At 61.8% G+C, this 57671-nt stretch carries 48 protein-coding genes (1 of these 48 running past the window's edge); 32 read left to right on the forward strand and 16 right to left on the reverse strand.

Annotated elements, in window-relative coordinates:
* Nucleotides 1–288: DNA adenine methylase (locus tag AC1DSF_RS19545; protein ID WP_478183279.1), on the reverse strand; the 288-nt coding region annotated here is incomplete at its 3' end.
* A 2974-nt stretch (nucleotides 289–3262) separates the two neighbouring features.
* On the opposite strand from AC1DSF_RS19545, the gene AC1DSF_RS19550 reads away from it, so the two are divergent.
* From AC1DSF_RS19550 to AC1DSF_RS19570, 5 genes are all read left to right on the forward strand, one after another.
* Complete coding sequence (locus tag AC1DSF_RS19550; RefSeq protein ID WP_478125422.1) at nucleotides 3263–3961, forward strand: hypothetical protein; 699 nt, start codon at nucleotides 3263–3265, stop codon at nucleotides 3959–3961.
* A gap of 14 nt (nucleotides 3962–3975) precedes the next feature.
* Entirely contained in the window at nucleotides 3976–5952 is a 1977-nt protein-coding gene (locus AC1DSF_RS19555) for a hypothetical protein (RefSeq protein ID WP_478183280.1), read from the forward strand.
* A gap of 23 nt (nucleotides 5953–5975) precedes the next feature.
* The gene (locus AC1DSF_RS19560; protein ID WP_478183281.1) at nucleotides 5976–6935 is read left to right on the forward strand and encodes a TniB family NTP-binding protein; all 960 of its coding nucleotides are present in this window, start codon (nucleotides 5976–5978) and stop codon (nucleotides 6933–6935) included.
* Nucleotides 6936–7874: 939 nt separating this feature from the next.
* On the forward strand, nucleotides 7875–8630 hold the full coding sequence (locus AC1DSF_RS19565) for a TniQ family protein (protein WP_478125425.1): 756 nt from the start codon (nucleotides 7875–7877) through the stop codon (nucleotides 8628–8630).
* 151 nt (nucleotides 8631–8781) lie between these two features.
* Entirely contained in the window at nucleotides 8782–9222 is a 441-nt protein-coding gene (locus tag AC1DSF_RS19570; RefSeq protein WP_478125426.1) for a DDE-type integrase/transposase/recombinase, read from the forward strand.
* Between the two features lie 246 nt (nucleotides 9223–9468).
* On the opposite strand, the gene AC1DSF_RS19575 is transcribed toward AC1DSF_RS19570, so the two are convergent.
* From AC1DSF_RS19575 to AC1DSF_RS19615, 9 genes are all read right to left on the reverse strand, one after another.
* Nucleotides 9469–9837: an FHA domain-containing protein gene (locus AC1DSF_RS19575; RefSeq protein WP_478145309.1), complete on the reverse strand. Its 369-nt coding sequence runs from the start codon at nucleotides 9835–9837 to the stop codon at nucleotides 9469–9471.
* 70 nt (nucleotides 9838–9907) lie between these two features.
* A complete protein-coding gene (locus tag AC1DSF_RS19580; RefSeq protein ID WP_478145310.1) occupies nucleotides 9908–10312 on the reverse strand; it encodes a hypothetical protein in 405 nt (134 codons plus the stop codon).
* Between the two features lie 8 nt (nucleotides 10313–10320).
* The gene (locus AC1DSF_RS19585) at nucleotides 10321–10482 is read right to left on the reverse strand and encodes a hypothetical protein (protein ID WP_478125429.1); all 162 of its coding nucleotides are present in this window, start codon (nucleotides 10480–10482) and stop codon (nucleotides 10321–10323) included.
* Nucleotides 10483–10618: 136 nt separating this feature from the next.
* The gene (locus AC1DSF_RS19590; RefSeq protein WP_478183282.1) at nucleotides 10619–10993 is read right to left on the reverse strand and encodes a hypothetical protein; all 375 of its coding nucleotides are present in this window, start codon (nucleotides 10991–10993) and stop codon (nucleotides 10619–10621) included.
* A 77-nt stretch (nucleotides 10994–11070) separates the two neighbouring features.
* The gene (locus AC1DSF_RS19595; RefSeq protein WP_478125431.1) at nucleotides 11071–11703 is read right to left on the reverse strand and encodes a response regulator; all 633 of its coding nucleotides are present in this window, start codon (nucleotides 11701–11703) and stop codon (nucleotides 11071–11073) included.
* A 107-nt stretch (nucleotides 11704–11810) separates the two neighbouring features.
* Nucleotides 11811–13466 carry a phosphoglucomutase (alpha-D-glucose-1,6-bisphosphate-dependent) gene (gene pgm / locus AC1DSF_RS19600; protein WP_478183283.1) on the reverse strand — a complete coding sequence of 552 codons (1656 nt, stop codon included), beginning with the start codon at nucleotides 13464–13466 and terminating at the stop codon, nucleotides 11811–11813.
* Between the two features lie 11 nt (nucleotides 13467–13477).
* Nucleotides 13478–15547 (reverse strand): transketolase, encoded by a 2070-nt coding sequence (gene tkt, locus AC1DSF_RS19605; protein WP_478183284.1) that lies wholly within the window; start codon nucleotides 15545–15547, stop codon nucleotides 13478–13480.
* Nucleotides 15548–15566: 19 nt separating this feature from the next.
* Entirely contained in the window at nucleotides 15567–16601 is a 1035-nt protein-coding gene (gene gnd, locus AC1DSF_RS19610; RefSeq protein WP_478183285.1) for a phosphogluconate dehydrogenase (NAD(+)-dependent, decarboxylating), read from the reverse strand.
* Nucleotides 16602–16729: 128 nt separating this feature from the next.
* Nucleotides 16730–18328, reverse strand: a complete 1599-nt coding sequence (locus AC1DSF_RS19615) for a phospholipase D family protein (RefSeq protein WP_478183286.1) — start codon at nucleotides 18326–18328, stop codon at nucleotides 16730–16732.
* A 118-nt stretch (nucleotides 18329–18446) separates the two neighbouring features.
* On the opposite strand from AC1DSF_RS19615, the gene AC1DSF_RS19620 reads away from it, so the two are divergent.
* Entirely contained in the window at nucleotides 18447–20564 is a 2118-nt protein-coding gene (locus tag AC1DSF_RS19620) for a TonB-dependent receptor family protein (RefSeq protein ID WP_478183287.1), read from the forward strand.
* Between the two features lie 19 nt (nucleotides 20565–20583).
* Complete coding sequence (locus AC1DSF_RS19625) at nucleotides 20584–21216, forward strand: phosphoribosyltransferase (protein WP_478183288.1); 633 nt, start codon at nucleotides 20584–20586, stop codon at nucleotides 21214–21216.
* 74 nt (nucleotides 21217–21290) lie between these two features.
* Here AC1DSF_RS19625 and metK read toward each other — a convergent pair whose 3' ends face one another.
* Nucleotides 21291–22472, reverse strand: coding sequence for a methionine adenosyltransferase (metK, locus tag AC1DSF_RS19630; RefSeq protein WP_478125438.1), 1182 nt, complete (start codon nucleotides 22470–22472; stop codon nucleotides 21291–21293).
* Nucleotides 22473–22655: 183 nt separating this feature from the next.
* Between metK and AC1DSF_RS19635 the strand changes: the two genes are divergently transcribed.
* The gene (locus AC1DSF_RS19635) at nucleotides 22656–23546 is read left to right on the forward strand and encodes a lysophospholipid acyltransferase family protein (protein WP_478125439.1); all 891 of its coding nucleotides are present in this window, start codon (nucleotides 22656–22658) and stop codon (nucleotides 23544–23546) included.
* The gene (locus AC1DSF_RS19640; RefSeq protein ID WP_478125440.1) at nucleotides 23543–24427 is read left to right on the forward strand and encodes an LpxL/LpxP family acyltransferase; all 885 of its coding nucleotides are present in this window, start codon (nucleotides 23543–23545) and stop codon (nucleotides 24425–24427) included. The genes AC1DSF_RS19635 and AC1DSF_RS19640 overlap by 4 nt, the downstream gene beginning before the upstream one ends.
* On the opposite strand, the gene AC1DSF_RS19645 is transcribed toward AC1DSF_RS19640, so the two are convergent.
* A complete protein-coding gene (locus AC1DSF_RS19645) occupies nucleotides 24421–25356 on the reverse strand; it encodes an alpha/beta fold hydrolase (RefSeq protein WP_478183289.1) in 936 nt (311 codons plus the stop codon). The two genes, AC1DSF_RS19640 and AC1DSF_RS19645, sit on opposite strands and share 7 nt — an antisense overlap.
* A gap of 75 nt (nucleotides 25357–25431) precedes the next feature.
* Nucleotides 25432–26190 (reverse strand): ribosome biogenesis GTP-binding protein YihA/YsxC, encoded by a 759-nt coding sequence (yihA, locus tag AC1DSF_RS19650; RefSeq protein WP_478183290.1) that lies wholly within the window; start codon nucleotides 26188–26190, stop codon nucleotides 25432–25434.
* Nucleotides 26191–26260: 70 nt separating this feature from the next.
* On the opposite strand from yihA, the gene AC1DSF_RS19655 reads away from it, so the two are divergent.
* The 5 genes from AC1DSF_RS19655 (at nucleotide 26261) to AC1DSF_RS19675 (ending at nucleotide 32236) form a co-directional block, all read left to right on the forward strand.
* Nucleotides 26261–26935 (forward strand): c-type cytochrome, encoded by a 675-nt coding sequence (locus tag AC1DSF_RS19655; RefSeq protein ID WP_478125443.1) that lies wholly within the window; start codon nucleotides 26261–26263, stop codon nucleotides 26933–26935.
* Nucleotides 26936–27041: 106 nt separating this feature from the next.
* On the forward strand, nucleotides 27042–29180 hold the full coding sequence (locus tag AC1DSF_RS19660; RefSeq protein ID WP_478145315.1) for a cytochrome c biogenesis protein ResB: 2139 nt from the start codon (nucleotides 27042–27044) through the stop codon (nucleotides 29178–29180).
* Complete coding sequence (gene ccsB / locus AC1DSF_RS19665) at nucleotides 29177–30493, forward strand: c-type cytochrome biogenesis protein CcsB (RefSeq protein WP_478125445.1); 1317 nt, start codon at nucleotides 29177–29179, stop codon at nucleotides 30491–30493. The genes AC1DSF_RS19660 and ccsB overlap by 4 nt, the downstream gene beginning before the upstream one ends.
* A gap of 85 nt (nucleotides 30494–30578) precedes the next feature.
* A complete protein-coding gene (gene msrP, locus AC1DSF_RS19670) occupies nucleotides 30579–31577 on the forward strand; it encodes a protein-methionine-sulfoxide reductase catalytic subunit MsrP (RefSeq protein ID WP_478125446.1) in 999 nt (332 codons plus the stop codon).
* A gap of 11 nt (nucleotides 31578–31588) precedes the next feature.
* Nucleotides 31589–32236: a protein-methionine-sulfoxide reductase heme-binding subunit MsrQ gene (locus AC1DSF_RS19675; RefSeq protein WP_478183291.1), complete on the forward strand. Its 648-nt coding sequence runs from the start codon at nucleotides 31589–31591 to the stop codon at nucleotides 32234–32236.
* Between the two features lie 30 nt (nucleotides 32237–32266).
* Here AC1DSF_RS19675 and lysA read toward each other — a convergent pair whose 3' ends face one another.
* The gene (lysA, locus tag AC1DSF_RS19680; RefSeq protein ID WP_478183292.1) at nucleotides 32267–33550 is read right to left on the reverse strand and encodes a diaminopimelate decarboxylase; all 1284 of its coding nucleotides are present in this window, start codon (nucleotides 33548–33550) and stop codon (nucleotides 32267–32269) included.
* Complete coding sequence (gene lptM, locus AC1DSF_RS19685; protein ID WP_478145318.1) at nucleotides 33547–33843, reverse strand: LPS translocon maturation chaperone LptM; 297 nt, start codon at nucleotides 33841–33843, stop codon at nucleotides 33547–33549. Before lptM ends, lysA begins: the two co-directional genes overlap by 4 nt.
* A gap of 12 nt (nucleotides 33844–33855) precedes the next feature.
* On the opposite strand from lptM, the gene cyaY reads away from it, so the two are divergent.
* Entirely contained in the window at nucleotides 33856–34188 is a 333-nt protein-coding gene (gene cyaY, locus AC1DSF_RS19690; RefSeq protein WP_478183293.1) for an iron donor protein CyaY, read from the forward strand.
* A gap of 46 nt (nucleotides 34189–34234) precedes the next feature.
* Here cyaY and AC1DSF_RS19695 read toward each other — a convergent pair whose 3' ends face one another.
* Nucleotides 34235–36643, reverse strand: coding sequence for a penicillin-binding protein 1A (locus tag AC1DSF_RS19695; RefSeq protein ID WP_478125451.1), 2409 nt, complete (start codon nucleotides 36641–36643; stop codon nucleotides 34235–34237).
* A gap of 240 nt (nucleotides 36644–36883) precedes the next feature.
* On the opposite strand from AC1DSF_RS19695, the gene AC1DSF_RS19700 reads away from it, so the two are divergent.
* The 17 genes from AC1DSF_RS19700 to mlaE form a co-directional block, all read left to right on the forward strand.
* Complete coding sequence (locus tag AC1DSF_RS19700) at nucleotides 36884–37963, forward strand: pilus assembly protein PilM (RefSeq protein WP_478098530.1); 1080 nt, start codon at nucleotides 36884–36886, stop codon at nucleotides 37961–37963.
* Nucleotides 37960–38607: a PilN domain-containing protein gene (locus AC1DSF_RS19705; RefSeq protein ID WP_478183294.1), complete on the forward strand. Its 648-nt coding sequence runs from the start codon at nucleotides 37960–37962 to the stop codon at nucleotides 38605–38607. Before AC1DSF_RS19700 ends, AC1DSF_RS19705 begins: the two co-directional genes overlap by 4 nt.
* Nucleotides 38608–38616: 9 nt before the next feature.
* Nucleotides 38617–39291, forward strand: coding sequence for a type IV pilus inner membrane component PilO (locus AC1DSF_RS19710; protein ID WP_478125453.1), 675 nt, complete (start codon nucleotides 38617–38619; stop codon nucleotides 39289–39291).
* Complete coding sequence (locus tag AC1DSF_RS19715; RefSeq protein ID WP_478125454.1) at nucleotides 39288–39827, forward strand: pilus assembly protein PilP; 540 nt, start codon at nucleotides 39288–39290, stop codon at nucleotides 39825–39827. The genes AC1DSF_RS19710 and AC1DSF_RS19715 overlap by 4 nt, the downstream gene beginning before the upstream one ends.
* Nucleotides 39824–41956, forward strand: coding sequence for a type IV pilus secretin PilQ (locus AC1DSF_RS19720; protein ID WP_478125455.1), 2133 nt, complete (start codon nucleotides 39824–39826; stop codon nucleotides 41954–41956). The genes AC1DSF_RS19715 and AC1DSF_RS19720 overlap by 4 nt, the downstream gene beginning before the upstream one ends.
* 219 nt (nucleotides 41957–42175) lie before the next feature.
* Nucleotides 42176–43936, forward strand: a complete 1761-nt coding sequence (locus tag AC1DSF_RS19725; RefSeq protein WP_478183295.1) for a hypothetical protein — start codon at nucleotides 42176–42178, stop codon at nucleotides 43934–43936.
* Nucleotides 43933–44475: a shikimate kinase gene (locus AC1DSF_RS19730; RefSeq protein ID WP_478183333.1), complete on the forward strand. Its 543-nt coding sequence runs from the start codon at nucleotides 43933–43935 to the stop codon at nucleotides 44473–44475. The genes AC1DSF_RS19725 and AC1DSF_RS19730 overlap by 4 nt, the downstream gene beginning before the upstream one ends.
* Before the next feature lie 36 nt (nucleotides 44476–44511).
* Entirely contained in the window at nucleotides 44512–45612 is a 1101-nt protein-coding gene (gene aroB / locus AC1DSF_RS19735) for a 3-dehydroquinate synthase (RefSeq protein ID WP_478183296.1), read from the forward strand.
* A gap of 20 nt (nucleotides 45613–45632) precedes the next feature.
* Complete coding sequence (locus tag AC1DSF_RS19740; RefSeq protein ID WP_478183334.1) at nucleotides 45633–46763, forward strand: deoxyguanosinetriphosphate triphosphohydrolase; 1131 nt, start codon at nucleotides 45633–45635, stop codon at nucleotides 46761–46763.
* Nucleotides 46760–48022 (forward strand): MFS transporter, encoded by a 1263-nt coding sequence (locus tag AC1DSF_RS19745; protein WP_478183297.1) that lies wholly within the window; start codon nucleotides 46760–46762, stop codon nucleotides 48020–48022. The genes AC1DSF_RS19740 and AC1DSF_RS19745 overlap by 4 nt, the downstream gene beginning before the upstream one ends.
* A 1-nt stretch (nucleotide 48023) precedes the next feature.
* Complete coding sequence (locus tag AC1DSF_RS19750) at nucleotides 48024–48599, forward strand: DUF1415 domain-containing protein (protein WP_478183298.1); 576 nt, start codon at nucleotides 48024–48026, stop codon at nucleotides 48597–48599.
* Complete coding sequence (locus AC1DSF_RS19755; protein ID WP_478183299.1) at nucleotides 48596–49456, forward strand: class I SAM-dependent methyltransferase; 861 nt, start codon at nucleotides 48596–48598, stop codon at nucleotides 49454–49456. Before AC1DSF_RS19750 ends, AC1DSF_RS19755 begins: the two co-directional genes overlap by 4 nt.
* Nucleotides 49457–49481: 25 nt before the next feature.
* Nucleotides 49482–50177, forward strand: a complete 696-nt coding sequence (locus AC1DSF_RS19760) for a transposase (protein WP_478125462.1) — start codon at nucleotides 49482–49484, stop codon at nucleotides 50175–50177.
* A gap of 181 nt (nucleotides 50178–50358) precedes the next feature.
* Nucleotides 50359–55107, forward strand: coding sequence for a glutamate synthase-related protein (locus tag AC1DSF_RS19765; protein WP_478125463.1), 4749 nt, complete (start codon nucleotides 50359–50361; stop codon nucleotides 55105–55107).
* 33 nt (nucleotides 55108–55140) lie between these two features.
* Nucleotides 55141–56619 (forward strand): glutamate synthase subunit beta, encoded by a 1479-nt coding sequence (locus AC1DSF_RS19770; RefSeq protein WP_478145326.1) that lies wholly within the window; start codon nucleotides 55141–55143, stop codon nucleotides 56617–56619.
* A gap of 148 nt (nucleotides 56620–56767) precedes the next feature.
* Nucleotides 56768–57592, forward strand: coding sequence for an ABC transporter ATP-binding protein (locus AC1DSF_RS19775; RefSeq protein ID WP_478125465.1), 825 nt, complete (start codon nucleotides 56768–56770; stop codon nucleotides 57590–57592).
* Nucleotides 57589–57671 carry the 5' end (the start) of a lipid asymmetry maintenance ABC transporter permease subunit MlaE gene (mlaE, locus tag AC1DSF_RS19780; protein ID WP_478125466.1) on the forward strand. It continues 700 nt past the right edge of the window, so 83 of the gene's 783 nt are visible here — the first part of the coding sequence; it begins with the start codon at nucleotides 57589–57591; its stop codon lies off the right edge, out of view. The genes AC1DSF_RS19775 and mlaE overlap by 4 nt, the downstream gene beginning before the upstream one ends.

The following is a 57671-nucleotide window of genomic DNA, read 5'->3' on the forward strand; positions in this document are numbered from 1 at the left end:
ATAGCTACTCTGGTTGTGGTTGGTCTCGCAAAAGTACGCGGCAGCGTCCCGCACATAGTCGCAGGGGCTCCGCTTCAGCGCCGTCCAAACCGCGACGAGGTCGGCATTGGCGTCATTGAGGATGTACGCAGGGTAGTCGGACGCCAGAAAGACAGAGCCCGCACCGACGAACGGCTCGATGAGACGCGCGCCCGCCGGAAGAAGGGGAAGGAGAGACTTGAGCAATCGCTGCTTGCCGCCGGCCCACTTGAGGAACGGACGGGTGCTGGTGGTTGGATGCTTGTGCATCCGCCGTCTAGCGGATGTTGTTTATCCTTCCCGACGCGGCTGGGGAATTGCGAAGATGGGAGGCGAATGTGTGTCTCGCGAACAAACTGCACGCCATCAAGGGACGGGCGAACCGACTGAGGACGGGAAGCGGACGGGCGAGATATCGCGAATGGCGCAGCAAGCCCTTGTCAGTTTGTAATACCCGCATCTCGATGTGCCCACATTGGCAGGTCGCTTGCAGTCGCCGCGCTCACACTTGTCGGGATTCTTCAGGGCATGTTTCGCCGCTGTTGCGTCATGCGGAGGACGCTAGATTGCCGTTGCGCGGGTTTGGCCAATCTGGTCAAGACCACGTTCGCTGAGACGAACGATTCAGCGGACAAGGGGCTCGTAGCAGCGGCCGCGCAGACCTGGTCCGAGCCGGCTCATGCACCGACCTAGGCGTTCAGCGTCGCGGCCTCGATCACTAGTCGAAGGCGGTGGACGCTATCGCCGTCCTCCACATCTGGAGGTGCTTTTCTGAATGGGATCGGCACACGCCTCAGTGCCATCGGGACGCAGGCAATTTCGATGAACGAGCGCCAGCTCTGTCTTCTTTCGGAGCGTATGACCGTGGCGACCGCGTTGCCGACGGCACTCACTTTAAGTCGCGTAAGTCCAGCAAGGAAGCGGTGTCCTTGAGCTCAAGATCAGAAGGAAAGGCAATGCGAGTGAGCTTCTCTGCTTCGGCACGCGAACCTTAAACCCAGGTGCTGACGAGAGAACTCTGATTCAGGCGAGCGAGCAGGCGTTACGTTAACCGGTATGGGCAAACGGGGCGAACTTGCGATAGATTTAAAGATTCGCGGACTGGGCAGTGCAAGGCTGCGCTTTACTTGACTTTAAACCGCGACTCATGTGATGTCGCATCGCGTGCAGGCAGACGTCTCCTGGCATGCAGGGGTCATAGGAGTTCTTCTCGCATGTAGACGCTTTCGCGTCCCTATGCTGATGACATGCTCAAAAGTTCACGTCATCCCCCACCCGCCCGGCGCATTCGAAGGCTCCTCTCCGCACGGTTCAGTAGCGCGGCATGAGCGACGGGGCGGGAGTGGATGGACCTCGAACTGCTGGCCCGATTGCACCTTGACCTGGAAGAGGCGAACTCGGGTGAAGCTCCTCGATGAGGGGCCGTGCTCAGCACAGCGCGCACTGCTGGACGCTGCGTGCTAAGCGAACTTCGGCTCCGTCGCCAGAAACCCGTGGCCGCCTTAGGCGGCATCGCTAGACAGATCGCAGAGGCCCTCTCTGTATTTGTCAGGCCAACATGAATGAACCTTTTTCTTCTCGACCGCCCGCGCTGAGGGCGGCCGGTGAAAGCAGCGCGGGCGGGCGAAGGGGCCCGTATAGCGCTCAATTGCTTGTTGCAGCGTTGGAGTCCGAAGCGATTCGGCGGCGCCACACAGTTCGGGATTTGGCTGTCGCGATAGGAGTGCACCCCGCGCACTGGTATCGCTTGCGGGCAACGCCTAAACTCCTTGCCCGGTGTGAACGTCCGACACTCGAGAGCATTGCGGTGTACTTAAAGTGGCCACCCAGCCAGGTATTGCTCGCTAGCGGAGCGATCGGTTTAAGCGAGCTCGAAGCCCTCTTGGGAGGGGAGGATGCCGTGTCTGCGACGCTTGCGCAGCTCGAACGCAGTCCTCTTGGGGCAGCTCTGGCCAGACCTCTATCGAGCGCAAGCCGAGACCATCAATTGCTGGTCGCTGAACTTTACGCTGCCCTTCAAGCAGAGCGGCTTCGCTGCACCCGTCTGCAGGGATTGGCTGACCGGCCTGAGGCTTAAAGTGATTTATTGATGCGGCCAACTTCCAGTTGGCCGCATCGTCTTTGACGACCAAACTCGTTCCTGCGTCAATTGCTTTAAATCAGCGATGCGTCTTAAGACTAAATTCGCTCCATATCCTATGGTCCCTCGCGTGTGACGCACACCAGAGAGTGCATGTGCTAATCGACACGTTTAATCGACCTGGCGCAATCTTTCGTCCAGTGAGGTGCGCAAATGGATCGTTTTATTCGGATTGAAGTGAGTATTGGAAGCTCGGCTGTAAACCGATTTACAGGCGAAATAGTGTCATCGCGGCCGTCGCTTGTAGACACAGTCCGACTATTCGACTTGGCTACTGGTTCCTGCGTATCGGCGATCCAGAGCTATCCCCACTACGTCGAATCGCCCGTTGTACTTGTGCAGCGGCTATTAAATCAGAGGGGCCTGAGCGAACCGCTTAATTCGGAGTTGCCCGAAGAGGCAACGGTGGCGCTCACTTTAAGCCGGGATCCCCAAGCTGTATTCGCGACTACTTTGCTCCAAATTGAATACTCTGATCGACATCTTTTGTGCCGCATCGTGACGGATGAAAGCTTGGTCGAGAAGGCTAGCTCGCCAGGGCCTGTGATCAGACACACCGCTGCAAGTGCGGTTGTCTGGGCCGTGAACTCGACGATGGGGCGGCAGGCGTGCGCTGCGCTCCCGACCGCCTTGTGCTCGATACCGATCCGCGCGCGCGCAGGTCAAACGGCATTTGTCCGGATGGCAGATGTCCCCGAGTTCGCTCGCAGACGTTTCTGCAAGCGAACGGGCATTAGTTTGAGCGACGAACAGATTGACGCAACCGTTTGGAAGACGTACCTCCGGTCCGTGAGGCACGAGCGGCAATGCGAATTGACGTTAGCGCAGATGGGGCCTGCAATCTTCAAACATTCAGTTTCACTCTAGGCAGTTGAGGTATTTGCTTGAAAGAAAGAAGAACTCTAATCTTCTCCCAACTACCTAAATCACAGATGCTGAAATAGATAAAGCAAACGCCAGCTCCCTTTCGAGAACCGGCGCTGCCGACCGCCCTGACGGGGCCGTCTGAGGTTGTGGGACCCTCATGACAGTATCGTCAGTGCTGCCAATAGCGTCAAGGGGCGCTTGCGTCTGCTTTCCAGGAAATCAACCTGAGGAGCAACGATGCATGGACACATCCCTTTTGACGGCGCCCGCGAGGTCGTCTCTCGCTCGCCCACACGTACTGTGGGTCTCGTCAATGCGCCTTGGGCGCAGCCTCACCCGGTTGAACACGAAAGCGACAACGAACGAAATTACGTCATCTCTGCGCTCCTTTGCCCGTGGCTGCTCACGTTGGTGCATCAGCCATGCACGCTAACGGTCGGTTCACGCAAGTACACGCCCGATTTTGCTCAGAAATTCCTGGACCGAACTGGAGCCTTTATAGAAGTCAAGATGGGGAATCGCGTGAAGGAGAACCGCAGCCTCTTCAACGACGTCGCATTCCAACTTCGTGCAAAAGGCTACGAGTTTTACGTCGTCCATGACGGGCAGAGCAATGCAGAAGGAAGAGCAGAGCGGGCGGAGATTGCCCGCAAGTACGGGATGCATACGGTCCCTCCCGAGAAACGCAGCTCGGTAGAGGAACTGCTATCCATCGCGGGGCCTGAAGGGCTCGCATTCGGACTAGTGATGGAGAAGTGCGGTGTTTCCAGATGGGACGTGCTCCACCTCGTGTGCCGCCGTGTCATTTCGCTGGACAGGTACCTCCACATGAGCGATGACGACTCGGTTTTCCTGGCGCCGAAGCTGCCCCGTAATTGCTCGAAAAGCTTCGGAGAGTGGTTTGGCTGCTCGCCGTGGAACGATGGCGGAAATTAAGAGCAGGAGCGGTCATGTCCATCTTCGTATTGGAAGAAGGTTTGGTCCTTCGGCGTGGTTGCCAAACTTTGGAGTATCTGCGTCAAATCGACAAGGACACATACCAATTTGAGGACAAGCGGACCCGGATGGTCCAAAATTTCAAGTTAAGCCGTCTTGTTGCAGATATTGGCTCTGGGCGGTTAACGGTGATACTTGGGAATACGCCGCATTCTTCTAATCCGGAAAACCAAGAAAATCAGCCGGTAATATTGATTGACCTTGCGTCACTTAAGGAGAAGGATCGAAATCAAATTGAGCGCGCAATGGATTACATCCTATGGATGCGTCGTAAAAATATCACCAAAGGTCAGCGATTTCGGATAGAAAACGAAATTCCAAAAGTCGCAAAGAGCCGAGAGGAAGCACGCCAGAAGACGGGCGATTGTTCCAAAGAGAATTTGCCTAGCGCGGCGGCGGTAATGACGTGGATGCGCGTCTACGAAAGGTCGGGTTGCAATCCAGCAGCGCTGCTGTCCGGTAATCGCTGTAGAAGGCGGCAGAAGAGACTTCCTGACAAGGTCAATGAGGTCGTGGACAAAAAGATCCGCTCCGTCTACCTCACGACGTTCCACCACACTTTGCGGCATACGTATGAGTTGATCCATAGGGAACTCAAGAGCCTTGTGGCCCAAGGGAAACTGGCCGCACGTGACGCTCGCGTTAGCTTGGCAACGATTCACAGGCGGGTGCAGGAGTTCGACCCCTATGACCGCGACCGAGCACGGTATGGGCCCCTATATGCCCGAGCGAAGTACCGCACAACGGTCGAAGGAAATCGTGCATCGCGCGTCCTCCAGCGCCTGGAGTGTGACCATACGCCATTAAATTTCGTCGTCGTCTGCGACAGAACGTGGCTGCCATTGGGTCGGCCAACACTGACGGTGCTGGTCGACTCAAACAGTGGCTACATAGTCGGCGTTTACGTCAGCTTTTATGGACCCGGCCTAACTTCAGCGATAAACGTCATTAAGAACGGAGTCATGCCCAAGGATGACTGGGCCGCAATGGCAGGCCTTTCGAAACCGTGGCTTGGGTTTGGAATTCCAGAAATGCTTGTATTTGACAATGGCTTGGAATTTCACTCGCGCCAGCTACGCCTGGTTGCATGGGAACTCGGTGTAGACATTAAGTACTGCCGCACGCGAATGCCCTGGGTAAAACCGCGGGTCGAACGTTTCTTTGCGGAGCTTGACTATTTGACTTTGACGCAGGGCCGCATAGCAAAGCCAACACCGAAGGTGACGTACACGGATGCAGCCAAACAAAACTGCATCACCTTTTCGGCTTTCGTGATTGGTCTTCTCAAGTTCGTGGTTGAGATTCATCCATTCGAGCTCAATAATCGGCGTCTAGAAAAGCCCTTTGATGTGTTCAAGGACGGCATGGATTTCTTGCCGCCCCCTGCATTTCCGTTAGACGTTGAGCGCCTCAACTTGATCGCGGCAATGAGCAAGGAATTGACGATTGCCCACCACGGCGTGGAGCTCTATGGGCTTAATTATGCAGGCTCTGAACTGCGTGATCTACGGCGCCGCGCCGGAGCGAAATTCAAAACGCTTGTGAAATGGAGTCCCGACGATTTGTCTTTTGTTTACGTGAAGGACCCGATGAACGATGCTTGGGTGATAGCACCTAGCATGCAGCCCGAATACACCAAGGATCTGTCGTGGGTGCAGCACGTGGCCATCCGTACCTTCAAACGCTCCCAGGCTGTCCATGGGGCAGAGGCTCTCATGCAATCGCGCCTCGCGCTCAGCGATTTTTGGCATAACGAAATGCAGAATTCAAGAAAGCGAATTTCGCAGCAAAGAGGGGCTAAGTTCATGGGTATTTCCTCCAATCAGTTGCTGCTTCCATCGCAATCAATTAGCCCTGGACTACTCGTGGCACGCGAGGAATCGCCTGTGGATATTAAAAATATCCCGCCGTTGGAAACTTTTATTCTCTGAATTAATGAGGTGCAGAAATGATAGTGTCAGATCAAGCCATTAATCCCGATTTCTCTGAGTATGAATATTTCCAGGAGCCCCAGCTGACTCGACGCAAAGCGACTTATTCCGAGTTGGCATTGAAGTCGGTAGAGTCGATAGAATCCGTTAATGTCGCGTGGACTGAGTTTATCCAGGTTACAGATGCGCTTGAGCGCATTTATACGCATTCGACTCGTGACACCGATCGTCCGTATGGGCTCTGCATTCACGGCCCCCACCTTACGGGCAAATGGACCGCTGTGGAATATTTTTATCGAACCCACGTGTCGCGTGAGCTCGTCGCGGTAAGGCGGCACGAAATAGTGATGATTCGTGCCATTCGGTCTGGTCGCGCCGAACCGCTCCTATCGGCGCTGCTTCGGCACTATGGGTATCCGATCAAGGTAATTGGTCCTGGTTCAATTGAGGCGAGAATCAACGTTATTCTGGCTGCAATTGAACAAAAAAGGACGAAGGTGATTTGCATCCGGAATGCCGACAATTTGCTGGTTCCGGCCGGAATGCCTCGGGGGTCGGCATCCTCGGCAACCGATGTTCTCACGCAAATAATGGACGATCGGAAGATAGGCGTCGTTCTTGCTGGATCTGATCGATTGTTGACGCTAAAAGATGCCGACCCCTTGTTTGCAAGTCGTATTCAAACATTTGAGCGTCTAGGTAACTTTGAGGCATTGCAATCTTGGTTGTCCTTTGTGAAGGCCTTTTTCGACAGTTGCAATCGTTTTGATTTTAATTTCTTCTGGGTGGACGGTCAGGCTGAAAAGCTTTATGCGGTTTGTACTGGAAACCCCGGGCTATTCAAAATGTTTATAGTTGAGTGCGCGCTGTGCGCGGCGGAACGGGGCTCGCGAGAAATAACGCTGGAGGACGTGAAGAAGGCTTTTCGCGCCTTCTTTGGTTCCTCGACACCGATGGTCAACCCGTATGAAAACGCTCGATGAGCTTCCCGTTGCGGTGGGCAGGCATGACCAGGAGGCTCCACTCGGCTGGCTCTTTAGGACGGCAGTCGCCAACGACCTGTCGATGCCCGAGTTGCTTGGCCTGTTGGGGGCTAGGGGTCTGCGTGATGTCGACGTGAGGCGCACCGGACTATGGATGAGCGCTGCAAGGGCGCGCGAGGTCGACGGTTGCGGCGGGAGCGGCGAGACCCTTCGCTATTTGGGTCAGTTGATTTGGCCGCCGTTTCTGTTGCGATTGAGGCGGCCCCAGATTTGCGTGAGGTGCATTGATGAGTCGGGCTTCTGCCATGCAGCGTGGGAGTTCTCTTGCTTCTGCGTCTGTACGGCGCATGAGTGCAGGCTCGTTGATCGATGCGGAAGGTGCGGGCGTGGCTTACGTTGGTTCCGCCCGGCGTTGGACGTCTGCGATTGCGGCGCCTATCTGCATGACGACGGGCACGGCCTGCCTGAGTCTGAAGTGGTTTGGTTTGCTTCCGAAGTACTCGCGAGATCGTGCTGCGGTGATTCTGGAGCAGCAACCGTGGGCGATTTCTCGTTCTTGGAGGCCTTTCCTTGGTGGCGCTCAATCTCGCTGAGCGGTCTCATGCAGATCGTGCTGGCATGCGGAGTCCAGACAAGCTCAAAGCCCCCCAGTTGGGGAGCGCTGCATCGGACCTCAACCAGGGAGTGGACTGAACTTGTAAGCCGAGGACTGAAGCGGCTGCGTCTCCTGGGAGAGGCTACTTTGGAGAGCGCCACGGGTCTGGACCTGAGGGGCTTGGTTTGGGAGGGCGCTTTGGAATCAACAGCCCTGCGGCCGACGATCGCCTCCGACAGAGATGCCGCGTTGAGCATTCTTGATTTGGTATTTGGACCGGTCGCAGGTGCTCGTCTTCGCCAACAACGGGTTGGAAGGCAACTCGAACTATTTGGAGTTGGCCAATGAGTGATCATGATCTTCACGGGGTTTGCGAATACGAGTTCTTGGAAGCGCCGAGCAGTTGGTTGGTGCGCGTCGCACTTGGCCAAGGCGTGCCAGTAAACGAGCTGTGCAAATGGCTCGAAATCAAGTATGGCCCCGACTTAGACATCAATTTCGCCGAAGCGAATGTCCGGGCAATCGCGCGCAGGTGCGGTTTTGCGGAAACCACTTTCTTTCCCATAAGCCGAATGCTGAGGTCGATCCAATCCTTGGGATACGGCGAACCCCCACTACTGCAGGCGGGTTCAAAGGCTGCCTACCAATTCTGTTCCATTTGTTTGCGCGAGCAGGAGACGCCATTCTTTCCCCTTCATTGGAGGCTGCGGCCCTACAAGATGTGCTACCGGCATTCATGCCTGATGGAAAGAATGTGCTCTTTGTGCGGTCGCTCAGTGACGTTGGCGCGTCAGCGTGCAGAAATTGCACGAGCGTCCATTGCATTTGTGACTCAGTGCATGTGCTGTGGTCATTTGCTTTCGAAGGCAGAGCCGGTTTTCGTGAGCGAGCTGTCTTACCAGGATTTGAGCTGGCAAGAACGCGAGCAATTGGATAACGGCTGTGCATTCGCGTCTGCGCTTGCTTTTGACCTCACTGCACGGTGGTTTCGTGCGGGAAACCTTTTCCAGTCGGAAGGCGACTTACTGGAAATCCTGCCTGGGGATTGGATTCCTTCACCAGACGCGATCCGACGGCGCAAGCTGGGCACAGCTGCTTGAGCGCCCGGAGCGCTACTTTTGACCTCGATTCAAACCGGTAGCCCCCGATCCGCTCGTTCAGCTTCAAAGGAGATTGACTATGAGGCAAAGCAAGATTCGTGTACAGGATGGCTTCGGGCTCCGGTCCGTCCGGGGACGTGAGCATCGGCGCATGGCAGCGCGTATCACCGAAAGTGAACCAAAGTGGTCATGGGAGATCGATGTCATTTGCATCGGGACGCATGAAGGTGCGCTTTATCTAAGCGTCGTCGTGGGCCAGTTCTTCCGTGACATGATTGGCTGGTCCATGGGTCAGCACGAAGGCACTGGCTTGGTGCTCTGCGCGTTGCGGAGCGCATTGCGACGTCGGCGGCCCAAAGGCCTTGTCACCGTCAGGACGGATCACAGCCAACTGTACAGCGGACGTGTTTGGCAAGAGTTCCTTTGCGAACACAACCTTGCCTGGAGTCGTTCTCGTTACCTTCCCGGCAAGAGCGCCGCAGAGAGGTTTTTCCAGTTCCTTGGCAAAGAGCAAATTCGTCACGGGATTTACCCGACTCGCGATCGCGCGCAGGCCGAGGTTCTCCGCTGCATCAGCAAGTGGTCGCGCTGATCTGCGCGCCACGGTGCCAGCGATACGGCGGTTCCATCAGGGCGCGAATTTCCGCAAGCACTCTGGCTGTCGCGAAGAAATAGTTCAAAGTTAAGCGAGTCAGATTGGCGATGATTCAGCATTAAGCGGGACGAGAGTTCAACGCTCGGTGCGAAAAGCAGCTACCTACCTAGGTAGCCGACTTCGGTGCTCAGTGAGAATCGACAATCGTGAACGGGAGACCGGTTGGGCCCGTGAACCCGCGTCTCAGGGTTTACCCCTGATGGTCGGCGCTGCGCCCGGGGCGGTCGGCCTGTTCTCTTCGTCCGGGTCCACCAGCAGGCGTGGCACGGTGGAAACCCGCTCGGCTTCGACCTTGCTGAACTCCTGGTCGCCGGCGATGAAACGGATTTCATACTCGCCCAATCGGATCACGTCATCATGAACCAGCATTTGGGACAGGATCCGGTCGCCATTGACGAAGGTGCCGTTGCGGCTGCCCAGGTCGGTGATCGTGACGAATGCCGGCTCGACCGTGACCACCGCATGCACGCGGCTTGCCTGGGGCGAGTCGACGGCGATGCTGTTTTGCGGGCCTCGGCCGATGGTGTTTTCATTGGGTGCGAGCGAGATCAACCTCGTTTCGCCAGAGATCGTCTTCATGATCAATTGAGGCATGTCGCGGAGTATGAGTTGTTTCGCCCGGTCAAGGGGGCGTGCGATGTCTCGGCCGCTTGAGGTAGGCATCGCGAACGATCAGCGCCATCGTCTCGACAGGGGTGAAGACAAGCGATGCGCTCGCAAACACGGCCAAGCAGAAGTCGCCAAGCTGGAACACCGGCGCCGGATCCGGCTGAGCGAGAAACCCGCTGAGAGCCACCGCGTGGATGACGAAGAGAAGGAAGTTGGTTGCGACCGCCACCGCGAGCAATCGGTTCGGAAACATGGCGGAGCAGATGAGCGCCTGCAATGTCGCGGCGGCCAGGAGCGCCATGGCAAGGGGATATCCCGCGGTATATGCCTCCAGGCCCAGCGCCGCGAGGATGAGCGACGCCGCGGCGAGAAGCGCAGATTTGCGACGAACCGACGCAATGGCGGCCGGCGGCCGCATCGACGCCATCAGCGGTCTGGCGTGCCGCCGATCGCGTCAGCGGACCGGCCGAGCTGCAGACGGAGTTCACGCGCAAGATCGGAGTTGCTCCATGGTCCGGCATGGTTCATCAGCCATCCGCACATGAGCACCATCGCAAGCACGCCCAGGGTGTAGAAGTCGGTTTCCATGTCCGTATTCCTCGCTGTTCCGATGCGTGCAGTCTGCAGCGTGACGGATCGATTGGATATCTGCCAATCGACAGGTGTCGGCAGGTGTTGACAGGTGTTGCCCTTCGGCACCTATTGCTTTCGACATCGGATTCCTTCACTTCCGGCGCGACCCGAGCAACCTGGATCGGTCTTTCTCCAGTTGCCTGAGCTGATCCAGCTGTGCAGGGCAATCGGCCTGGGTTCCGATGAGCATGACGGGGTTTCTTCGCAGAGCGGTGACGGTCTTTTCGACTTGCACCGGATCCCGATGTTTCACGACCAGGCCGGCGGCGACGGCCGCCTTCGACTGCTTGTAGAAGCCCCTCTCGAAAGCCGGCGTGCCACAGCGCGCAGCGATCACGCGGTAGTCGGCCTCCTGTTGCTCGATCGACAACGGCGAATCATCCACGGCTTGCTGGGCTGCAGCAAACCACGGAGCCCCGAGCGATATCGGAAGAAGACTTGCGGCAAAGACGAAGCGCGCATTCATGGATACCTCGCATTCACGCGGTGCGCGAATGAAGATAAGAGCGCGTTTCGTCCGAAGAGTTGCGACTCGTCAACTGATCAGCTGATCAACTGGTTTTTCAGCGCGTAGTAGGTCAGGTCGCTGTTGGACGAAAGATTCATCTTCTCCATCAGGCGGCTGCGATACGTGCTCACTGTCTTGACCGAAAGCGAGAGGTGTTCCGCGATGCTGCCGGCGGTCTCGCCGGTCGCGAGCTTGAGGAACACCTGGAACTCCCTCTCCGACAACTGCTCGTGCGGTGCCACATCGTTGTTCCGGTCGAGCTGGCGCGCGAGGAGTTCGGCCACGCCGGGCGTGATGTAGCGACGCCCCAGCGAAATCGTGCGGATAGCCTCCACGATCTCCGCCGGATCGCATTCCTTGTTCAGGTAGCCGCTCGCGCCCTGGCGGATCAGGTTCATGGCGTAGTGTTCTTCGGGATAGCCGCTCAGGATCAGAATGCCCGTATCGGGTGCCTTGGCGCGAACCATCGCAATGGCATCGATGCCACTCTGGCCCGGCATGGAGAGGTCCATGACCAGCACGTCGATTTCTGTTGAGCGAACGAGGTCGATGGCTTCGCGGCCGCTGGATGCCTCGCCGACGACGCGCAGGTCAACATGCTGCGAGAAAAAGTCGCGGAGACCCGAACGCACGATGGCATGGTCGTCCACGATTCCGATCTTGATCATCTGATTCCCCTCGTTGTTGGCAGCCGAGAGAATGCCCTCGAAGGACGCAGGAGCCCGTCTGCCTCGGCGCCGATGGCGCGTAGGAGAGAGGCCAAGATCGCCGAAGGTCAGGGGGCGGGCGCGATCGCCTTGTCGACGATGGACTGTGCCTCGGCCAATATGCGTTGCAGATGTTCGGCGCCGCGAAAGCTTTCACCGTAGATCTTGTAGATGTTCTCGGTCCCTGAGGGTCGGGCCGCGAACCATCCGCCTTCAGAGATGACCTTGATGCCGCCGATGGCCGCGCCGTTTCCGGGTGCGTGGCTCAGCACGTTCACGATCTTGTCTCCGGCGAGTTCGCTCGCGCTCAACTGCTGCGGAGACAGCGCGGCCAGCTGTTTCTTCTGCGGCGGTGTTGCTGGCGCATCGATCCGGTCGCCCACGGGATGATCGAATTCGTCGGCAAGCGCTGCATAGAGCGCTCCCGGATCGCGGCCTGTGCGCGCAGTGATCTCGGCCGAGAGCAGTGCCGCCGTGATGCCGTCCTTGTCGGTCGTCCACACCGAGCCGTCGCGCCGAAGGAAGGTGGCGCCCGCGCTTTCCTCACCGACGAAGCCGAGTGACCCGTCCTGCAGACCATCCACGAACCACTTGAATCCAACCGGCACTTCATAAAGGCGCCGGCCCAGCCTTGCGGCGAGCCTGTCGATAAGCTGCGTCGAGACGACAGTCTTGCCCACGGCGGCGCTGGCGGGCCACTGGGGTCGATGTTGGAACAGGTAGTCGATCGCCACCGATAGATAGTGGTTCGGCGCGAGCAAACCCGCGCTGCGGGTGACGATGCCGTGGCGATCGTGATCGGTGTCGCAGGCAAAGCCCACGTCGAAGCGATCCTTCATGTCGAGCAGCCGCTGCATGGCGTACGGGGACGAAGGGTCCATGCGAATCTGGCCGTCCCAGTCGAGCGTCATGAAGCCGAACTGGGGGTCGACCGCTTCGCTGACGACGGCGAGGTCGATGTTGTACCGGTCTGCGATCGCCGCCCAGTAGTGCACGCCTGCGCCGCCGAGCGGATCGACGCCCATGCTGACCTTGGCGCCACGGATTGCGTCCATGTCGATGACGTTGCCCAGGTCGCCCACGTAGGCGTCGATGAAATCATGACGGCGCGTCGTCGCAGCCCGCAATGCCGCGCCGTGCGGAATGCGCTTGACGCCATCGAGCCGCCGCTCGAGATAGCGGTTGGCAGCGGCTTCCATCCAGGACGTGATGCCCTGGGCAGCCGGGCCCCCGTTCGGCGGGTTGTACTTGAAGCCGCCATCGCGCGGCGGGTTGTGCGACGGCGTGACCACGATGCCGTCGGCCAGGCGATCCGGAAGGCCGCGGTTGTGCGTCAGGATCGCGTGCGATACGGCGGGCGTGGGAGTGAACTCGTCGTTCGTCGCGATCATGACGTCCACGCCGTTGGCCGCGAGGACTTCGAGCGCGCTTTCGCTCGCGGGGCGCGACAACGCGTGAGTGTCGATGCCGAGGAACAGTGGGCCATCGATGCCCTGGGTCTTGCGGTAGTCGCAGATCGCCTGCGTGATCGCAAGCACGTGCCATTCGTTGAACGAGCATTCCAGCGCCGTGCCGCGATGCCCGGACGTGCCGAAAGCGACGCGCTGCGCAGCAACGCCGGGGTCCGGAACGTTGTCGCGGTAGGCGGCGATGAGTCCATCGACGTCGATCAGCGACGCGTCGGGCGCCGGCTTTCCGGCGAGGGGACTGAGTCGTGTCGACATGGAGGCCTCACCTATGGGTTATGCGCATGCCTCGCCAATTGCGCCTTGGCAGCAGCAACGACATGCGCCGCGTCGAAGCCGAAATGCGCCTCGGCAACCTTGCCGGGCGCCGAGAGCCCGAAGCTGCGCATGCCGATGACCGCGCCGCCGCGGCCGACATAGCGCTCCCAGCCCAGCGGCGAGGCTTCTTCAACGGCGACGCGCGCGGCAACGTCCGGCGGCAGCACGCTGTCGCGGTACTCATCGCCCTGTTGTTCGAAGAGGTCCCACGAAGGCATGCTGACGACGCGAGCCTTGATGCCCTCCGCCTTCAACTGCTCGTAAGCATCGATGCAGAGCCTGACCTCGCTTCCGGTGCCCAGCAGCAGAACGTCCGGTCGCCCGCTGTCGGCATCGGCGAGCACATAGGCGCCGCGTGCTACGCCGCTGGCGCTGGCGTACTTGCCGCGGTCGAACGTGGGCACCGCCTGCCGCGAGAGCACGAGGCTTGCCGGGCCATCGGTGAGGCGCATGACGATCCGCCAGGCTTCGACGACTTCGTTCGCGTCTGCCGGACGCAGCAACACCATGCCGGGCATGGCGCGGAACGAGGCGAGTTGTTCGACCGGCTGGTGGGTCGGTCCGTCTTCGCCCATGCTGATCGAATCGTGCGTCCACACGTAGATCACGGGGATGCCCATCATCGCGCTGAGCCGCACCGCGCCGCGGCAGTAGTCCGTGAAGATGAAAAAAGTCGACGCGTAGGCGCGCAGCTTCGACAGGGTCATGCCGCTCACGGCTGCGCACATCGCGTGCTCGCGGACACCGAAGTGGAAGTTGCGGCCGCGATGTCCGGCACTGTCGAATTCGCCTGCGCCCTCGAAGCCGAGCGAGGTCTTCGTCGACGGCGACAGATCGGCAGCGCCACCGAGCAGCCACGGCATGCGCTTGGCGATGGCGTTCAGCACCTTGCCTGAAGATTCGCGCGTGGCGACGCCCTTTGCGTCCGCCGGAAAGGTCGGCAAATCGCTGTCCCATCCGACGGGGAGTTCGCCGCGCTGCATGTGTTCAACTTGCGCCGCGAGGTCGGCATGCTGCGTGCGGTAGGCGGCGAAGCGTTCGTTCCATGCATCGCGCGCGCTTGTTCCGCGCTGGCCGAAGTTCGCGTGGAAATGCTCCCGCACGCCGTCCGGCACGGCGAACTGAGCGTCCGGATCGAAGCCGTAGAACTGCTTGGCCAGCCGCACTTCATCGGCGCCGAGCGCCTCGCCATGCGCTTCCTTGGTGTCCTGCCTGTGCGGCGCGCCATAGCCGATGTGGCTGCGGACGATGATGAGCGTCGGCCTGTCTTGGGTCTCGCTGAATTCCTCGAGGGCTCGGGTCACTGCTTCCAGGTCGTTTGCATCGGCCACGCGAAGGACCTTCCATCCATAGGCCTCGAAGCGGGCGCCGACGTTCTCGTCGAAGGCCAGCGAGGTCGAGCCTTCGATGCTGATCTGGTTGGCGTCGTAGATCCAGCAGAGGTTCGATAGCTTCAGGTGTCCGGCGAGCGATGCGGCTTCGGCACATACACCTTCCATCATGTCGCCGTCGCCGCACAGCGCATAGACGTTGTAGTCGAACAGCGCGTGGCCCGGCTTGTTATAGGTGCCCGCGAGCCACTCACCTGCGATGGCCATGCCCACGCTGGTCGCGGCGCCCTGGCCCAGCGGGCCTGTGGTGGTCTCCACGCCGGAAGTCCATGCATATTCAGGATGACCGGTGCAACGGCTTCCGGCCTGGCGAAAGGTCTGGAGATCTTCCATGGTGACCGCAAGGCGTTCGCCCTCGTAGTGAGGTCCCTTGCCCTTCACGCCGCACAGATACAGCATGCTGTACAGCAGCGCCGAAGCATGTCCGGCGGACAAGACGAAGCGATCGCGATTCAGCCACTCAGGATCGTTCGGGTCGAAGCGCAGAAAGCGCTGCCAGAGGCAGTACGCAGTGGGCGCCGCACCCATCGGCGTTCCCGGATGTCCCGAGTTCGCCTTTTGAACCGCATCGATCGACAAGGTGCGCAGCGTGTTGATGCACAGCAGGTCGAGGGTCTTGTCTTGCGTCATCGCATCCGTCTCCGAAGGATCATCCTTGGGTTTTCGGCGGCCGCTCGGGCTTTTCCGCATGTCCGCCGAATTGGTGCCGCAGTGCCGACAAGACACGGTTCGAAAAATCCGCCTCGCCGCGCGAACTGAAGCGCGCGTAGAGTGCTGCGGTCAGCACTGGCGCCGGCACGCCTTCGTCAATGGCGGCCTGCACGGTCCAGCGGCCTTCGCCGGAATCCGAAACGCGCCCCTGGAAAGTCTCCAGCCCCGGATCGGTCGTGAGCGCAGCGGCAGTCAGGTCGAGCAGCCATGAACTGATGACGCTGCCCCTCCGCCAGAGTTCCGTGATCTCCGGGAGGTTCATGTCGTACTGATAAAGCTCGGGGTCGCGCAGGGGGGTGGTTTCGGCATCGATGTCGTGCGTGTGCTTGCCGATCCCGGCGCCTCGCAGGATGTTCAAGCCTTCCGCATAGGCAGCCATCAAGCCATATTCGATGCCGTTGTGAACCATCTTGACGAAATGGCCTGCGCCATGCGGCCCACAATGCAGATACCCCTGTTCGGCGGTTCCGCTGCCGGGTACGCGCCCGGGTGTCGGCTTGAGATCGCCCGCGCCGGGCGCCAGTGTCGCGAACAGCGGCGAGAGGTGCTGAACGGTCTCAGGCTCGCCGCCGATCATCAGGCAGTAGCCGCGGTCGAATCCCGCGACACCGCCGCTGGTGCCGACATCGACGTAGTGCAGGCCTGAATTGCGCAACAGGATCGCGCGGCGGATGTCGTCGCGATAGTAGGAATTGCCGCCGTCGATCACGATGTCACCGGCGTCGAGCAACGGTGTCAGGCTTTTGAGCGCCGAATCGACCACCGCAGCGGGCACCATCAGCCAGATTGCGCGCGGGCGCGTCAGCTTGGCGACGAAATCCTGCAGCGTGGCCGCCCCGGTCGCGCCTTGTGCGGCAAGCCGTTCGATCGAAGCCGGGGCGTTGTCGTGCACCACACATTCGTGGCCCCCGCGCATGAGGCGGCTGGTCATGTTGGCGCCCATGCGTCCGAGTCCGATCATGCCGAGTTGCATCGTTTGCTCCTGCCCGTTCAAAGCCATTGGTTGAGGATCGTGATCGGCGATCATCTTCCCGGCCAACCGAAATGTCGAGCGCGCCCCTGTAGGCCAACCGCGCTTCTGAACCCATCCTTCAGAGGCGATCAGAGCAGGTCGGTCGGCACGAACCACGAGAACAGCAGCAGCTTCAGCTTGACCAGCGCGCTGGCGTCGGGCTCCCGGTCGAGGACCATGTTTTGGCCGTCGGTGGTGACCCACTGGATCGTGTCGGTGCCCGGCTTCAGGCGGACCTCGTAGACGCTTTCGACGTTGTCGATCTGGAACGCATCGAGCAACCGGTGCGTCACCTCATAGCTTTGCAGACGCACGCCGAGTTCGGTGTTGATGTAGGCCGAGCGCGGATCGAAGTTGAGCGAGCCGACCAGCGCCCATTCACGATCGATCAGCGCGAGCTTGGCGTGCAGGGCGCCGCGCGACTGCTTGAACACCTTGCGCAGATTGACGCTTCGCTTGATCTGTTCGGAGCTCACTTCATAGAGCGTGACACCGAGCTTCAGCATCTCGACTCGGAAGCGGTTGTAGTGGAAGTTGACGAGCGGCTCGTCGGTGTCGGCCAGCGAATTGGTTGCGACGGTGACGCGGATGCCGCGCGCGCGCAATCGCGCAATGTGATCCATGCCCGCATCGCCCGGCAGGAAGTACGGCGTGATGATGTTGATGTCCGACTTGGCCTCGTCGAAAAGCTCGCGCATCCGCTCGGCCACCGTGGGCGGCCGATTCGGCGGGGGCGCGTCATCGTCTTCCAGCAGGAGCGCCTTGGTGGGGGAGTCCGCAACGGCATTGGCGCGCGTCGGAATCAGCTCCAGCTTGCCCTGCGCGAGGGCGGCGCTCACGGACGGGTCGCCGAACATGTCGCCGTCCACGAGGGTTGGAGGCGGGGGCGCCTCTGTCGGTGAGGTCAGCCTGTCGAACCTCGCGCGGGACGCGTCTGCGGATTCAGCGGCCGGCACGATGTCGTGCAGCGGATAGACCACTTCGCTGTTCCAGTAGTTGTCGAAGATGGTCTCGAGTTCGGTCACCACCGGCCCCGCAAGCAGCACGTCGAGGTCGATGAAATTGGCGCCAGCGCTGCGCAGAAAGTACTCGTCAGCGAGATTTCGCCCCCCCGCGATCGCGATGGCACCGTCGACGACGAAGAGCTTGTTGTGCATCCGATGGTTGAGTCGCCGAAAGTCGGTCGCGAAGTTGAGCCATCGGGTCGCACTGTGGTCCCGACCCGCAACGATGGGGTTGAAGAGCCGGATCTCCACGTTCGGATAGGCGGCAAGCCCCAGCAGCATCGGGTCGAGCTTGGTGGTGTAGAAGTCGTCGAGCAGAAGCCTGACGCGCACACCCCGGCGAGCAGCGTCGCGCAACTCGCGCAGGATCAACTTGCCGGTCTTGTCATTGCCCAGCAGGTAATACTGCAGGTCGAGCGCGGTCTGGGCGTGCCGAATGAGGGCGAGGCGCGCATCCAGCGCGTACGCCGCCTGCGGCAGCACCCGCGCGCCGGACAAGCCCTCGGGCTCCGCATGGAAGGCCGCGGTCAGCCTGCCCAGTTCGGTAGCCGGGGAAAAGGTGGCGGCCGGCTCATAGCTCACTGCGGTGCGCGATGGCAAGCTGGCGCAGGCCGAAACCAGGCAGACGAGCGCGATCGCGAAACAACGAAACGCAGTAGCAAGCAACACGCGGGATATGGACATGGACCGCCGATGAACCGGCGGGCGGATCGTAGCCGCGCCCGCGCGTCCTGGCTGCATAGGGGCAATCCTAGGGTCAGTCCCCGCATCGCAGGCGCGCGGCCGCCTCAGAATCGCCGCGATGAAGTTTTCCGTTGCCGCCTCTGCCTGCCTGTTGCTCGCCAACTCTTTGGCGGCCCATGCGCAAGACGTCGGCAACCCCCCGACACTCGGCGAGGTCACCGTCTCCACGCCCCGCGGGACCGAGCCGGTCTTCGATGTCGCCGGCTCTGTGGACCGGGTGGAAGGCGCCGACATGCGCGACAACCGGCTGGGCGTGAACCTGTCGGAGAGCCTGAACTCAGTGCCTGGCCTGCAGATCCAGAACCGCCAGAACTACGCGCAGGACCTGCAGTTGTCGATCCGCGGCTTCGGCGCGCGCTCGAGCTTCGGCGTGCGCGGCGTGCGGCTGTACGTCGACGGCATCCCCGCGACCTTACCCGACGGACAGGGGCAGACCTCCAACATCGACATCGGCTCGATCGACCGCGTCGAAGTACTGCGCGGGCCTTTTTCCTCGCTCTACGGCAACTCCTCGGGCGGCGTGATCCAGACCTTTACCGAGACCGGCGAAGGTCCGCCCAAACTGGGCTTCTCGATCGCCGGGGGGAGCTTCGGCACGCTGCGGATCGGTTCGATCATCAGCGGCTCTTCCGGCGCGGTGGACTACCTGCTGAGCGGCAGCCACTTCGAGACCGACGGCTATCGCGACCACAGCGCCGCAACGCGCGACATCGTCAACGGCAAGTTGGGCATCACCTTCGACGACGGCAGCCGCCTCAGCCTGGTCGCCAACACGGTGCACCTCGATGCCCAGGACCCACTGGGGCTCACCGCCGATCAATATGCGCTGAACCCCCGCAGCGCGAGCGTGGCCACGCAGTTCGACACCCGCAAGAGCGTCGACCAGACGCAAGCAGGCCTGACCTACGACCGCCGCATCGACGCGGACAACACATTGCGCCTCATGGTGTATGGCGGTGAGCGCAAGACCAGCCAGTTCCAGGCCATTCCGCCTTCGGCCCAGGTGAGCCCGCTGAGTGCCGGTGGCGTGATTGGCCTCGCGCGAGACTTCGGCGGTGTCGACCTGCGATGGACGTCGCAGATGAAGCTGGCCGATCGCCCTTTCGAGCTCGTCGCGGGGCTGGACTATGACGACCTGCGCGAGCACCGCACCGGCTACGAGAACTACATCGGCGCGGTTTCCAAGCCCATCCTGGGCGTGCAGGGCAGGCTGCGGCGCAACGAGACCAATACGGTGCACAACCTGGACCCCTATGTGCAGGGCACCTGGCACTTTGCCGAGCGCTGGACGCTCGAAGCGGGCGTGCGCCGCAGCACGGTGGACTTCGATTCGCAGGATCAATACATCATCGGTGCGAACCGGGACGACAGCGGCAGCGCTCGCTACGCCGAGACGCTGCCCGTGGCGTCGCTGCGCTACCAGCCGACGCGCGACCTGGCGTTCTACACCTCCGTGGGCCGCGGCTTCGAGACGCCGACGCTCAACGAGTTGTCCTACCGCGCTGATGGCTTGGGGGGGCTGAATTTCGCCCTCCAACCCGCGACCAACGAAAGCGTCGAAGTGGGAGCCAAGGCGCGCATCGCAGGGGGCCTGCTCACGGCCGCGGTGTTCCAGACGCGCACCGACGACGAGATCGTGACCGCCACGAACATCGGCGGCCGGGCAACCTACCAAAACGCCGGCCGCACCCGACGCGATGGCTTCGAACTGGCCTGGCAGCACGAGACGGAAAACCACTGGCGCACCCAGCTTGCCTACACCTGGCTCGATGCGCGCTACAGCGACCCGTTTTGCTCGACCGTGCCGTGCAGCGCGGGCAGCTTCGTGCCGGCCGGCAATCACATCCCGGGCATTGCCCCGCAGATGTTCTTCGCCTCGTTCGGCTGGGTGCCGCCTGAGGGCTGGCGCGCGGGCACCGAAGTGCGAGCGATGGCGAGCGTGCAGGCCAACGATCGCAACACGATCAGCGCGCCGGGCTATGGCCTGCTGGCGCTGTTCGCGGGCTACGTCAAGCATTGGGAGCACTGGGAAATCAACGCCTTCGTGCGCATCGACAACGTGCTCGACAAGCGCTACATCGGCTCGGTCATCGTCAACGAGGGCAACTTTCGTTACTTCGAGCCGGCACCAGGGCGCAACTGGACGCTGGGCGTGAGTGGGGCGTATCGTTTCTGAATTCCGACAGGGGGTGCCTATGGAATTCAAGGATCGACACGATGCGGGCCGCGTGCTCGCCAAGGCGCTCGATGCATGGCGCGGGCGTCAGGATGTGCAAGTGCTGGCGCTGCCGCGCGGCGGTGTGCCTGTTGCGTGGGAGGTCGCGCAAGCATTGGGAGCGCCGCTGGACGTGCTGGTCGTGCGCAAGCTGGGCCTGCCAGGGCACGAAGAGTTCGCGATGGGCGCCATCGCATCGGGCGGCGTGCAGGTGATGGAAGAGCTGAGCCATGCCTGGCCCGTGTCCGAAGAGGCGGTCGAAGCGGTGGTTGCGCGCGAGCAGGCCGAACTGGTGCGCCGGGAGCAGCTTTATCGCAGCGGCCGGCCGCCCCTGGAACTGGCAGGGCGCGTGCTGATCATCGTTGATGACGGCCTGGCAACGGGTGCCACCATGCGCGCGGCCGTGATGGCGGCTCGGGCGGGCAAGCCTGAACGGATCATCGTCGCGATACCCGTAGCGTCTTCAGAGGCCGTGCAGAGTGTGGGTGCGGTTGCCGATGAGGTGGTTTGTGTTTTCGCGCCGGAGCACTTTCGTGCCGTGGGCCTCTGGTACCAGGACTTCGAGCAGACGAGCGATGAAGAGGTCAGGCAATTGCTGACCGGCAGCCGTTGACCTCGAGAAAGCAAAAAGGCCCGCCGGACGCTTGAAACGTCTGCGGGCCCTGGTCGGCGATGCGCCGAACTGAATCAGAGACCGGCTGCCTCGCGCAGGGCGGCTGCTTGTGCCGTGCTCTCCCACGTGAACTCGGGCTCTTCGCGGCCAAAGTGGCCGTAAGCCGCGGTCTTGGCATAGATCGGGCGCAGCAGGTCGAGCATCTGGATGATGCCCTTGGGACGCAGATCGAAGTGCTCTTGAATCAGCGCTGCGATCTTGTCGTCGGAAATCACGCCCGTGCCTTCGGTATAGACGGTCACGTTCATCGGCTTTGCCACACCGATCGCGTAGGCGACCTGGATCTGGCACTGCCGCGCCAGCCCGGCGGCGACGATGTTCTTGGCGACGTAGCGTGCAGCGTAGGCGGCCGAGCGGTCGACCTTGCTCGGGTCCTTGCCCGAGAACGCGCCGCCACCGTGCGGGCAAGCGCCGCCGTAGGTGTCGACGATGATCTTGCGGCCGGTGAGGCCGCAGTCGCCCTGTGGGCCGCCGATGACGAAGCGGCCGGTCGGGTTGATCAGGTAGCGCGTGTCCTTGAGCCATTCCTTTGGCAGCACCGGCTTGATGATTTCCTCGATGACCGCCTCGACGAAGGAAGGCTTCATCTGGGTTGCGGTCTCGCTCTGGTCAGGGTGGTGCTGTGTGGAAAGCACGACGGTGTCGATGCTGTGCGGCTTGCCGTCGACATAGCGCATCGTCACCTGGCTCTTGGCATCGGGACGCAGAAAGGGCAGGCGGCCGTCCTTGCGCAACTGGGCCTGGCGTTCGACGAGGCGATGGGCGTAGTAGATGGGCGCCGGCATCAGTTCGGGTGTCTCGTCGCAGGCATAGCCGAACATCAGGCCCTGGTCGCCGGCGCCGGTGTTGAGGTGGTCGTCGCTCGCGTGGTCCACGCCCTGTGCGATGTCGTTGGACTGCTTGTCATAGCAGACCATTACTGCGCAGCCCTTGTAGTCGATGCCGTAGTCGGTGTTGTCGTAGCCGATGCGCTTGATGGTATCGCGCGCTACCTGGATGTAGTCGACATGCGCGTTGGTGGTGATTTCGCCGGCCAGCACGACGAGACCGGTGTTGGTCAGCGTCTCGGCAGCGACGCGCGAGCGGGGGTCCTGTGCAAAGATCGCGTCGAGGATTGCATCGGAAATCTGGTCGGCCACCTTGTCTGGATGGCCCTCGGAAACCGATTCGGAAGTGAAGAGAAAGTCGTTCGCCATTTCGATGTAACTCCATGCTGGTCGGTTGGCGCGTTGCCAACCCTATTGGAGCTTTGGCGAACGCTTTAGCAGTGTTGTTTAAGGTCGCCCTGCAAGTAGTTCCATAACTCAGCGACAATTTGGATTCTATTCGAGCCGCGCTGTAGGCTGCGCGCGCGTCATGGTTTCACCCCCCTTGCTTCGATGATTTTTCTGTTCCGATTGCTTGCTCGTGTGCCGTTGCCGTGGATGCACGCGCTCGGCGGCGGCCTGGGCTGGCTGGTCTGGTGGACGGCGCCGGACTACCGCCGGCGCTTTCGGGAAAACGCCGAGGCAGCCGGCTTCACGCCCGGCGAGTACCGCCCGGCCATTGCCGCGGCGGGGGCCATGGTGGGCGAACTTCCGTGGGTCTGGGCTCGGCCACGGGGTGAAAGCCTGCTGCCGCACATCGTGCGATGGGACGGCATCGAGGCATTCGAAGCAGCGCTGGCCGAACGCAAGGGCGTGATCCTCGTGTCGCCTCATCTCGGCAGTTGGGAAACGTTTGGCCAAGCCGTGGGCGAACGCTTCTTCGAGAAGTACGGACCGATCACGGCACTCTTTCGACCCGCTCGCAAGAAATTCATGGCCAATCTGATTGCCGGCTCGCGCGACAGGCCTGGTCTGCAGACCTTGCCGACCACTGTTTCCGGCGTGCGTGGACTCATCCGCACGTTGCGCGGGGGGGGCTACACCGGCATCCTGCCCGACCAGGTACCGCCGCTCGGGCAGGGCGTCTGGGCTCCGTTTCTCGGCCGGCCGGCCTACACGATGACCTTGCTGCCGCGTCTTGCTCAGCAGACGGGCGCTCGCGTTTTCCTCGGCGTGTGCGAGCGGCTACCTCGCGGCGCAGGCTACGCCATACGCTTCGAGCCATTCGATGGCACCGCCATGAGCGATCCCAAGGCCACGCCAGAGGCCGCCGCCACCGCGATGAACCAAGGCATCGAGCGGCTGATCCGCAGCCTTCCTGGCCAGTACGTTTGGGACTACGCGCGCTACAAGCAGCCGCGCGCCGAAACGGTCACGGCGGCATCGCCAGGGGATCGCGCATGAGCCTGACTTCCAAGCTCGGCATCGAGTTCATGCGGGCCTTGGCGCATGTGCCATTGCCACTGATACGCGGCTTCGGCAAGGCGCTCGGGCCGGTCTTGCACGCGCTCGCCGCGCCGCGCCGGCGTGTCGTGGATGCCAATCTGGCGCTGTGCTTTCCCGAAAAATCCGCGGCGGAGCGTCGGCGCATCGCGCGCGAGACGTTTGTCTACGTGGCGCAATCGTGGCTGGACCGAAGCTGGCTCTGGCATGCGCCGGAGCACGTTGTCGCCAGCCGGCTCAAGGTGGTGGGCGCTGCCAGCGAAATCGACGAAATTGCCAATGGCAAGGAGCCGATGATTTTGTTCGCGCCGCATTTCTACGGCCTCGATGCCGCAGCCACGGCGCTGACCATGCATACGGCGCGTCCTTCGACCACCATCTACACCACGCAACGCGACCCCCTGATCGACGAGTGGATCAGCGAAGGCCGCAAGCGCTTCGGCAACGTGATCACGCTCAACCGCGTCGACGGCATCAAGCCCATCATCGCGGGTCTGCGAAAAGGAGGGTTGCTCTACCTCTTGCCGGACATGGATTTCGGCCGCGACCAGACTGTGTTCGTGCCGTTCTACGGTGTACAGGCTGCCACCGTGCCGTCGCTCTCGCGCTTCGCGCGGTTGGGGCGCGCCAAGGTGGTGCCGATCGTGTCGAAGCTCGTCAAGGGGGGCTATGAAATCCAGGTGCTGCCCGCCTGGCAGAACTTCCCGACCGATGACGTGATCGCCGATACGACGCTCATGAACGAGCGCTTGCAAGGCTATATCGACACGATGCCGTCGCAGTACTACTGGGTGCATCGCCGCTTCAAGACGCGACCCGAAGGAGAAGCGAGCGTCTATTGAGAGGGCTTTCGAGAGGGATTTCGGTTCCCCTTGACGAAGGCTTCTATTTCGGCGGCGACCCGTTGAGACTGTTCGTGAACGATCCAGTGCGTAGCGCCCGGGATCTTCCTGATGTCGAGGTCCGGCACGTAGTCGTCCAGACCGTCGAGCAGACCCGGCAGGAGCGCTGCATCATCCATGGCCCAGAGCACCAGCGTCGGGGCGCTGACGGTCAAGCGTTCTCTCGGCAGCGTCGGAATCTGTGACGGCTGCCCGGGCATCGGCGGCTTCAGCGGAGTCACGCGGTACAGATTGCACGCCCCGGTCAGGCCGGCGTCCCATACCTCGCGATATTGGTTCTTGACGTCTTCCGTAAGCCAGCCGAAGCCATCGGCGCCGGCCTTCATCAGTTCGAAGAACGGCCACATGCGGCGATAGTCGTCGGCTGAAAGCAGCGTCTCGGCATCGGGCCGTGCAAGGAAGTTCATGTAGGCGCTGGCGGCCTGCTGTGCGGGGTTGTTCTGCAGTTCTCGCATGAACGTGCCCGGGTGCGGCGAATTGATGATGACCAGCTTGCCGAGTTTGTCGGGATGTTGGTTTGCATAGCCCCAGCCAAATGCACCGCCCCAGTCGTGCGCGACGAGCACGTCGATCTTTCCGTCCTTGCTTTCGCTTGCGGCAAGCTCGAAGACGTCCTGCACGAGCAGATGCGGGCGATAGGCCGCCACGTCTTTGGGCGAACTGGATTTCTCGAAGCCCCGAAGGTTTGGCGCCACGCACCGAAAGCCGCCATGCTCGGACTTGGCGAAGTGCTCGAGCAATTCGTCCCAGATGAAAGCCGCTTCGGGAAAGCCATGCAGGAACAGCATCAGCGGCCGGCCGGGGGCGCCGGTCGCCCTGCAGCTGAGCGTGGTGCCGTTGGGGAGCTGGCGGGCGAAAGTTTCGATCACGGGGTCTCCTTCATTGCGCTTCGTTGAATGTCACGGTTCGTCCGGAGGCAAGAGGAAGAAGGAGTCGCCGTCGCGTCAGGGCCCTTCGTCAGCCGATCCAGCCGATCCAGCCGGTTCGGTCGGCTCGGCAGGTTTTGCGTCGCCCGGATGCGCCCACTGCCACAGCAACTCGGCGGCTTCGTCCACCCCTTGCAGCTTCAATGCCGAGAACAGTTTGACCTCGCCGCCGCCGGCTTGCAGTCGCGTAATCGACAGCACCTTCGCTCCGTCGGAGCGCGTGAGCTTGTCGGCCTTGGTGAGCAGCACGAGGAACTTGAGCCCTTGCTCGACCCTCGGCCGGATGACCTCGAGCAGGATCTCGTCCAGTTCGGTGAGGCCGTGGCGTGGGTCGCACATCAGCACGACACCCCGCAGGTTCTCGCGCGTCATCAGATAGTTTCCCATGACGCGCTGCCACCGCAACTTGGCTTCCCTGGGCACTGCTGCGTAACCGTAGCCGGGGAGGTCGGCCAGCACTGCGTCGTCGACCTTCTGCTTGCCGACGCCGAAGAGATTGATGTGCTGCGTGCGGCCCGGCGTCTTGGATGCGAAGGCGAGCCGGGTCTGCTGGGTCAGCGTATTGATGGCAGTCGACTTGCCCGCGTTGGAGCGACCGACGAAGGCGATCTCCGGCAGGTCGAACATGGGTAGGTGCTCCAGCTGCGGAGCACTGGTGAGGAAGTGGGCGGTGTGCAGCCATCCGCGCGCGACACGAACGCGCTCGGCGGTTGCGGCGTCGACGGCGGGCGCCGTGCGGGAATAGGATGCGGCCGGCTTGCGCGGCGGGGTGGTCATCAATGAGCTTTCGTAGCGGGGCGCCATTGTAGAATCGCCGGGTTTTGCGCCATAAATCTAAGCCCCCGATATGAAGTTGTTTGCCCATTTTCTGCTTGCAGCCCTTCTGGGCGCCGCCGCCAATGTCAGCTTCGCGGCTGACGAGCCTGCCGACAAGGCGGCTGCCGAAGCACCCGCCAAAGCGGCCAAGCCGGATCCGGCCAAGGGGGACACCCTCTTCAATACGGCACCTCCGAACAGCCAGAGCTGTGCGTCGTGCCACAACGCCGACGGCAATTCGGCCATTGCGGGCAATCCCAAGCTGGCGCAACAGCATCCCGAATACATCTTCAAGCAGTTGCAGGACTTCAAGTCCGGCAAGCGCAAGAGCGCGATCATGAGGCCCATGGCCGAGCGCCTGTCTGAAGAGGACATGCGCAACATCGCCTGGTTCGTCGGATCCAAGAAGGTCAAGATCGGCTATTCGAAGGAAAAGGACCTCGTAGGCCTTGGCGAAAAAATCTTCCGCGGCGGCCTGGCCGATCGGCAGATTCCGGCCTGCGCCGGCTGCCACAGCCCAGACGGTGCCGGCATTCCCGCGCAATACCCGCGCCTGGGTGGCCAGCATGCCGAGTACACGGTGGCGCAGTTGACCATGTTCCGCGACGGCGGGCGCCTCAATTCGCCGCAGATGAAGGGCGTCACCGCCAAGCTCAGCGATCGCGAAATCAGGGCGGTGGCCGACTACATTGCCGGACTGCGTTGACCCCCTGCGGTTCATCGTGAACTAACCGCCAACAACAAACCCCAAACAGGGCGGGCCGATCCAGACAGGATGGCCCGCCTTTTTGCTTTTCAACGACTTGCTCTCCATGTCAGTTTCCACGCACGGGCTTCGAGTACGACACGGTCCCCAGGCGGTCCGTGCGGCGGTGGAGTTGTTTTCTTCGATGCGCTTTGCGATCGCCTTGCTGACGATCATCTGCACTGCATCCATCATCGGCACCGTGCTGAAGCAGCACGAGCCAATCGGCAACTATGTCAACCAGTTCGGACCTTTCTGGGCGGAGCTCTTTCACACGGCGAAGCTGGACACGATCTACAGCGCCTGGTGGTTCCTGCTCATCCTCACATTCCTGGTCATCAGCACGTCGCTGTGCATCGCGCGCAATACGCCGCGCATCTTTGCGGACCTCAAGACCTACAAGGAAGACATCCGGGCGCAAAGCCTCAAGGCATTCGGCCAGCGCGCCGAAACCGTGCTCGACGAAACGCCTGACGTCGCCGCCAATCGAATCGGGCAACTTCTGGTCAGCGGCGGTTGGAAGGTCAAGCTCCAGCAGCGCGAGGGCAAAGGCTGGATGGTCGCTGCGCGCGCGGGCGGCGCACACAAGCTCGGCTACATCGCCGCGCACAGCGCTATCGTGCTCGTGTGCATTGGCGGCTTGTTCGACGGCGACCTTGTCGTGCGCGCCCAGACCTGGTTCAACGGAAAGAGCGTCTACACGGGCGGCGGACTGATCTCCGACGTTGCACCGCAGCACCGGCTGTCGCCGAACAATCCGACCTTCAGGGGCAACATTCTGGTGCCGGAGGGCGGACAGTCGAGCGTGGCGATCCTGAATCAGGCAGACGGGGTGCTGCTCCAGGATCTGCCCTTTTCGATCGAGCTGAAGAAGTTCATCGTCGACTACTACTCGACCGGCATGCCCAAGCTGTTCGCGAGCGAGGTGGTGCTGCACGATCGCGAGACGGGCAAGGAGATTCCGGCGCGCATCGAGGTGAACCATCCGGCCAGCTACAAAGGCGTCGAGATCTATCAGTCGAGCTTTGACGATGGCGGGTCGACCGTGAAGCTCAAGGCCGTCCCCATGGGTGCGGCATCGAAGCCGTTCGAGATTGAAGGCACCATCGGGAGCAGCACCGAGATCACCAACGGCAGCGATCGGCTCACGCTCGAGTACACGGCTCTGCGCGTGATCAACGTCGAGAACTTCGGCGATAGCTCTGGCGAGATGACGAGCGGGGCGGACGTTCGCAAGGTCGATCTGCGCGGGGAACTCGAATCCCGCCTGGGCGCCGCCAACAAGACCAACAAACCGAAAACCTTGCGCAACATCGGCCCGAGCATTGGCTACAAGTTGCGCGACGCTGCCGGTCAAGCGCGCGAATACCAGAACTACATGGTCCCCGTCGACACCGGCGACGGCCACCCGGTCTTCCTGCTCGGCGTGCGTGATCGCCCTGAAGATCCCTTCCGTTATCTTCGCGTGCCCGCCGACGACAAGGGCTCAATGGACGGTTTCGTGCGCATGCGCGAGACGCTCGCGGACCCCAAGGGGCGAGCGCTCGCCATCGACCGCTACATCGAGCGGACCACCGATCCGAAACGTCCCGAGCTGGCGAACCAACTGCGCACGTCGGCCACGCGCGCGCTCGCGCTGTTCGCGGGCACGGAACGGGCCAAGGCCGATGCGGTGAGCACCGGCGGCTGGCAGGCCATTGCCGAATTCATGGAGGCGAACGTGCCCGAGGCCGAGCGCGAACGCGCGGGCGCGGTGCTGGTGCGCATCCTCAACGATGTGCTCTTTGAAGTGCTCAATGTGAGCCGGGAGAGGGCGAGTCTCGCTCCGCTGCCGCCTGACGAGAACTCGCAGGCATTTCTCACCCAGGCCGTCCTGGCGATCAGCGATGCGCACTTCTATCCCGCCCCGGTGGCGATGATGATGACGGACTTCAAGCAGGTGCAGGCCAGTGTCTTTCAGGTGGCTCGGGCGCCGGGCAAGAACATCGTCTATCTTGGATGCCTGTTGCTGATCATCGGCATTTTTGCGATGCTTTACGTCCGGGAGCGCAGACTGTGGGTCTGGCTGACGAAGGACGGCGTGACGAGACCCGGAACGTCCGCCACCATGGCTTTTTCGGTCAATCGCAAGACCATCGATAGCGATCGCGAATTCGAGCATCTGAAAGACAAGCTGCTCGCCATCAGGAAAGACACGGCGTCATGACTACCACCACCCTCACGCTCAACGACAGCTGGCTGTCGCGCCGAAACACCTTCGACTGGATCTTTGCGGCCCTGGTCGTGGCGGGCGGGCTCTTTGCCTTCTCGCGCTATGCCGGCTCGATGGACTATTACGAAAAGGTGATCCTGGTCGCGGCGATGGTCGCCGGTGTCTGGATCGGCTGGTTCTGGCGGCCCCTGCGGGTGCTCGCCATCGTGGTTGGGTGTGCGACGCTGCTGGCGATCACGTCTTACCAGGGTGATCTGGCGCGTGCCGATTCGGTCTTCTGGCTCAAGTACTTCCTGTCGAGCCAGTCGGCCATCCTGTGGATGAGCGTGCTCTTCTTCATGAGCACGCTGTTCTACTGGATCGGCTTCTTCGGTGGCAAGCAGGGTGACGCCATGGATCTCATCGGCTCGCGGCTGGCCTGGGCCGCTGTGACGATGGCGCTGATCGGCACGATGGTTCGCTGGTACGAGAGCCATCAGCTGGGCCCGGATATCGGCCATATCCCCGTCAGCAACCTGTACGAGGTATTCGTCTTGTTCTGCTGGCTGACGGCGAGCTTCTATCTCTACTTCGAGTCGCGATATCGCACGCGCGCGCTCGGCGCCTTCGTGATGCTGGTGGTGAGCGCCGCGGTGGGCTTTCTGCTTTGGTACACGCTGGTGCGCGATGCCCACGAGATCCAGCCATTGGTACCGGCCCTGCAGAGCTGGTGGATGAAGCTGCACGTGCCGGCCAATTTCATCGGCTACGGCACCTTCTCCCTTGCAGCCATGGTGGCCTTCGCCTATCTGATCAAGGAACAGGCGGATGAGACCCGCTGGTACAAGCTCACGCCTATCTGGCTGCTCGGGGTGGCGCTGTGCTTCGTGCCCGTGGCGTTCCGCCAGCGGGCGCAGGAGGCCGGCGGCAGCTACTGGGTCGGCTATGCCGTGATTTCGGCGCTGATCGCGGCAGGAATCCTGCTCGGCCGCCGCCGCATTGCTGCGCGCCTGCCCGCGAACGAGGTGCTGGACGACGTCATGTACAAGTCCATCACCGTCGGCTTTGCCTTCTTCACCATCGCGACCGTGCTCGGGGCGCTTTGGGCGGCCGACGCCTGGGGCGGCTACTGGAGCTGGGACCCGAAGGAGACTTGGGCGCTGATCGTTTGGCTCAACTATGCGGCCTGGTTGCACATGCGGCTCGTCAAGGGGTTGCGCGGCACTGTGGCCGCTTGGTGGGCCCTTGGCGGACTCGCAGTAACCACTTTCGCGTTCCTGGGCGTCAACATGTTCCTGAGCGGATTGCACAGCTACGGAACCCTGTAGAGCCGTGAATCGGCTTGCCGCGTAACCAGATCGTTGCCGGGAACGAACTCAGTCATGCATACCCATTCTGTCGAAAAGGCGTCCCATGTTGATTCGGTCTCGTGACAACGGCTTTATCCATCCGCATTCGAGCGAAATCACGCCCAAAGGCGTGTACGAAGGCAGGCGTGACACGCTGAAGTGGCTCGCCACCGGCGTAGCGGGCGCCGCGATGGCGTCGTGGGCATCCCGCGAGGCGCTCGCACAGGTCGCCGCACCCGGCAAGCTGGCGCCGCTTCCAAGTGTGAAGTCGACCGTTCCAGGTGCGCAGACCATGGAAAAGCTGACCGACTACAAGGACGTCACCAGCTACAACAATTACTACGAGTTCGGCACCGACAAGGAAGATCCGGTCAAGAACGCGGGCACGCTCAAGACCAAGCCTTGGACGGTGGAAGTCGAAGGCCTCGTCAAGAAGCCGGGCAAGTACGGAATCGAAGACCTGATCAAGCTCAGCGCCCAGGAAGAGCGCATCTACCGGCTGCGTTGCGTCGAAGGTTGGTCGATGGTCATTCCGTGGGTTGGCTACTCTCTGGCCGAGTTGATCAAGAAGGTCGAACCACAGGGCAACGCGAAGTACGTGGAGTTCGTGACGCTCGCTGATCCGAAGACCATGCCCTTTGTCGGCTCGCGCGTTCTCGACTGGCCCTACACCGAAGGCCTGCGCATGGACGAGGCCATGCATCCGCTCACCTTGCTGACTTTCGGCATGTATGGCGAGGTGCTGCCGAATCAGAACGGCGCCCCCGTGCGAATCGTGGTGCCCTGGAAGTACGGCTTCAAGAGCGGCAAATCGATCGTGAAGATCCGCTTCGTCGAAAAAGAGCCCGGCACCGCGTGGAACAAGGCCGCGGCGCAGGAGTACGGCTTCTACTCCAACGTCAATCCCAACGTCGATCACCCGCGCTGGAGCCAGGCGACCGAGCGCCGCATCGGAGACGGCGGCGGCCTGTTCGCCAAGCGGGCGAAGACGCAGATGTTCAACGGCTACGAGGCCCAGGTCGGTCAGTTGTACGCCGGCATGGATCTCAAGAAGTACTACTGAGCGAGCCTGTCGTGAACAAGCTCCTGATGCACCCGGCCGCGAAGCCGGCGGTGTTCGTCGCCTGTCTTCTGCCGTTCGCGTGGTTGTTCTACGGCGCGCTCACCGACGGGCTGGGCGCGAATCCGGCGGAGCACCTCATCCGCTCGACCGGTGACTGGACGCTTCGCTTCATCTGCATCGTGTTGGCCGTGACACCTTTGCGGGTGATCACCAAGACGAACGCGTTGGCGCGTTTTCGCCGGATGCTGGGGCTCTTTGCGTACTTCTATGTTGTTGTCCACCTGTTGAGCTACAGCTGGTTCGACATGGGTTTCGAAGTGCAGGACATCGCCAAGGACATCGCGAAGCGGCCGTTCATCCTGGTGGGTTTCACCGGTTTTGTGCTGCTGACGCCGCTCGCCGCGACATCGTTCAATAGGGCCATCAAGGCAATGGGCGCAAAGCGCTGGCAGGCGCTGCACAGGCTGGTCTATGTGATCGCCGGGCTTGGCTTGCTGCACTTCTTCTGGATGCGCGCGGGCAAGAACAACTTCTCTGAAGTGTTCGTCTACGCGGGGATCATTGCTGTTCTGCTGGGATGGCGGCTGTGGAACTTCGCCAGCAAGACAAAGCAGAAGCTGGCGCCCTCGGTCGCCCCCCGCGCGCAGCTGAGCAAGTAGGAGTTTTCGGCGGTCTGCGGCGGCGGACGCTCAGTCGCTGAAGCGTTCGCTTCGGAGTTGCTCTTCGACGCTTTCGCGGCGGCGGATCAGTTTCGCGGTTTGTCCGCTGACGAGGACCTCAGCCGCGCGGCCGCGTGTGTTGTAGTTGCTGGCCATTGCCATGCAATAGGCGCCGGCCGAGAGCACAGTCAACAGATCGCCGGCTTCGGTACGCAGGGCACGATCACGCCCGATCCAGTCGCCGCTTTCGCAAATCGGGCCCACCACGTCGTACAGCACGAAAGCACCGTCCTGCCGCTCCGCGACAGGAACGATCTGGTGGAAGGCTTGGTACATGGCCGGCCTCGGCAAATCGTTCATTGCCGCATCGACAATGCAGAAGTTCTTTTCTTCGCCGGGCTTTGTGTAGAGCACCTCCGTCACGCAGACGCCCGCGTTGCCCACCAGCGAACGGCCAGGTTCGACGATGAGCCGACGCCCGCCGAAGCCTCGCGCATCGAGACGGGCCAGCATCTGGCGCCAAAGCGTATCGGCACCGGGGGGTGTATCGCCGTTGTAATCGATGCCGAGCCCACCGCCGAAGTCGAGGTGGTGCAGCTTGATGCCGGTCTTTTCGATAGCCTCGACGAGGTCCAATACACGCTCGAGCGCTTCGAGGTAGGGGGATGTGTCGGTGATCTGCGAGCCGATATGGCAGTCGATGCCGACGACCTGCAATCCCTTGAGAGAAGCCGCGTGCTGATAAATTGCCACTGCCCGGTCGTGGGCGACGCCGAACTTGTTTCCCTTGAGGCCGGTGGAAATGTAGGGGTGCGTCTTCGGGTCGACGTTCGGGTTGATGCGCACACTGATGGAAGCGCGGCGCCCCTCTTCAACGGCGACTGCGTTGAGCACGTCGATTTCCGCTTCGCTTTCCACGTTGAAGCATGCGATGCCGGCGGCGAGCGCCTGGCGCATCTCGGCGCGCGTCTTTCCGACGCCGGAAAAGATCACCTTGGCGGGATCAGCGCCCGCTGCCAGCACGCGTGCCAGTTCGCCGCCGGAAACAATGTCGAAGCCGCAGCCGGCCTCCGCGAACACGCGCAGGACGCCGAGTGATGAATTTGCCTTGATTGCATAGCAGATCAGCGCGTCGCGACCTTCGAAACCGCGCTGGTAGGCCTCGAGCGCGTCCAGCATCCATTGCCTCGAATAGACGAAGAGAGGAGTGCCATGCTCCCGGGCGAGCGCGGAAAGCTTCTGTCCTTCAACATGCAATTCGCCGTCCCTGCGTGCAATGTGAGGATGGCCGGGGAGTCGTGCGACTTCGCTCACTTGGTATCTCCGTGCGGCGTTGCCGGTGCGTTCGGTGCAGTCGAGTCGTTCAGTGTGGACGGCGGCGGGGCGGCGTTCGTCGGAGGTGTTGGTTGTTCAGGCTGAGGGGCGGCCTTTGTCGCCGAGTCGGACTTTCCAATGCCCGGAAGCAATGCCTGCGGCAGCGTGGCACGCTCCTTCGCAGCGGGATCCGTAGGCAGGTAGAGCGAACCCTTCTGGCCGCAGCCCGTCAAGGCGACCCCAACGAGCGTGAGGCCGACGGCGCTCACTAGAATTTGGCGAACATTCAACATGGCGAAATTGTAATGACCGACCCCGAGTACATGGACCGCGCAGAAGCAGCGCTCGCAGCGATCGAGCGAGCTTGCGATCGCATCAACGATTCGACCGATGCAGACATCGACAACCAGCGCGTCGGCGGGATGATCACGATCACGTTTCGCAATGGAAGCCAGTTGATCATCAACCTGCAGAAACCCTTGCAGGAAATCTGGCTGGCCGCGCGTTCTGGCGGTTATCACTACCGCCATGACGGCAGCGCCTGGGTGGACACCAAGACGCGCGAGGAATTCTTCGAGAATCTCTCGCGCGAAGCGACCCTCCAGGCCGGTCAACCTCTGAGGTTCTCCGCCGACTGACGACCCATCATTCGCCCGGCTCGTTCGATTCGGCCGGTTCGACAGGTCAGTTGCGGAACAGGTCGAGGATCTTGCTGCGTTCTTCCGGCGCCGGCGTCGGGCTGATCGGTGCTCCGCTGATTGCTTCCACCGGCTGCGTCGGGCCGCTTTCGACACCCAGCGTCGCAACGCCCCGGCCCGGTGCGTAGTCGTCGTAGTACCACTCGCCGCCCACGTTGACGACACCGGCAGGCGCGGGTACTTCAGCGACTGGAACGCCCTTGATGGCGGTCTCCATGTAGTTGATCCAGATCGGCAGACTCAGGCCGCCGCCGGTTTCGCGATCGCCGAGCTTGCGTGGCGTGTCATAGCCCATCCACGCGATGGCAGCCATTGTTGGCTGGAATCCCGCAAACCACGCATCGAGCGAATCGTTGGTGGTCCCGGTCTTGCCGTAAATGTCCGTCCGCTTGAGCGTGGCCTGCGCCTTGGCCGCCGTGCCGCCGCTCGCCACTGATTGCAGCAGGCTGTCCATGATGTAGGCATTGCGCTGCGGGATCGCTCGCATCGATTCGTTGAGCAAGGGCGGCTGCTTGTCCACCAAGACTTTGTCCTTGTGGTCGGTCACGCGCGTCACGAGATAAGGATTGACGCGATATCCGCCGTTCGCGAACACGGAATAGGCGGTCGCCATCTGCATCGGCGTGACCGAACCGGCACCAAGGGCCATTGGCAGGTAGGCCGGGTGCTTTTCTCGCTCGAAGCCGAAGTTGGTGATCCAGTCCTGTGCGTAACGCGTTCCGATCGATTGCAGGATCCGGATCGACACCATGTTCTTCGACTTCATCAACGCGCGACGCAAGGGCATGGGCCCTTCGAAAGCGCCGTCGTAGTTCTTCGGCTCCCAGGGCTGGCCACCGGTCGTGCCGGCGTCGAAGAACAAGGGCGCGTCGTTGATCACCGTGCTGGGCGTGAAGCCCTTTTCCAGCGCCGCCGAATAGATGAATGGCTTGAAGCTCGAGCCGGGTTGCCGCCAAGCCTGAGTGACGTGATTGAACTTGTTCTTGTCGAAATCGAAGCCCCCGATCATTGCCTTCACGGCCCCGTCGCGCGGGTCCATTGCGACGAAAGCGCCCTCGACCTCGGGCAATTGGGTGATTTCCCATGATCCCTTCGGCGTCTTGACCACGCGGATCACTGCGCCGCGGCGAACCCTGATGTTGGGCGGTGCTTTTTCTGAGAGGCCGGATTGCGCGGGCCTCAGGCCGTCACCCACGATCTGCAAGGTGTCGCCGTTGCTGCGAACCGCGGTGATTTCCTTGGCGTTGGCCTTGAGCACGACCGCCGACATCACATCGCCGTTGTCGGGATGTTCGGCCAGCGCATCGTCCACGGCTTCGTCGAGTTCTTTCGGGTCGTTCGGAAGATCGACGAACTTTTCAGGCCCGCGGTAGATCTGGCGGCGCTCGTAGTCCATGATGCCCTTGCGAAGCGCGCGGTACGCCGCTGCCTGATCGTCCGCCACCAGCGTGGTGTAGACCTTCAGGCCGCGCGTGTAGGTGCTGTCGCCGTATTGCGCATACATCAGCTGCCGAACCGTTTCGGCGACGTATTCGGCATGCAGGCGCGTGGGGTCGGCGGCGTCGCGCAGGTGAAGGTCTTCCTTCTTGGCTTCGGCCGCCTGTTCGGCGGTGATGAAGCCCGCTTCCTGCATGCGGTCGATCACATAGAGCTGCCGGCCGCGTGCGCGCGTCGGATTGTTGACGGGATTGTTCGCGCCCGGCGCCTTCGGGAGGCCCGCCAGCATCGCCGCCTGCGCAATGGTGATGTCCTGCAGGGGCTTGCCGAAATACGCTTCCGACGCAGCCGCAAAACCATAGGCCCGATTGCCCAGATAGATCTGGTTCAGGTAGATCTCGAGGATCTGGTCCTTCGTGAGCAGGTGCTCCAGCTTGAATGTCAGCAAGACCTCATAGATCTTGCGGGTGAGGGTTTTCTCGGAACTCAGGTAGACGTTTCGAGCGACCTGCATGGTGATGGTCGACGCCCCTTGGCTCTTGACGCGATTCATGTTCGCGAGTCCGGCCCGCAGCATGCCTTTGTAGTCGACGCCGCCATGGTCGTAGAAGCGCGCGTCCTCGGCTGCGAGGACGGCATCCTTCATGACCTTGGGAACGGTGGCGATTGGCGTCAGATTTCGGCGCTCTTCGCCGAATTCGCCGATCAGGATGCCTTCGGACGAAAAAACCCGCAGGGGAAGCTTCGGACGGTAATCAGCCAGCTCGGAGATGTCCGGAAGGTTCGGATAAGCGACGGCCAACGCGACGGCAATGACGCAAATGACGGCGATCGCGCCCGCGGCAGCGAGGCCCAGGCACCACAATATGATTCGGATCAACCATTTCAGCCAGGCCGGTCGTTTGGGGGCAGGAGCAGGGGCTTTTGCGGCGCCCTTGGGTCGGGAAGTTTCTGGCATTGAGGCTGTTTGAGTCTTTGAGCATTATAAAAACGCGCTTGATGGAGGCGGAGAGTTCGTATCAGTTAGGACCCAAGTACTCCTATTTGTGACGTAAGTTGCAGATGGGAACTGTTGCGTCGACTTTTGACAACGATTGGTGATGCCGTGAGGGGTTCGTCTCTTGGTTGGCGTACTACCTGCTGCTAGCATGCAACCACACGCAAATTTTTCCAATCGTTACAAACGGACGGATCGAACTTGACAGACTTGGGATCGTTGTTTCGCCGCCAGCCCGCGCCATTGCTCGGGCTGGACGTCAGCTCGTCCAGCGTCAAGCTGGTCGAACTGGGCCGTGACGCGAGCGGCAAGTTGGTGCTGGAGCGATGCGCCATAGAGCCGCTCGAGCGCGGATGGATCACCGACGGCAACGTGGAAAAATTCGATGAGGTGGCGGAGGCCGTGCGGCGCGTCGTGCGCAAAAGCGGCACGCGCACCAAAAACGTCGCGCTTGCTTTGCCGCCGTCTGCGGTAATTACCAAAAAAATAGTCTTGCCGGGTGGAATGAGCGAGCAGGAACTCGAAATTCAAGTCGAGTCCGAGGCAAATCAATACATTCCTTTTTCCTTGGACGAGGTGAGTCTTGATTTCTGCGTCATTGGCCAGAGCGCGAGTTCGGCGGGGGACGTCGAGGTATTGATTGCCGCATCGCGCAAGGAAAAAGTGCAGGATCGCCAGGGCTTGGCTGAAGCGTCGGGCCTCAAGGCGGTGATTCTGGATGTCGAATCCTACGCATCGCGTTTGGCGACTGCGCGCCTCATCGAGCAACTTCCCGGTCAAGGTCGTGACGCCGTCGTCGCATTGTTCGAAGTAGGTGCCTTCACGACCAGCATGCAGGTCCTGCGCAACCAGGAAGTGCTGTATGACCGGGACCAGGCATTCGGCGGCGCTCAGCTCACCCAGCTCATCGTTCGCCAATACGGCTTTTCCGCAGAAGAAGCCGAAGCCAAGAAGCGAAGCGGCGATCTGCCCGAAGATTACGGCTCGGGCGTGCTCAAGCCCTTCGTCGCCAGCATCGCCCAGGAAATTGCCCGGGCGCTGCAATTCTTCTTCACGAGCACACCGCACAACCGCGTCGACTACGTGCTGTTGGCCGGCGGCTCGGCATCGCTCCCCGGCCTGACCAGCGCGGTCACGCGCCAGACTTCGTTCGCTTGTTCGCTCGTCAATCCTTTCGACGGAATGGAAATTGGCAGCGGGATCCGGGAAAAGAAGGTGCGCCGTGAAGCGCCCTCGTACCTGACATCGTGCGGCTTGGCGATGCGGAGGTTCCTGCAGTGATCCTCATCAACCTGCTCCCTCACAGGGAAGCTGCGCGCAAGCGTCGTCGAGAGACTTTTTACGCGACGCTGGGGCTTGCCGCCATTTTGGGCGCGGTGCTCGCCGGCGGGACTTACCTCTGGTACCAGGCCCAGATATCAGGCCAGCAGGCCAAGAACAGCCTGCTGCAAACCTCCATCACCAAGCTCGAAACCGAAATCAAGGAAATTTCGACCCTGCAAGCTGAAATCGCAGCACTGCGCGCGCGGCAGCAGGCGGTCGAAGATCTGCAGGGCGATCGAAATATGCCGGTGCACTTGCTCAACGAGCTTGTGAGGCAACTTCCTGACGGCGTGTACCTGACGAGCATGAAGCAGGACAACCAGACGGTGACCCTGCAAGGCATGGCGCAGTCCAACGAGCGCGTGTCCGAGTTGCTGCGCAATCTTGGCAACAACAGTCCATGGCTCGTCAAGCCGGAACTGATCGAGATCACATCGGGCAGTGTCAGCCTGAGCCCGCGCGACCAGCGACGCGTAGCGAACTTCACGATGCGCATCGGCCTCAAGCGGCCCACCGATGCGCAGAAGCCCGCGGCCGGCAAGCCCGCGGCCGGCAAGCCTGCGGCACCAGCAACAACAGCAGCACCAGCAGCCAAGGGTTAGGCGTTCATCATGGCAACTAAACGCTCTTCCCAAAAGTTCGACGTGGGCGCCGCAGTGCAGCGCCTGGGTCGGCAATTCCAGGGACTGAATCCGAACGATCCTTCGGTATGGCCGCCTGTGCCTCGCTATGCGCTGTGTGTGGCCGTCGCCGCAGCCGTGTTGGCAGCTCTTTGGTTTGTCTGGCTGACCAATTCGAACGACGAGCTCGAAGCGGCGCGTGCAAAGGAAGTCACTCTCCGTGCCGACTACCAGAAGAAGGTCGCGCAAGCGGCCAACCTCGAACTGCTCAAGAAGCAGCGCGAACAGGTCCAGCAATACGTCACGCTGCTTGAAAAGCAATTGCCGAGCAAGGCTGAAATGGATGCCCTGCTTTCCGACATCAATCAGGCGGGGCTTGGCCGCAGCCTTCAGTTCGAACTGTTCCGGCCCGGGCAGATTTCGGTGAAGGACTACTACGCCGAACTGCCGATCGCTGTGCGCGTGACCGGTCGCTACCACGACATGGGTGCATTCGCGGCCGACGTCGCGAACCTCTCGCGCATCGTGACCCTGAACAATCTTTCCGTGACTCCGCAAAAAGACGGGGCCCTTGTCATGGATGCCACTGCGCGGACCTACCGCTATCTGGATGAGGAAGAGCAAAACATGCAGAAGCGTGCGGCGGCGGGGGCAAAGAAGAAATGAGAACGCTCGGTTTTCTGGGTCTCTGTGTCGCCGCGGCGGTCCTGAGCGGCTGCATGGGGTCCGAACAAGAGGATCTGCAGCGCTGGATGGACGAGCAGCGCGCGCAGGTCAAGCCGACCGTGCCTCCGATCACGGAGCCCAAGAAGTTCACTCCGCAAGCCTATACGGAAGGCAGCGCCGTCGAACCGTTCGACATGCAGAAGCTGACGCAGGCGCTGCGTCGCGACTCCAGCCAGCCCAGCACCTCCGCACTCATCGCTCCGGAATTGACCCGCCGCAAGGAAGCGCTGGAAGCATTCCCGCTCGATTCGATGTCGATGGTGGGAAGCCTGAATCGCAATGGCCAACCGGTCGCGTTGATCAGTGTCGACAAGTTGCTCTATCAGGTCCGGGTCGGCAACTACCTCGGACTCAATTACGGGCGCATCACCCATATCAGTGAAACCGAACTCGGCTTGCGTGAAATCGTGCAGGACGCCGCCGGTGAATGGATCGAACGCGTGGCGACGCTGCAGTTGCAAGAGAGGACGAAATGAACCAAGAAAAATCAATGCTTGCGCAGTGGCTGCGCGCTGCCGGCGCGGCCGTGCTGGCCCTCAGTGCCGCTGCCGTCGTCCATGCCCAGAACGCGATCGAGTCGGTCACGAGTTCGATGCAGTCCGGTTCGGAGGTCGTCCGGATCGACTTCACGCAACCGCTGGCTGCGCCGCCGACTGGCTTTGCCATCCAATCGCCGGCACGCGTCGCGCTCGATTTTCCGGGCGTCACCAATGCCATCGGACGCTCGGCCGTCGAAGTGAACCAGGGCAACCTGAAGTCCGTCAATGTGGTTCAGGCTGGCGAACGCACGCGTCTGGTCCTTAACCTGAAGCAGGCGACGGCGTACAAGACCGAAATCCAGGGCAAGTCGCTCCTGGTGTCGCTCGAGCCCGTCGCTGGCGCGGCCCTGGCGACCACCATGGCGCAGTCGACCTTTGCGGAAAACCGCAACCGCGACATGCTGCCTCTTCGCGACGTCGATTTCCGGCTCGGATCCGATGGCACCGGTCGCGTGATCGTCGATCTTGCCAACAACCAGGTTGGCGTGGACATCCGCCAGCAAGGCAAGAACCTCGTCGTCGAGTTCACGAAGTCGACCCTGCCGGAAGGCTTGCGTCGCCGGCTCGACGTTTCCGATTTCGGAACGCCCGTTCAGTTGGTGACGACGCAGCAAGTCGGCGATCGCGTGCGCATGACCATCGAGCCCAAGGGCGAGTGGGAGCACAGCGCCTATCAAAGCGAAAACCAGTTCGTGGTTGAAGTTCGTCCACGCAAGGTCGACCCGACCAAGCTGACGCAGGGTGTTGGCTACAGCGGCGAGAAGCTGTCCTTGAACTTCCAAAACATCGAAGTGCGATCGCTTCTCCAGGTGATTGCCGACTTCACGAACTTCAACATCGTGACGTCAGATTCGGTCACCGGTGCGCTGACGCTTCGCCTGAAGGATGTTCCATGGGATCAGGCGCTGGACATCATCCTGCAGGCCAAGAACCTCGGCATGCGCAAGAACGGCAGCGTCCTCTGGATCGCTCCGAAGGATGAGATCAACGCCAAGGAAAAGCTCCAGTTCGAGGCCGAGAACGCCATTCAGAACCTGGAGCCGCTGCGCACGCAGTCCTTCCAACTCAATTACACCAAGGCAGTTCAGATTGCGCAGGGCCTGACCGGCACCGGTTCGGGCAGCGGTGGTGGCGGCGGTACGGCGACGCGAATCCTGAGCCCTCGGGGCAGCGTGCTCGCCGAAGCACGGACGAACCAGATCTTCGTCTCCGACATCCCCTCGCGCCTGGCGCAAGTGGCCGAACTGATCCAGAAACTCGATGTGCCTGTGCGTCAGGTGCTGATCGAAGCGCGCATCGTCGAGGCGACAGACACGTTCGGCAAGTCGCTGGGCGTCAAGCTCGGCGGCGGCATCATCAACACCAACGGCACAGTTGGAGCCAACCCCATCGTCACGCCGAATCCGGTCGTGAATGGCGTGTTCCAGAACCAGCCGACCGCAACAACGGTTTTCACGAATTCCAATTTCGTGAACCTGCCTTCGACGGGTGTTGCAGGCAACGGAAATGCGGCTGGAACCTTCGCGATTTCGCTGTTCAATTCGAGCTTGTCGAGAATTCTGAATCTGGAAATCTCCGCACTTGAAGCTGACGGAAAGGGCAAGGTCGTGTCGAGCCCACGTGTCGTGACGGCCGATCAAACCAAGGCTTTGATCGAACAGGGTACGGAACTCCCGTACCAGGTCGCGACATCCAGCGGTGCCACTTCCATCGCTTTCCGCAAGGCCAACCTGAAGCTCGAGGTGACGCCGCAAATCACCCCTGAAGGCAACATCATCCTGACGCTCGACGTCAACAAGGACACCGTCGGCCAAAACACGACGGCTGGATTTGCCATCAACACCAAGCACGTGCAAACCGAGGTGCTCGTTGAAAACGGCGGCACCGTGGTGATCGGCGGTATTTTTGAATTGACGGAAGCGACCGATGAATCGCGCATCCCGGTCCTCGGCGAAGTGCCTTACGTCGGAGCGCTTTTCCGTACGCGAAATCGCACGGCGAACAAGACTGAATTGCTGGTCTTTATTTCGCCGAAGATGATCACCGACCGCAATGCGGCTCGTTGAGTAACTAGTAGTTCTATGAGAAAGATGGCAATGGGGTACAAGAAATTTGTTGGGCTGCTGGCTATTGCGGGTGCTCTTGCTGCGTGTGGAGGAGGAGGAAGCCCTGGACTTCCGCCACTTACTTCTGGTAGTGGGACAGGGACCGGAACTGGCACAGGAACAGGCACCGGGTCGGGGTCGGGGTCGACTGCTGCTGCCGCTACGATCTCAGCGTCCATCGTGGACGCTTCGGATGTGCCGGTTGCCTCAAGTTCGATCAACTCGTCGTCGACATACGTAAAAGCCGTCCTAAAAACGGCAACGGGCGCAGTCGTTCCCAACAAACTGGTCACCTTCTCAACAGACGCGACCGTCGCGACCATTCTTCAGGCAACTGTGTTGAGTGACGCGAGTGGCGTCGCAAGGGCAAAGATTGCTCCGACCAGCGCTTCGGCTGCTGCGGCCGGAACGGTCACGGTTGCGGCGACGATTGAGGGGACAACGCCGACCACGGCAACAGTGGATTACCAGACGTCCACGGCGAATGTCGCGCTCAGCCAGTTCTCTACCACTCCCACCAGCATTACCGCATTGCAAACAGCGGCAGTGTCAGTGAAGGGTCTCGTCAATGGCGTCGCCGCAACGTCTGGCCAGGTGAATGTTAGCTTTGCCGCATCGTGCGGCACCTTCAGCCCGCCGTCGGCCGCTACAGGAAGTAATGGCGTGGTGTCTACTGTCTACCAATCACTGGGGACATGCAGTGGGCCAGTCACACTTACCGCGCAAGCAGCCGGCTCTGCCGCGGTCTCCACGACCATTAATGTCGTGCCGGCGCAAGCTGCAAATCTCTTGTTCCAGAGTGCGAGCCCGCAAACCATCTTCACCTCCAGAGCAGCCAGTGGCGCCAAGCAGGCCATCCTCAAGTTCAAAGTGGTTGATGCAGGCGGGAACGCGATGGCATCCCAAAGCGTATTGCTCACGCTGTCGCAATCTGCGGTGGCTGCTGGCGTGACATTTGCGGATGGGACGTCCAATCCTCAAAATGTCAGCACGGATGCGAGCGGGCTGGCTGCGGTCACCATTTCAGCCGGTGCCTTGCCTACACCCGTCGTTGTGACAGCGACACTTCCATCAAACGCCTCACTGCCACCCGCTTCATCGCTCACCTTGGCCGTGACCGCAGGCGTTCCGACTCAAAGCGCCGCTTCGTTGAGCGTTACCAAGTTGAGCCTGGAGGCCGCCAATGTCGATGGGGTGACGACAGACGTCACATTCCGCGTCGCCGACCGCCAAGGCAATCCAGTGCCTGAAGGTACCGCTGTAACGTTCGTCGCTTCCAACGGTCAAGTAGGTGGGAGCTGCACCTTGAACCAAGCCTCAGCTTGCACTGTGACCTATACGAGTCAAGGAACTCGGCCTGCCAATGGCCGTGCAACCATTCTGGCCTATCTGGACGGAGAAGAAAGCTTTGTCGACACGAATGGCAACAACAGCTACGACGCTGGCGAGGCATTCACGGACATGGGCACCGTCTATCGCGATGACAACGAAGACGGCAGCTATGTCTCTACCGAACAGCAGTATCCGGGCGGAATGACGGGTGCAGCTGCTTGTGCGACTGTCGATCTTGGTGCGCCATCTATCGCGAACACCTGCGATGGCATCTGGAGCTCCAATATCCGGGTGCGGCGCCAGCTGACGATCGCACTAGCCACTGGCGAGGCCCACATCTCACAGGCTGGCAGGACGCCCACCGCTCTGACGATCACTGTTTCGGATCTGAACGGAAATTCGATGCCCACCGGCAGTACCGTATCCGCAGTGGTGGCTACAACCGGAACGGCTTGCACCATCGTCGCTACGAGTCCGAGTACAGTTCCAAATTCGTCAGGTGCCAGCCAGCATACGATTACGCTCAACGGGGACCCCAGTTGCAGCACCGCCAGCATAGCTATCACAGTAAAGTCACCAGCCGGAATCGTGACGACCAAATCCCTCTGATCTGCCTTGTCGGTCTTCCGGGGGCCGGTAAATCGGCCGTCGGTCGCCGCTTGAGCCAGCGACTTGACGTACCGTTCATTGATACTGACCACGTAATCGAGCAGCGTATCGGCTGCTCGATTCGTGATTTCTTCGACCGCGAAGGCGAGGACCGCTTTCGAGACGTCGAAGAGACAGTGATAGGAGAGTTGGTAGCCTCATCCAAAGGCGTGCTGTCGACAGGGGGTGGTTCAGTACTGCGACAGTCCAACCGCGATCGGCTGCGGGCGGATTCTCACGTCATCTATCTGCGTTCTGCGCCCGAGGATCTCTTTCGTCGACTTCGGCACGATGTGAAGCGCCCTCTGCTGCAAGTCGCCGATCCTCTGGGTCGCTTGCGAGAGCTGTACAACGCGCGTGACCCGCTCTACCGCGAAACCGCTCACGATGTGGTCGAGACGGGAAGGCCCACAGTGGCCATGCTGGTGAACATCATCGTGATGCAGCTTGAACTGGCCGGCGTCGTCCTAGTTCCCCCTGAAGCGGATCTCCCGGATTGAACGTACGGGACAGCGCATGGACCTAAACTCGGGGCCATGCGATTGTCCGTCCCCCCCGAATGCGTTGAGATCCACCTGGGCGAGCGCAGCTACCCCATATTCATCGGCAACGAGCTGCTCAAAGACCCGCACAGTTTTGCGGCCCTGCCCGCAGCCGCAACGGCCCTCATCGTCACCAACACCACGGTCGCCCCCATCTATGCGGCGAAGCTGCGCGCAGCACTAGCCGGCCGCTATCCCTCCGTCCACGTCCTCGAACTCCCCGACGGCGAGGCGCACAAAAACTGGCAGACCCTCAACCTGATCTTCGATGCATTGCTGTCCCACGGGAGCGACCGCAAGACAGTGTTGTTCGCGCTCGGCGGTGGCGTGGTGGGCGACATGACAGGCTTTGCCGCCGCGAGCTACATGCGCGGCGTCCCGTTCGTCCAGGTACCGACCACTCTGCTCGCCCAGGTCGACTCGTCGGTTGGCGGCAAGACCGCTATCAATCATCCGAGGGGCAAGAACATGATCGGCGCGTTCTACCAGCCGCGGCTCGTGTTGTGCGACTTGGCAACGCTCGCGACTTTGCCGGCCCGCGAACTCAGCGCCGGGCTGGCGGAAGTCATCAAGTACGGCCCGATCTATGACATGGAGTTCATGTCGTGGATTGAAGCGAACATCGACGCTCTGGTGGCGCGCGAACCCGCTGCACTGGCGCTCGCCGTCAAGCGGAGCTGCGAGATCAAAGCGGCAGTCGTCGGCCAGGACGAGCGGGAGACCGGTCTTCGCGCGATCCTGAACTTCGGCCACACCTTCGGGCATGCCATCGAATCCGGCCTGGGGTATGGAGAGTGGCTGCACGGCGAAGCCGTCGGCTGCGGGATGGTGATGGCCGCGCACCTGTCGCAGCGCCTTGGCGGCGTCGACGCCGCTTTTGTGCGGCGGTTGACGGCACTGATCCAGAAGGCCGGCCTTCCGGTGGTCGCGCCGGCGCTTGGCGCAGATCGCTATCTGGAACTGATGCGCATCGACAAGAAGTCCGAGGCCGGCGAGATTCGCTTCGTCGTGATCGACAAGCCGGGATCGGCTGTGATGCGCAGCGCCCCCGATGCGATGGTGCGAGAGGTGATCGCGCATTGCAGCGCACACTGAGCGGCACCGCCGCAGCCGAAGTGAGCCTCGCTCCTTACGCAAGCCATGCCGCGCACTCGCGCGGGCGCAGGTATGCCGAAGCGCCCGCACCGACGCGGGACGCGTTCCAGCGCGACCGCGACCGCATCGTGCATTCGACGGCATTCCGGCGGCTGGTCTACAAGACCCAGGTGTTCCTCAACCACGAAGGGGATCTGTTCCGGACGCGGCTGACTCATTCGATCGAGGTGGCTCAACTTGCGCGATCGATTGCCCGCGCGCTTCGACTCAATGAGGATCTGGTCGAAGCCATCGCGCTGGCGCACGATCTGGGGCACACGCCATTCGGCCATGCGGGGCAGGATGCGCTCGATGCATGCATGCAGCATCACGGCGGTTTCGAGCACAACCTGCAGAGCCTTCGCGTGGTGGACGAACTGGAGCATCGATATCCGCAGTACGACGGCCTGAATCTCAGCTTCGAAACCCGTGAAGGCATTCTCAAGCACTGCTCGCGTGCCAACGCCGAGCGGATCGAGGCTCAGGAACCCGGCGGCGTCGCGCGACGTTTTTGCGATCGCACGCAGCCGAGCCTCGAGGCGCAGCTTTGCAATCTCGCGGACGAGATCGCCTACAACGCTCACGACATCGATGACGGCGTGAGGTCGGGCCTGATCGGCATCGAGCGGCTGAGCGAAGTCGCGCTCTTCGACCGGTACCGCCGCGAAACTTTGGACGAATATCCGGAGCTGCAAGGCAGGCGAGTCCTCTACGAAACCATCCGGCGCATGCTCAGCGATCAGGTCTACGACGTCATCGATGCGACGACGGCGGCCCTGGAATCGACCGCGCCTTCGGATGCCGACGCGGCGCGCAAGGCGCCGCCCTTGGTGTTGTTCAGCAAAGCGATGCGACTGGAGTCCATCGAACTCAAGCGTTTTTTGTATCGCAATCTCTATCGGCATCCTCGCGTGATGCAAACGGCCAATCAGGCGCAGGACGTCGTCCGATCGCTCTTCGCTGCCTATGTCAACGATGCCGCCCTGATGCCCGAAGCCTATGCCGTGCGCGACGACCGGTACCGCGCGGTGGCGGACTATATTGCCGGCATGACCGATCGATTTGCGATCCGCGAATACGAGCGCCTCACTGGGCAGCGGTGGACCGAATGACGACGCCTGGCCGAGCCGGAACACGCATACCCGCCGCCGCACTGGCCGTGATTGCCGCGGGCGTCGCCGCCGCGTTGCACCTCGGCAAGCTTCCGCCGGCAGTCCCGGCTCTGCAACTCGACCTCGGCATCGGTTTGGTCGAAGCCGGGTTCCTGCTTTCGCTCGTGCAGGTCGCCGGCATGACGCTCGGCCTTTTCGTCGGCCTGGCGGCGGATGCCATCGGGCTCCGGCGGAGCATGCTGACCGGACTGATCGTCGTCACCCTCGCCAGTTTGCTGGGCGGCGCGGTCGGAGTCTGGGCTGGTGACAAGTCGCAGGCGCTGCCGTTGTTGTTTGCGCTTCGGGCGATCGAGGGATTCGGCTTTCTGCTCGCGGCAATGCCTGGGCCCGGGCTGATCCGGGCATTGGCGCCCGCCAGCGCCGAAAAGGCTGCGATGGGTTTGTGGGGCGCCTACATGCCCATCGGCGTGGCGCTGGCGCTGCTTGTCGGGCCGGCGCTGATCTCGCGCGTTGGCTGGCAGGGCTGGTGGTGGACGCTATCGTGCGTCTCCGCGGCCGCGGCCATCTGGGTGGCGCTGGTGGTTCCTCGCGACAGCGCCCGACGAGCGGCGGCGGGCGCATCGACAGAGCCCTGGACGGCGCGATTGCGTGTCACGGCGGGCGCCAGCGGGCCGTGGACGCTCGCGCTGGCTTTCGCGGTGTACTCGTCGCAATGGATGGCCGTGATCGGTTTTTTGCCGGCCATCTATGTCGAAGCAGGCGTTCCGGCGACATGGACTGCGGCGTTGACGGCGCTTGCCGCCGCAATGAACATCGTCGGCAATGTGACGGGTGGGCGGCTGCTGCAGCGCGGGGTGGCGCCTGATCGATTGCTGCGGTGGGGCTTCGTCGTGATGGCGCTCGGAAGTGTTGCGGCGTTCGCGCAAATCGGCGGCTCGCACGACGCGCTCGGCCTTCCTCCCGCGCTGCGCTACCTGGCGGTTTGCATGTTCTCGCTCGGCGGGGGCGTGGTGCCGGCGACGTTGTTCATGCTCGGCGTGCGGCTCGCTCCGGGGCCATCGACGGTGTCGACAACGATCGGGCTGATGCAGCAGGCGTCGTCGCTGGGCCAGTTCATTGCGCCGCCAGTCGTCGCGTGGATCGCGCACCGCGCGGGCGGGTGGCAATGGACCTGGGTGGTCACATTGACTTGCTCGCTGGCCGGCCTTGCATTCGCCGCCAGGCTTTCGCCGGCAGTTCCGCGTACGGAAGCGGCATGAGATGAGCGCTCCCAAGGTCGTGTCACCTTTGCAGGCCGAGGCGGATACGCGCCGATGGCTCGAGCGCGCCGTGATCGGGCTCAACCTGTGCCCGTTTGCCAAGGCGGTGCATGTCAGGGGCCAGATCCACTATTCGGTCTATCTGCCCGACAGCGATTCCGAGCTCATCGACGCGCTGCTTGTCGAAGCCGAAGCGCTTTCCGCCATGACCGCCGCCGAGCGCGACACCACACTCTTGATTGCACCGAATACCTTGGCAGATTTTCTCGATTTCAATGACTTCACCGCCCGCGCCGAGCGGCGGCTGGCGCGCGAAGGCTATGGTGGCGAATTCCAGTTGGCCAGTTTCCATCCGCAGTTTCAGTTCGCCGGCACCGCTGCGGACGACATCACCAACTCGACCAACCGCGCGCCGTACCCGACCTTGCACCTCCTGCGCGAAGACAGCGTAAGCCGCGCGGTCGAAGCTTTTCCTGACGCAGAAGCGATCTTTGGCCGCAACATCGAGACGCTGGAAACGCTGGGCGCCGAGGGATGGCGCGCGTTGGACGTCGGCCCGGGAGGGGCAGCGCGATGAACAAGACAGCAAAAACCTCCAAGGCTGAAGCCGGCGTGTTGAGCGAGCTGCGCCCGGGGCAATCGGTGGAGCTTTTGAAGGAACTGCACATCCTCACGCGCGAAGGCCGGCTCAATCAGGATTCGAGGCGCAAGCTCAAGCAGGTCTATCACCTCTTCCAATTCATCGAAAAGCTGCTGCGTGAACTGCCCGCGGAAGGCGCGCAAGCCACGCTGGCCGATCACGGCGCGGGCAAGTCGTACCTCGGATTCATCATCTACGACTTGTTCTTTCGTGCGCGAGAGGGCGGTCACGTCTACGGCATCGAAACTCGGGCGGATCTCGTCGACAAATCACGCGCGCTCGCCGAGCGGCTGCAATTCAGTCGCATGTCGTTTCTCAACCTGACGGTGGCGGAATCTGCGGCATCTGCCGCCTTGCCGCCCCGCATCGACGTCGTGACCGCGCTGCACGCTTGCGACACGGCCACCGACGACGCGATCGCTTTCGGACTCGCGAAAGAGGCGCGCTTCATGGTGCTGGTGCCTTGCTGCCAGGCGGAGATTGCTGCGTGTCTGCGCCAGACGAAGGCGCTGGCGTTGTCGCGTACGCCACTGGCCGAGTTGTGGCGTCATCCGCTGCACACGCGCGAGATTGGCAGCCAACTCACCAACGTGTTGCGCTGCCTATACCTCGAAGCCAATGGGTACCAGGTCACCGTCACCGAACTGGTGGGGTGGGAACACAGCATGAAGAACGAGCTGATCATCGCGCGGCACACGGGGCAACGAAAGGCCAGTGCGGCGGCGCGCTTGCGGGACCTGCTGGGCGAGTTCGGTCTCGAGTCGCTGATGGAGACACGCTTCAGGCTTTCCTGAGTCGTTCATCCTCCATATTCGCGCCATGGCAAGACTGCCCCGCCTCACGCTGGCCGACCAGCCGCATCACATCATCCAGCGTGGCAACAATCGACAAGTCGTCTTCGTCGATCGGGCGGACCACGAAATGTTTTTGGCCCTCGCCGGGGAGAACGCCATCGCTTCGGGCGTCGCCCTTCATGCCTACGTGCTGATGGACAACCATTTCCATCTCCTGGCGACGCCATCGACCGCCGAAGCGCTGCCGCAATGGATGCAGGCGATCGGCAGGCGCTACGTTCGGTATTTCAACGACAGGCACGGCCGCTCTGGCACCTTGTGGGAAGGGCGCTACAAGTCGACCTTGATCCAGACGGATCGCTATCTGCTGGCATGCATGGCGTACATGGACCTGAACCCGGTGCGCGCCGGCATCGTCGAGGACGCGCGAGACTATCCGTGGTCAAGTTACGGCCACTATGCGGGCCTGCGCCACGACAAGCTGGTCACGCCGCATTCGCTCTATTGGGCGCTGGGGAACACGCCGTTCGCTCGAGAAGCGGCGTATGCCGAATTGGTGCGCAGAGGCGTTTCGAGTGTCGATCAGGCAATGCTGACGGACGCCACACTCCATGGTTGGGCGGTCGGCGACGGCGGTTTTCTGGAGTCGTTACAAAAAACGACAGGCCGTCGGACGCACAAAGGCCGTCCGGGGCGTCCGCGGGCGACGCGCGGACATTGATGGACCGGCTGCAGGCTGTGCCAGCCGGTGATCGAGTGCTATGCTTTTTGATGTGTCCCCGATTAATAAAAAAACGGAACCGTCGCCGGTAAATATTGATCTGACCCCCTTTAAACTGTTTGGCATTATTTGTGCAAAGCAATATGCTCCTTTTCCCTGCGAAAACTGAAGGAGCACGCCCATGACGACGGCTGCCGAGATCGAGCATCTCCAACAACACGGTCTTTATTCCGCCGCTGACGAGCACGACGCGTGCGGCGTTGGCTTCGTGGCCCATATCAAGGGCGAAAAGAGCCATGCCATTGTGTTGCAGGGCCTCAAGATTCTTGAGAACCTGGACCACCGCGGCGCAGTAGGCGCTGACAAACTGATGGGCGATGGCGCGGGGATCCTGATCCAGCTGCCGGACCTGCTGTACCGCGAGGAGATGGCAAAGCAGGGCGTCACGCTTCCCCCTCCTGGCGAGTACGGCGTCGGCATGATCTTCCTGCCCAAAGAGCACGCCTCGCGCGAAGCCTGCGAGCAGGAAATGGAACGCGCCATCAAGGTCGAAGGCCAGGTCCTGCTGGGCTGGCGCGATGTGCCGGTCAACCGCGACATGCCGATGTCGCCCAACGTGCGCGCCAAGGAGCCGCTGTTGCGTCAGGTCTTCATCGGCCGTGGCAACGACGTCATCGTGCAGGACGCGCTGGAGCGGAAGCTCTATGTGATCCGCAAGACCGCCAGCGCCAACATCCAGCGCCTGAAGCTCAAGCACAGCAAGGAATACTACGTTCCGAGCATGTCGAGCCGCACGGTGGTCTACAAGGGTCTGCTGCTCGCCGATCAGGTCGGCACCTACTACCTCGATCTTCAGGACAAGCGTTGCGTCTCGGCCCTGGGCCTGGTGCACCAGCGTTTCTCGACCAACACCTTCCCCGAGTGGCCGCTCGCGCACCCGTATCGCTACGTGGCGCACAACGGCGAGATCAACACTGTCAAAGGCAACTACAACTGGATGAAGGCGCGCGAAGGCGTCATGTCTTCGCCAGTACTGGGCGCCGACTTGCAGAAGCTCTATCCGATCAGCTTTGCCGGCCAGTCTGACACCGCGACCTTCGACAACTGCCTCGAACTGCTCACCATGGCTGGCTATCCGATCAGCCAGGCCGTGATGATGATGATCCCCGAGCCGTGGGAACAGCACGCCACCATGGATCCGCGTCGCCGCGCGTTCTATGAGTACCACGCCGCGATGCTGGAGCCGTGGGATGGCCCGGCTTCGATCGTCTTCACGGACGGCCGGCAGATCGGCGCTACGCTCGACCGCAACGGCCTGCGTCCCTCGCGCTACTGCGTGACGGATGACGATCTGGTCATCATGGGTTCGGAATCCGGCGTGCTGCCCGTGCCTGAACAGAAGATCGTCCGCAAGTGGCGTCTTCAGCCGGGAAAGATGTTCCTCATCGACCTCGAGCAAGGCCGCATGATCGACGATGAGGAAGTCAAGGCGACCCTCGCGAACAGCAAGCCGTACAAGCAATGGATCGAAAACCTGCGCATCAAGCTCGACAGCGTCGAGGCTGAGACGGTGCAGCCGCCGTCGAGCCAGGTGAGCCTGCTCGACCGCCAGCAAGCGTTCGGCTACACGCAAGAGGACATCAAGTTCCTGATGAGCCCGATGGCCGCGGCAGGCGAAGAGGGCATCGGGTCGATGGGCAACGACAGCCCGCTGGCCGTGCTCTCAAACAAGAACAAGCCGCTCTACAACTACTTCAAGCAGTTGTTCGCGCAGGTGACGAACCCGCCGATCGATCCGATCCGCGAAGCCATCGTGATGTCGCTCGTGTCCTTCATCGGACCGAAGCCGAACCTGCTGGACATCAACCAGGTCAACCCGCCGATGCGGCTCGAAGTGAGCCAGCCAATCCTCGACTTTGCCGATATGGCCAAGCTGCGCGACATCGGCAAGTACACGCAGGGCAAGTTCAAGAGCTATACGCTGGACATCACCTATCCGCTCGGCTGGGGCGAAGAAGGCGTGGAAGCCAAGCTGGCCTCACTCTGCGCGGAAGCGGTGGATGCGATCAAGGGCGGACACAACATCCTGATCGTGAGCGACCGCGGCGTCAGTCCCACCCAGATCGCCATCCCTGCGCTGCTGGCGCTGTCGGCGATTCATCAATACCTCGTTCGCGAGGGACTGCGCACCACGGCGGGCCTCGTCGTCGAGACGGGCTCCGCGCGCGAAGTCCATCACTTCGGCGTGCTCGCCGGCTATGGCGCCGAAGCGGTGCATCCGTACCTGGCGATGGAAACCCTCGCCGCGATGCATGAAGATCTCTCAGGCGACCTGAGCGCTGAAAAGGCCATCTACAACTACGTCAAGGCGGTGGGCAAGGGCCTGTCGAAGATAATGTCGAAGATGGGTGTCAGCACCTACATGAGCTACTGCGGCGCCCAGTTGTTCGAAGCCATCGGCCTCAACAGCGAGACGGTCGAGAAGTATTTCACCGGCACTGCGAGCCGCGTCGAAGGCATTGGCGTGTTCGACATCGCCGAAGAGGCGATCCGCATGCACAAGGCGGCTTTCAGCGATGACCCGGTTCTCTCGCGCATGCTCGACGCTGGCGGCGAATACGCCTGGCGTACGCGTGGCGAGGAGCACATGTGGACGCCCGACGCGATCGCCAAGCTGCAGCACAGCACCCGCGCCAACAACTTCAACACCTACAAGGAATACGCGCAGATCATCAACGACCAGAACCGCCGTCATCTGACGTTGCGCGGTCTGTTCGAGTTCAAGATCGATCCGGCCAAGGCGATTCCGGTGGACGAGGTCGAATCGGCAGCGGAGATCGTCAAGCGTTTTGCCACAGGTGCGATGTCGCTCGGCTCCATCAGCACCGAAGCGCATTCGACGTTGGCTGTGGCGATGAACCGCATCGGCGGCAAGAGCAACACCGGCGAGGGTGGCGAAGACCCGGCCCGCTATCGCAACGAGCTCAAGGGCATTCCGATCAAGGTCGGCGACACGCTCAAGAGCGTGATCGGCGAGGCGAACGTCGAGGTGGACCTTCCGCTGAAGGACGGTGACTCGCTGCGTTCGAAGATCAAGCAGGTCGCGTCCGGCCGCTTCGGCGTGACGGCCGAGTACCTCTCGTCCGCCGACCAGTTGCAGATCAAGATGGCCCAGGGCGCCAAGCCCGGTGAAGGCGGCCAATTGCCAGGCGGCAAGGTGTCCAACTACATCGGCCAGTTGCGCTACTCGGTACCTGGCGTCGGCCTGATTTCGCCGCCGCCTCACCACGACATCTATTCGATCGAAGATCTCGCGCAGTTGATTCACGACCTGAAGAACGTCGCGCCGCATGCGAGCGTCAGCGTCAAGCTGGTGAGCGAAGTGGGGGTCGGCACTATCGCGGCCGGCGTCGCCAAGTGCAAGAGCGACCACGTCGTGATCGCCGGTCATGACGGCGGCACGGGCGCATCGCCCTGGTCGTCGATCAAGCATGCCGGCAGCCCGTGGGAAATCGGCTTGGCCGAGACGCAGCAGACGCTGGTGCTCAATCGCTTGCGCGGCCGCATCCGCGTGCAGGCCGACGGCCAGATGAAGACCGGCCGCGACGTCGCCATTGGCGCGCTGCTGGGCGCCGACGAGTTCGGCTTCGCGACTGCGCCGCTGGTGGTCGAGGGCTGCATCATGATGCGCAAATGCCACCTCAACACCTGCCCGGTCGGGGTGGCCACGCAGGATCCGACGCTGCGCAAGAAGTTCTCCGGGAAGCCTGAGCACGTGGTGAACTACTTCTTCTTCGTCGCCGAAGAAGTCCGTCAGATCATGGCGCAGCTCGGTGTGCGCAAGTTCGACGACCTCATCGGCCGCGCGGACCTGCTGGACACCAAGAAGGGCATCGAGCACTGGAAGGCGCGCGGCCTGGACTTCAGCCGCCTCTTCGCGCAGCCGAACGTGCCGGCCGACGTGCCGCGCTACCACGTCGAATCGCAAGATCATGGTCTTCAGAAGAGCCTGGACAACAAGCTGATCGAGCGTTCGCGCCCGGCGATCGACAAGGGCGAGAAGGTCCAGTTCATCGAGGTGGCGCGCAACGTGAACCGTTCGGTCGGTGCGATGCTGTCCGGCGCGTTGACGAAGGTGCACCCTCAAGGTTTGCCGGACGACTCGATTCGCATCCAGCTCGAAGGCACAGGCGGCCAGTCTTTCGGCGCCTTCCTGGCGCGCGGCATCACGCTGTACCTGATCGGCGACGCGAACGACTACACAGGCAAGGGGCTTTCGGGCGGCCGTGTCGTGGTTCGACCAAGCCTGGACTTCCGCGGAGAGGCCATACGCAACACCATCGTCGGCAACACCGCGCTCTACGGCGCAACCACGGGAGAGGCCTATCTTTGCGGCGTCGCGGGTGAGCGCTTTGCAGTTCGGCTGTCGGGCGCCACGGCAGTGGTCGAAGGCACCGGAGACCACGGTTGCGAATACATGACCGGCGGCACGGTGGCCGTGCTCGGCAAGACGGGCCGCAACTTCGCGGCGGGCATGAGCGGCGGCGTCGCTTTCGTCTACGACGAAGACGGCCAATTTGCTTCGCGCTGCAATCTCTCGATGGTGTCGCTGGACAAGGTGCTGACCTCGGCCGAGCAGGTGGCCAGCGTGCACCGCAAGATCTGGCACGACGGCGAGACCGATGAAGCGCAGCTCAGGAAGCTGCTCGAAGACCACCACCGCTGGACGGGCAGCAAGCGCGCGCGCGAACTGCTCGACAACTGGGCGGTCGCCCGCACGAAGTTCGTCAAGGTGTTCCCGAACGAATACAAGCGCGCACTGGCCGAGATGCACGACCGCGAGGTCGAACTCACCAGCAGCGGCAACAACGCGCATGCCGGCATGGAGCCGCATGCAGCAACGGCTGCCAAGCCCGTCGCTGCAGTCTGACGCGCACGAGAACGAAGAACAGAGGAAAGCACGATGGGAAAAATCACCGGCTTCATGGAGCATGAGCGTATCGAGGAGGGCTACAAGCCCGTCGACGAACGGGTCAAGCACTTCAAGGAATTCGTCATCGGACTGGACGACACGCAGGCCAAGGTGCAGGGCGCGCGTTGCATGGATTGCGGCACGCCGTTTTGCAACAGCGGCTGCCCGGTCAACAACATCATTCCGGACTTCAACGACCTGGTCTATCGCGCCGACTGGCAAAGCGCTTTCGTGGTGCTCGATTCGACCAACAATTTTCCGGAGTTCACCGGCCGCATCTGCCCCGCGCCCTGCGAGGCGGCTTGCGTGCTCAATGTGAACGACGATCCAGTGGGGATCAAGTCGATCGAGCACGCGATCATCGACAGGGCCTGGGATGAAGGCTGGGTCACTTCGCGCCCTGCCAAGCACAGGACCGGCAAGAAGGTCGCGGTCATCGGCTCCGGTCCGGCCGGCATGGCGGCGGCCCAGCAATTGGCGCGCGCCGGCCATGACGTGACCCTCTTCGAGAAGAACGACCGCATTGGCGGCCTGCTGCGCTACGGCATTCCCGACTTCAAGATGGAGAAGGTGCACATCGATCGCCGCGTCGATCAGATGAAGGGCGAGGGCGTGACCTTCCGTACCGGCGTGATGGTCGGTGCTGCCAAGGATCCGCTGGGCAAGGGCTCCAAGGTCACCAATTGGGCCAAGGAAATCGTCACGCCTGAGCAGCTCGACAAGGAATTCGACGCGGTACTGCTCACCGGCGGCGCGGAGCAGTCGCGCGACTTGCCCGTGCCCGGCCGTGATCTCGACGGAATCCATTTCGCGATGGAGTTTCTGCCGCAGCAGAACAAGGTCAATGCGGGCGACAAGGTCAAGGGTCAGCTTCGCGCCGACGGCAAGCACGTCATCGTGATCGGCGGCGGCGATACCGGCTCCGATTGCGTGGGCACCAGCAATCGCCATGGCGCAGTGAGCGTGACGCAGTTCGAACTCATGCCCCAGCCGCCGGAAGAGGAAAACCGTCCGCTCACCTGGCCCTACTGGCCGTACAAGCTGCGCACCAGTTCGAGCCACGAAGAGGGTTGCGAACGCGAATTCGCCATCTCGACCAAGGAGTTCATCGGCGAAAAGGGCAAGGTCACGGGCCTCAAGACCGTTCGCGTCGAGTGGAAGGACGGCAAGATGGTCGAGGTGCCCGGCAGCGAACAAGTGCTCAAGGCCGACCTCGTACTGCTCGCAATGGGCTTTGTGAGCCCCGTCGCCAATGTGCTGGATGCGTTCGGTGTCGAAAAGGACGCGCGCGGCAATGCAAAGGCCACAGTGGACTTCATCGGTGGCTACGCAACGAACGTACCCAAGGTGTTCGCCGCCGGTGATATTCGCCGCGGCCAGTCACTGGTGGTATGGGCCATCCGCGAAGGCCGCCAGGCAGCGCGCGCGGTGGATGAATTCCTGATGGGATTCAGCGACCTGCCACGCTGAAGCGGCGGCCGAAGCGAGGGAAGCAGCGGGCGGAAAAAGGGGCCCCGCTTTCGGATTTGTCTGGGCCGGCCGGCCGCTTGTGCTTCCCGTATCATTGCGCCGTACCGCGAGCCGGGATGCCTTAGGGTGCCCGGCTTTTTCATTGCCCATGGACACATCCCCTCCCACCTCAGTTGTCGAATTTCACAACGTCATCTTCGGATACGGCGCGCGTGCCATCCTCGACGGCGTTACGTTCTCCGTGCCGCGCGGCAAGGTAACTGCCCTCATGGGAGCGTCTGGCGGCGGAAAGACGACGGTCCTGCGGCTGATCGGTGGCCAGTTGCGCGCGCAGCGCGGTGAGGTCCTGGTGAACGGGCAGGATGTCGGCAAGCTCGATTCCGACGCCCTCTATGCCGCACGGCGCCGAATGGGCATGCTGTTCCAGTTCGGAGCGCTCTTCACCGACATGAGTGTGTTCGACAACGTCGCGTTTCCCCTTCGCGAACACACGGCGCTTTCTGAATCCCTCATTCGCGACATCGTGCTCATGAAGCTCGACGCGGTCGGCTTGCGCGGCGCGCGGCAGCTGATGCCCAGCGAAGTGTCGGGCGGCATGGCGCGGCGCGTGGCATTGGCCCGGGCCATTGCACTCGATCCCGATCTCGTGATGTACGACGAGCCCTTTGCGGGGCTCGATCCCATTTCGCTAGGCACGGCAGCGCGACTGATCCGGCAGCTCAACGACACGTTGGGTCTGACCAGCATCATCGTTTCGCACGATCTCGAAGAGACATTCCGCATTGCCGACCACGTGATCATCATTGCCAACGGCGGCATTGCGGCGCAGGGCCGCCCTGAAGAAGTCCGTCGCAGCAACGACCCACTGGTTCATCAGTTCGTCAATGCGCTGCCCGAAGGACCGGTGCACTTCCACTATCCGGCCGTAGCGGTCGAGGACGACTTCGGCAACGCCCAGGGAGGGCGGGCATGAGTTGGTATCGGCCGGCGGACATTGGCTTCGCAGTGCGCAGCAAGCTCGCGGACCTGGGCCTTGGCGCCCGGCTATTCCT

It is taken from the genome of Variovorax sp. 01N429 (assembly GCF_056399425.1).

What these genes read in the sequence shown, in the direction of transcription:
- AC1DSF_RS19615 (WP_478183286.1), bottom strand. Translation starts at nt 18,328, where the DNA reads ATGTCCATATCCCGCGTGTTGCTTGCTACTGCGTTTCGTTGTTTCGCG.
- aroB (WP_478183296.1), top strand. Translation starts at nt 44,512, where the DNA reads ATGCGATTGTCCGTCCCCCCCGAATGCGTTGAGATCCACCTGGGCGAG.
- AC1DSF_RS19710 (WP_478125453.1), top strand. Translation starts at nt 38,617, where the DNA reads ATGGCAACTAAACGCTCTTCCCAAAAGTTCGACGTGGGCGCCGCAGTG.
- pgm (WP_478183283.1), bottom strand. Translation starts at nt 13,466, where the DNA reads ATGTCGACACGACTCAGTCCCCTCGCCGGAAAGCCGGCGCCCGACGCG.
- AC1DSF_RS19580 (WP_478145310.1), bottom strand. Translation starts at nt 10,312, where the DNA reads ATGCGGCCGCCGGCCGCCATTGCGTCGGTTCGTCGCAAATCTGCGCTT.
- AC1DSF_RS19590 (WP_478183282.1), bottom strand. Translation starts at nt 10,993, where the DNA reads ATGAATGCGCGCTTCGTCTTTGCCGCAAGTCTTCTTCCGATATCGCTC.
- AC1DSF_RS19695 (WP_478125451.1), bottom strand. Translation starts at nt 36,643, where the DNA reads ATGCCAGAAACTTCCCGACCCAAGGGCGCCGCAAAAGCCCCTGCTCCT.
- gnd (WP_478183285.1), bottom strand. Translation starts at nt 16,601, where the DNA reads ATGCAACTCGGCATGATCGGACTCGGACGCATGGGCGCCAACATGACC.
- AC1DSF_RS19620 (WP_478183287.1), top strand. Translation starts at nt 18,447, where the DNA reads ATGAAGTTTTCCGTTGCCGCCTCTGCCTGCCTGTTGCTCGCCAACTCT.
- AC1DSF_RS19660 (WP_478145315.1), top strand. Translation starts at nt 27,042, where the DNA reads ATGTCAGTTTCCACGCACGGGCTTCGAGTACGACACGGTCCCCAGGCG.
- AC1DSF_RS19770 (WP_478145326.1), top strand. Translation starts at nt 55,141, where the DNA reads ATGGGAAAAATCACCGGCTTCATGGAGCATGAGCGTATCGAGGAGGGC.
- AC1DSF_RS19720 (WP_478125455.1), top strand. Translation starts at nt 39,824, where the DNA reads ATGAACCAAGAAAAATCAATGCTTGCGCAGTGGCTGCGCGCTGCCGGC.
- AC1DSF_RS19595 (WP_478125431.1), bottom strand. Translation starts at nt 11,703, where the DNA reads ATGATCAAGATCGGAATCGTGGACGACCATGCCATCGTGCGTTCGGGT.
- msrP (WP_478125446.1), top strand. Translation starts at nt 30,579, where the DNA reads ATGTTGATTCGGTCTCGTGACAACGGCTTTATCCATCCGCATTCGAGC.
- AC1DSF_RS19715 (WP_478125454.1), top strand. Translation starts at nt 39,288, where the DNA reads ATGAGAACGCTCGGTTTTCTGGGTCTCTGTGTCGCCGCGGCGGTCCTG.
- AC1DSF_RS19775 (WP_478125465.1), top strand. Translation starts at nt 56,768, where the DNA reads ATGGACACATCCCCTCCCACCTCAGTTGTCGAATTTCACAACGTCATC.
- AC1DSF_RS19655 (WP_478125443.1), top strand. Translation starts at nt 26,261, where the DNA reads ATGAAGTTGTTTGCCCATTTTCTGCTTGCAGCCCTTCTGGGCGCCGCC.
- AC1DSF_RS19555 (WP_478183280.1), top strand. Translation starts at nt 3,976, where the DNA reads ATGTCCATCTTCGTATTGGAAGAAGGTTTGGTCCTTCGGCGTGGTTGC.
- yihA (WP_478183290.1), bottom strand. Translation starts at nt 26,190, where the DNA reads ATGACCACCCCGCCGCGCAAGCCGGCCGCATCCTATTCCCGCACGGCG.
- AC1DSF_RS19565 (WP_478125425.1), top strand. Translation starts at nt 7,875, where the DNA reads ATGAGTGATCATGATCTTCACGGGGTTTGCGAATACGAGTTCTTGGAA.
- AC1DSF_RS19765 (WP_478125463.1), top strand. Translation starts at nt 50,359, where the DNA reads ATGACGACGGCTGCCGAGATCGAGCATCTCCAACAACACGGTCTTTAT.
- AC1DSF_RS19750 (WP_478183298.1), top strand. Translation starts at nt 48,024, where the DNA reads ATGAGCGCTCCCAAGGTCGTGTCACCTTTGCAGGCCGAGGCGGATACG.
- AC1DSF_RS19570 (WP_478125426.1), top strand. Translation starts at nt 8,782, where the DNA reads ATGGCAGCGCGTATCACCGAAAGTGAACCAAAGTGGTCATGGGAGATC.
- metK (WP_478125438.1), bottom strand. Translation starts at nt 22,472, where the DNA reads ATGGCGAACGACTTTCTCTTCACTTCCGAATCGGTTTCCGAGGGCCAT.
- AC1DSF_RS19755 (WP_478183299.1), top strand. Translation starts at nt 48,596, where the DNA reads ATGAACAAGACAGCAAAAACCTCCAAGGCTGAAGCCGGCGTGTTGAGC.
- AC1DSF_RS19585 (WP_478125429.1), bottom strand. Translation starts at nt 10,482, where the DNA reads ATGGAAACCGACTTCTACACCCTGGGCGTGCTTGCGATGGTGCTCATG.
- cyaY (WP_478183293.1), top strand. Translation starts at nt 33,856, where the DNA reads ATGACCGACCCCGAGTACATGGACCGCGCAGAAGCAGCGCTCGCAGCG.
- ccsB (WP_478125445.1), top strand. Translation starts at nt 29,177, where the DNA reads ATGACTACCACCACCCTCACGCTCAACGACAGCTGGCTGTCGCGCCGA.
- AC1DSF_RS19625 (WP_478183288.1), top strand. Translation starts at nt 20,584, where the DNA reads ATGGAATTCAAGGATCGACACGATGCGGGCCGCGTGCTCGCCAAGGCG.
- tkt (WP_478183284.1), bottom strand. Translation starts at nt 15,547, where the DNA reads ATGACGCAAGACAAGACCCTCGACCTGCTGTGCATCAACACGCTGCGC.
- AC1DSF_RS19550 (WP_478125422.1), top strand. Translation starts at nt 3,263, where the DNA reads ATGCATGGACACATCCCTTTTGACGGCGCCCGCGAGGTCGTCTCTCGC.
- lptM (WP_478145318.1), bottom strand. Translation starts at nt 33,843, where the DNA reads ATGTTGAATGTTCGCCAAATTCTAGTGAGCGCCGTCGGCCTCACGCTC.
- AC1DSF_RS19640 (WP_478125440.1), top strand. Translation starts at nt 23,543, where the DNA reads ATGAGCCTGACTTCCAAGCTCGGCATCGAGTTCATGCGGGCCTTGGCG.
- AC1DSF_RS19635 (WP_478125439.1), top strand. Translation starts at nt 22,656, where the DNA reads ATGATTTTTCTGTTCCGATTGCTTGCTCGTGTGCCGTTGCCGTGGATG.
- AC1DSF_RS19745 (WP_478183297.1), top strand. Translation starts at nt 46,760, where the DNA reads ATGACGACGCCTGGCCGAGCCGGAACACGCATACCCGCCGCCGCACTG.
- AC1DSF_RS19760 (WP_478125462.1), top strand. Translation starts at nt 49,482, where the DNA reads ATGGCAAGACTGCCCCGCCTCACGCTGGCCGACCAGCCGCATCACATC.